A 55,583-nucleotide genomic window follows, 5' to 3' on the forward strand; every position below is an offset into this window, starting at 1 on the left:
GTAGGCGCGGCCGCCGCGGGCGCCGGCGGCGGGGCCGTACCCCATGTCGACGCCGTCGTAGCCGAACTTGGTGGCGAGGACCACCTGGTCGCGGCGGCCCTTGAGGGCCTGGCCGAGGTGGGTCTCGGAGCCGCCGCGGCCGCCGTAGATGTCGGCGGTGTCGAGGAGGGTGATCCCGCAGTCGAGGGCGGCGTCGACGACGGCGCGGGTGGCCTGGGCGTCGAGGCGGCCGCCGAAGTTGTTGCAGCCGAGGCCGACGGCGGAGACCTTCAGCCCTGAGGTGCCCAGGGGGAGATAGCGCATACGGGTCGTTCCTCCGTACTCGTGGGGTTCGCGCGGTCAGTGTGGTGGGGGTGGGCGGTGCGGTGGGGATGGGTGGCGGGGTTGGTGCGGTTCGCCGGTCCGCTCGGCTCCGGCCGGTGTGTGATCGGCGAAGTGGCAGTGTAGGCATACCGGTTGGTCTGTGGCCCGGGTGGCCGTCCGGACGATCGGCGGACCCCGAGCGGGAGGGGCCGGACCCCGGGCCCGCTCCGGCGCGAAAGGGGTGGACCGCACCCGGACGGGTGCTTAGGATCAAGGTGACGGCATCGCGTGCCGGTCACCGACCGGGTGAGGCATGGAGGTGCCGTGGCATGCCTTTCGGAGGCATTAACCCATGTCCGTCCAGCTGAACCACACGATCGTCCACTCCCTCGACAACAAGCGGTCCGCCGCCTTCCTCGCGGACATCCTCGGTCTTGAAGTCGGCCCCGAGTGGGGTCCCTTCGTCCCGGTGTCCACCGCCAACGGCGTGACCCTGGACTTCGCGGCCGTCCCGGCCGAGTCCATCACCCCGCAGCACTACGCGTTCCTGATCTCGGAGGAGGAGTTCGACTCCGCCTTCGAGAAGATCCGGGTGTCGGGGGTCGAGTACTTCGCCGATCCGCACGGCAAGCACCCCGGGGAGATCAACCACAACGACGGGGGCCGCGGGGTGTACTTCCTGGACCCCGCCGGGCACGGAATGGAGATCATCACCCGCCCGTACGGCGGCTAGCACGGCCCATGGAGGGGCCCCGGCGCCACGCGCCGGGGCCCCTCCATCTGTTCGGCCGCGGTGGCCTCATCCGGCGGCCGGCTCCGGCAGGTAGACGATGCTGGGGGCGCCCGTCGTCGGGTGGACCCCGACGCGGGTGCGGACGCCGTAGACCTCCGCCAGCAGGTCCTCGTCCAGCACCTCGGCCGGCGGGCCCGCCGCGACGACCCGGCCGGCCGACAGGACGTACAGCCGGTCGCAGAAGGAGGCGGCGAGGTTGAGGTCGTGCAGGACGAGCAGCCCGGTCGCGGGCAGGGCGCGGACCAGGCCGAGCACCTCCAGCTGGTAGCGGATGTCGAGGTGGTTCGTCGGCTCGTCCAGGGTGAGCAGGCCCGGTTCCTGGACGAGGGCGCGGGCGACGAGCGCGCGCTGGCGCTCACCGCCGGAGAGCTCCTCGAAGCGGCGCTCCGCGCAGGCGGCGGCGCCGACCCTGTCCAGGGCCTCGGCCACGCGCCGCCGGTCCTCCGGGCCGTCCTGCTCCCAGAACCGTTTGTGCGGGCTGCGGCCCATGGCGACGACCTCGCGGACCGTCAGCCCGAAGGTGCCGGTGGCGTCCTGCGGGACCACCGCCACCCGCCGGGCGCGCTCCTTGACGCCGAGCGCCGCGGCATCGGCCCCGTCGAGCAGCACCCGGCCGGCGGTGGGCCGCAGGGCGCCGTAGACGCAGCGCAGCAGGGTGGTCTTGCCGCTGCCGTTCGGCCCGACGACACCGACCGTCTCACCGGGGCGGGCGGTGAGGTCGACCCCGTGCAGCAGGGTGTGCCCGTCCACCTCGTAACGAAGGGCCTCGACGGCGAGTTCCGCCGGTCCGCCGGTCATCCGGCCACCGCCTCGGACCGGCCCGTCCGGCGCAGCATCCACAGGAAGAACGGGCCGCCCAGCAGTGCGGTGACCACCCCGACCGGGATCTCCTCGGGAGCCGCCGCCGTACGGGCGACCAGGTCGGCCAGGACCAGGAAGACCGCGCCGGCCAGCGCGGCGACCGGGAGCACGGCCCGGTGGCCGGCGCCGACCGCCATCCGGGCGGCGTGGGGGACCATCAGCCCGACGAAGCCGATCGCCCCGCTGTAGGCGACGAGCACCCCGATGACGAGGGAGGAGAGCACGAACACGGCGGCACGGAAGCGTCCGGTGTCCAGGCCGAGCGTGCGGGCTCCCTCCTCCCCCGCCAGCAGCAGGTCCAGCGGCCGGGCCAGCGCGAGGAGCAGGCCGGTGCCGGCGAGCAGCGCGGCGGCCGGCAGGGCCAGTTCCTCCCAGCGGGCCCCGCCGAGGCCGCCCAGGGTCCAGAACAGGGCGGTACGGATCTGGTCGGGGTGCGCGGACAGCACGAGGACCAGGCTGGTCAGCGCGGACAGGACGTACTGCACGGCGACCCCGGCCAGGATCAGCCGCCCGGTGCTCATGGTGCCGCCGCGCCCGGCCATGGCGTAGACGGCGACGAGCGCCACCGTCGAGCCCGCGAACGCGGCGGCCGGCAGCCCGAGCCCGCCCGCGAGTCCGGCTGCGCCCGCACCGGACACGATGACCAGCACCGCTCCCGCCGAGGCTCCGGAGGAGGCCCCGAGGAGGAACGGATCGGCGAGCGGGTTGCGTACGAGGGCCTGGAGCACGGCGCCGGAGACCGCGAGCCCGGCCCCGACGACGGCCCCGAGCAGCACGCGCGGCATCCGCACGTCCCACACGATGGAGGGGAAGGCGCCGGGCATCCCGGGGCCGCGGAGGACGATGCCGACGACCTCACCGGGGGCGATCCGTACGGGTCCCAGGGCGAGCCCCGCCACGGCCGCCGCGGCGAGCGCGGCGGCGAGGAGCACCAGGACACCGACGGTGCGGCGCCCCCTCACGCCCCGGCTCACGCGGCGTCGGGGTGCAGCTGGCGGCCCAGGGACTCGACGGCGTCGGCGACGCGGACCCCGAGCACGGCCGAGGAGAGCGGCAGGACGACGAACCGGCGGTCCCTGACGGCGGGAACCCGAGCGAGCGCCGGATCGTTCAGCAGGCGCTGCTTCTTGGCCTCCACGGTGGTGCCGCCGTAGTCGTAGATGAGGATGACCTCGGGACCGCGCTCGATGACCTTCTCCCACGGCACGTCGCCGAAGGTGTCCTTGAGGTCGGCGAACACGTTCGTCCCCCCGGCCAGGGAGACGATCTCGTTGCCTATGCCGTTGCCGCCGGAGGTGAAGGCGGAGGCCTCCCCGGAGTCGTAGACGAAGACGGACGGCCGGGGCCTGTCCTTCACACGGGCGGTGACGGCGTCGACGCGGCGCTGCTCGTCCTGGACGAGGGCCGCGCCGCGCTCGGGCACGCCGAAGGTCCGGGCGACTTCGGTGATCTCGGTCTTCAGCTGTTCGAGCCCGACCGGGCCCTGGGTGCAGTACTCCACGCTCAGCCGCGAGTTGATGCCGGCCTTGGCCAGCCCTTCGCGGTCCCGGCCCTGCCCCTTGTCGAAGGCGCTGGCGTAACCGCCGTAGACGAAGTCGGGGTTGGCCCCGAGGAGCACCTCCTTCGAGGGGTACTCCTTGGCCAGCACCTTGATCTTGTCGTAGGCGGGCCGGTAGGCGGGCAGCACGGAGTCGTCGAGATACGCGGTGCCGGCCATCCGGTCCTGGAGTCCGAGGGCCAGCATGATCTCGGTGGCGTGCTGGTTCATGGTGACGGCGCGTTCGGGCGGCGCCTGATAGGTGGTGCTGACGCCGCAGTTGGTCACGGCGTACGGGAACCCGGGCGCGGCGTGCGCACCGGGCCCGGGCCGCTCCGCCCCGGGCGGACCGCCGCAGGCGGTGAGCGGCACGACGAGAGCGAGCGGCAGGAAGGAGCGCACGGCGGCGCGGACACGCGACATGATGAGGCCTCTCCGGGGGATCCTCGTCCCCGGTCGAAGTGAAGAGGCGGTGCGTCAGTGTCTGACTCCCGGCCGTCGCGCGGACGCGGCGGCCGGTCACAGTGGCGGGACCGCACCGGATTCGCACCGGTTTCCTGTCCTGCACCGCCGGGACAACCGTGCCAGTCTGCCAGACGCGGTGTTCGCCCCCGGAAAGGGTCTCCGCGCAGCGCGCAATTGCCGGGCTCAGCGGCCGCGAACGGGAAATGGTTCCTGCCCACCGATTCTGGCGGTGAGCAGGAACCATTGAAGCATCGCCGTCAGGAGGAAGCGGCGGTGATCTGCCAGGCGACCATTCCCGTGGCTCCGGAAGCCGCAGTGATGTCGACGGGCAGTTCTTCCGGAGAATCCTCGACCCGTCGGCTCACCGATACTCCGTCACAGGGAATGGACTCCGCCCCCTTTTCACCGACTTTCATGTCGACGGCGCCTGTGCCGACACAGGCTACGGCGACCTTGTACGTCTTTCCCTTCGCGAGCGAAGAGCGAGAGTGAACGCCGTCCCGGACCCTTTCCATGCCGGATTCCACGAACTCGGGAGAATCGGGATGGATTTTCTCCAACAGGCCCTTGGCTCTACTGCCCTGGGCTTCCTCGGTCTCCCCCGCGGATGACCGCACGCTCGTCGGACTGCCCGACGGTGGCGCGCTCTCGCTACCGCAGCCGGCCGCCAGGAAGGATGCGACAGCGAGGGCCGCCGCCACGGTCAGCGGCCTGCGAGGAACGGTCACGAGCTCGTTTCCCAGTACTTCCAGCCGACCTCCGAGGTGGGCAGGTTCGCGGTGCCGCTCTTGATGAGCTTCTTGCCACACCGGTCCGCACTGGTCTCGTACTTGGCCCACTTCACGGCGTACCCCCAGGAGCCGTACTGGAGGTGGCCGTACTTGCCGCTGGTCACGTTCCTGCGGTACTCGTGCCCCACGGTGATCCCGACCTCGGTGCCGATCTTCGCCGTGATGGAGACCTTGGCCTTGGCGACGATGCCACTGACCTCGACCTCACCGCCCGCGCTGACCTCCCGGAGGACCTTGCCCGACCTCTCCACCCTGACCACCATGGTGCCTCCCGGACCGTCCTTGAAGGACGTGCCGGCGAACTTGGCCGGCATGTGGATTCCGGTCTTCGAGGGGATCTCGAACCATGTGCGGCGAGGGTTGTCACACGCCTGCGTGCCGGACTCCGAGTTGGTCGACGTCTCCGGCAGGTGCTCCAGCGAATTGTCCTCGGGGGCAGCCTCCTCCACGACCTCGACCGAGGTCACGGGCTGCGACTCATCGCCTGCCGCATGAGCCGGGGAGGCCATTCCCCCCAGTAGAGCCAAAGCGAAGACCGGTCCGACGGTCCCACGCACCGTAAAACGCATAATTCCCCCATGTCTAATTTTTCGTGGGGCCACCATCAGGTCAGCGAGGCGGCCCCTGCGCCAAGACCGTAGCCGCGCCGGTAGAGGAACGGGGAAACCGAAGCGTTCTTCTGAGGAAGAATTGAGGATCATCGACCTCAGTAGCCCCCAACTCGCCTGCGTTAGCGCCATGTTGAGGGACACATCGCCCGATTTCACGATCCGGCCTGCCGGGTGGGGGCGAGGGACGGGGGGCGTCGGGGTTCGACTGCCGCTTAACCCTCCACGCCGGTGGCCACGCCACACCAGCCGACGCCGGGGCTCGGCATCCCTGAACCACGGCTTGCCACAGTGCCACCGCGACCAGGGCGGCCGAGGCGGTCCAGGCCGGCGCGGCGTCCACCCCGAGCCCCCGGGGAAGGCGGATATCGGCGGGCACCCCCTGAGCGGCCCGCGCCGCACCGGGCTTCCCCCAGGCAACCCCCACGGGGAAGACAAAACGGACCCCGGGAGTGATCTCCCGGGGTCCGGCTCGGCAGGGGTAGCAGGATTCGAACCTACGACATCTGGTTTTGGAGACCAGCGCTCTGACCAGCTGAGCTATACCCCTTTGGTGGCGCCAAGCCTGCCACGAAGCGGGCGGAAGATCCAATCCATATTCCGTGTCGCCGGTGGCGGGAGCGGGGCCGGCGGAGGATCGTGGGCGGGGAGGGGGCGGGTACACGGAGTGGAGGAGGAGTCGTGCGCCACCGTGCGGGGCGGCTGCTGGGGCCCCTGCTCGTGCTCCTGCTGGTCGGCGCCGGGCCCGACGGGTCCGGGGAGACCGTCCCCCTCGACGGGAACCGGCCCGGGGAGCGGCTCGACGTCACGCTGACCCGGGTCGTCGACCCCGCGGGCCGTGTGGACGCGGACCGGCTGGTCGCCGTGGAGCTGCGCCTGGAGAACACCGGGACGGTGCCGTACGAGGACTCCCCCGCGCCGGCCGCGCACCTCCTCGACGCCGAAGGGCAGCGGTTCACCGGCTCCAGCACCGCGACCGGCGCCGGGCCGAGCCTTCCCGGCACCCTCACCCTGCCTCCCGGTGGTTCGGCCTCGGGGTTCGTCACCTTCCGGCTCCCCGAGGACGCCCGCCTCGCCGCGGTGCAGTTCGCACTGGACGCGGGGCTGGGCAACAACGTGGGCCACTGGAGCCTGCCCTGAGCCTCGGGGCGCCGCGGCCGCCAACGGGCCGGAACCGGCCGGAAGTTACCGCGACGCGTGTAGTGACTTAGCAGGCGTTCGCCAGTAGAACTTGTTCCCACTCCATCGAGAGTGAGGAACGTCACATGAGTGACAGAAGCCTGAACAGCAAGGTGTCCAGGGGTGTTTCCCGCCGCGGATTCATCGCTGGAACTGGTTCTATTCTCGGAGCGGCCGCCCTCGCGGTCAACACGCCCCCCGCCCATGCCGAACCGGCCACGGCCACCGCCCCCGTCCCCACGCCCCTCGCATCCGGGGCGCACCTCCCGGTCCTCGTGATCGGCACCGGTTACGGCGGCTCCGTCGCCGCGCTGCGGCTCGCCCAGGCCGGTGTCCCCGTGCACATGGCCGAGATGGGCATGGCCTGGGACACCCCCGGCAGCGACGGCAAGATCTTCGCCAACACCACCAGGCCCGACTACCGCTCGTACTGGCTGCGCACCAGGACCAAGGCACCGCTGAGTAATTTCCTCGGCTTCCCCATCGACAAGGACGTCCCCCGGTACACGGGCATCCTCGATGCCGAGGAGATGGGCGGGATCACCGTCTACCAGGGCCGTGGCGTCGGCGGCGGCTCGCTGGTCAACGGCGGCATGGCCGTGACCCCCAGGCGGCAGAACTTCGCCGCCGTCCTCCCCTCGGTGGACGCCGAGGAGATGTACCGCACCTACTATCCGCGGGCCAACGCCGGGCTCGGGGTGGGACTCATCGACCCGGACTGGTTCGAGACGGTCGCCTGCTACCAGTACGCCCGCGTCGGCCGCAAGCACGCCCAGCGCTCCGGCTTCCCCTTCGTCTTCGTCCCCGACGTCTACGACTGGGACTACATGGAGCGGGAGGTGGCCGGCACCGTTCCCAAGTCCGCCCTCGACGGGGAGATCCTCTACGGCAACAACGCGGGCAAGAAGTCCCTCCAGCAGACCTACCTGGCCGCCGCCAGGGCGACCGGGAGGGTCACCATCTCGCCCCTGCACCGGGTCACCACCGTCTCCCCCTCGGACGGTGGCGGCTACACGGTCGTCATGGAGCAGCTCGGCACCACCGGGGACGTCGTCGCCACCAAGACGGTCACCGCCGACCGGGTGTTCTTCGCGGCCGGCAGTGTCGGGACCAGCAAGCTGCTGGTCCGGCTGAAGGCCACGGGCGCCCTGCCGCACCTGAACGACGAGGTGGGCAGGGGATGGGGCGACAACGGGAACGTCATGTGCGGCCGCGCCAACCACATGTGGGACCCGACGGGGAAGGTGCAGGCCTCCATCCCCTGCGGCGGCATCGACAACTGGGACGCGGGCGGCGCCTTCGCCGAGGTGGCCCCGCTGCCGACGGGGATCGAGACGTACGCGTCCTTCTACCTCTCCATCACCAAGAACCCGCACCGCGCGCGGTTCTCGTGGAACGCGGCGGCCGGGAAGGTCGAGCTGGACTGGCAGACGGCCTGGAAGCAGCCGTCCATCGACATGGCCAGGAGCATCTTCGACCGGATCAACGCCAAGGAGGGGACGATCTACCGCACCGACCTCTTCGGCACCCACAGGGTCTGGGGCGACCACCTGACGTACCACCCGCTGGGCGGCGCGGTACTGAACAGGGCCACCGACAACTACGGCCGGCTGCACGGGCACCCGGGCCTGTACGTCATCGACGGAGCGCTGATCCCCGGCAACACCAGCGTCAACCCGTTCGTGACGATCACGGCCCTCGCCGAGCGGAACATCGAGAGGATCATCGCGACGGACCTCTGAGGAGGCCGCGCCCCGGGGCCGTCCGGATCCACCGGGCGGCCCCGGGCCGTGCGGTGGCCGGGGCGTCACCGTTCAGCCGCCCGGCAGCACGCAGACGCTGTCGAGGCCCAGTACGTGGTTGAGCCGGCCGAAGGCGAGCCAGGAGCCGATGCTCATGCTCAGTTCCACGATCTCCAGCTGGCTGTAGTGCGCGGTCATCCGCTCCCAGAACTCCTCGTCGAGGTTGTGGTGGTCCAGGGCGTAGCGTTCGGCGTATTCGGCGGCGAGGCGGGTGCGGTCGTCGAAGGCCTTGGTGGTGCGCCATGCGGTGACGGCGTCGGCGAACTCCTCCTCGACCTTCTGCCCGTCCCGCTCGGTGCGCCAGTCGAGGCAGAAGACGCACCCGTTGATCTGCGCGATGCGCAGCCGCGCCGCCTCGAACTCGCGCAGGCCCAGGGTGGTGTGGGCGTAGACGGAGAGGGAGAAATTGGCGGCGGCCATGCCGATGCCGGGGACCATGTCGCCCCAGACGTACTCGATCGGGTGCTGTCCCTCGGGTATGTCGATCCTCATGGCTGTTTCCTTCCGAGTCTGCCGACTGCGGGCCGCAGCGGGACGTCGAGGGCGTCGTAGAGTCCGGGTTCGGCGGCCACGAGCCAGTCGATGGCACCCACCAGCCGTCCGACGGCGGTGGCGTTCCCGCCCGCCGAGCGGTTCTCGCCCTCGTCGGTGGCCTCGACGGTCACCTCGATGCGCGGGCGGCCCTCGATGACCACCCGGTGGGCTCCGGCGCCGCCGTCGGGCGGGGCGGGCCAGTCGGGGGCGCAGGAGGCGTGGATGCGGGTGACGTGTTCGATGACGATGCGGGGTTCGCCGCCGACGATGCCCTGGACCTCGAAGCGGATGGCGCCCTGGGTTCCCGCCTCGAACTCGCCCATGGACGGGGTGCTCACCGTGGTGTCGAGGGCGCGGCGGTCGGAGGTCTCGCGTATCTCGTCGAGTTCGGCGCCGAGGGCGCGGGCCATCATCCGGATCTGGCCGCCCCAGATCATGGTCGGGACGGAGGGCACGAGCATCATCGGCTCGTAGTCCATCGGGTGGCCCATGCCGACGAGGTGGCGCACGGAGTCCGGCTGGTCGTACGTGGAGTAGTCGAAGATCTCCTGGCAGCGGATCGCGTCGACGGTGGTGCCCAGGCCGCTGAGCAGCAGCGGGAGTACGTCGTTGCCCCAGCCGGGGTCGACGCCCGAGGCGAAGAACGAGCCGCCTCCCGCGGCGATCGCGGCCAGCACCGGATCCCGGAACTCCGGCGGGGCGCCGCGGTGGTCGTAGAGCGGGTAGAGGGCCGGGCTGACCACGGCCGCGCCGGCCGCGATGGCGCGGGTGATGTCGGCGAGGGCGCCGTCGGGGCGGATGTCGCCGGACGCGGCGTAGACGACGGCCGCCGGGCGGGCGGCGAGCACCGCCTCGATGTCGTCGGTGGCGGCCACCCCCAGCCGGTGGCCGAGGCCGGCGAGTTCACCGGCGTCACGGCCGGCCTTCGCGGGGTTGTGGACGACGACCGCCATGAGTTCGAGCGCCGGATGGGCGTCGACGGCGCGGATCGCCGCGCGGCCGACGTTGCCGGTGCCCCAGACCACCGTGGGAATCATGCGCGGAGGGTAGCGAGGGCGCGTGGAGGTGCCCAGCGTCGTGAAGGAGGTTTTTCGGACGGTCGTCCGCGGGACGGGGCCGGGTGCCTACACCCCCTTGACCGTGGATGGTCCAGACCAATACGTTCCTGGGTGGGACGGGCGCCGCCGGTGCAGGGCCGCCCCGTCTCCGCACGGCTCAGGAGCACCACTTCCCGCATCCGCAAAGGAAGCCCATGCGTCCCAAGCGTCCTATGCACCCCATGCGCCCCATGCGCCGCAGCACGTTCGGCCGGCTGGCTGTCGCCGCCTGTTCCCTGTCCCTGCTGGCCGCCTTCGCGCCCGCCGCGGCCGCCGGGGACCGGGACGGAACGGGCACGCACGACCGCGCGTACCGGAAGGTCGGGTACTTCACCCAATGGGGCGTCTACGGGCGCGACTTCCAGGTCAAGGACCTCGACACGAGCGGCACGGCCGGGAAACTCACGCACGTCAACTACGCCTTCGGCAACATCGGCGCCGACGGCAAGTGCTTCACCGGCAGCGTCCCCGGCGAGGCCGACGCCTGGGCCGACTACGCGCGCCCGCTGGACGCGGCCGGGTCCGTGGACGGTGTGGCCGACACGCCGGAGCAGCCCCTGGCCGGGAACTTCAACCAGCTGAAGGAGCTCAAGGCCAAGCACCCCGGCCTGAAGGTACTGATCTCGCTGGGCGGCTGGAGCTGGTCCACACACTTCTCGGACGCGGCCCTCACCCCCGCCTCCCGCAAGGCCCTCGTACGCTCCTGCATCGACCTCTACCTCAAGGGCGACCTCCCGCGGGACGGCGCCCGGGGCGGGCCGGGCGCCGCGGCCGGGGTCTTCGACGGCATCGACCTCGACTGGGAGTGGCCGGGCTCGGCGGGCGACACGGACACGGTGTTCCGGCCGGAGGACCGGCGCAACTTCACGGAACTGGTGCGCGAGTTCCGCACCCAGCTCGACGCCTACGGACGCGGACGGAAGCGCTCGTACGAGCTGACGGCCTTCGTCCCGGCCTCCCCCGCCAAGATCGACGCGGGCTTCGACGTCCGCCGCGTCATGCGCGACCTCGACTTCGTCACGCTCCAGGGCTACGACTTCCACGTGTCCGGGGAGAGGACCACCGCCCAGCAGTCCGCGCTGTACGCCCGCGGCGACTTCAGCGTGGACGGCACGGTGGAGTCCTGGCTCCGGCGCGGGGCGCCCGCGCGCAAGCTGGTGGTCGGCATGCCGTTCTACGGGCAGGGCTGGACCGGGGTCACCGGCGGCGGGGACGGCATGGGCCGGCCGGCCGCGGGCCCGGCGCCGGCGAAGTGGGCAGCCGGGTACGAGGACTACGAGGAGCTGAGGAAGCTGGCCGCCTCCGGCACCTTCCAGGTGCACCGCGACCGGCGCGGGGGCCACGCCTGGCTCTTCGACGGCACCACCCTGTGGACGTACGACGACCCGCAGGTGCTGCGGACGAAGGCCCGGTACGTCCGCGAACGGGGTCTGGGCGGGGCCATGTTCTGGTCCCTGGACGCCGACACCGCGGACGGCGAGCTGACCACCGCCGTCGACGAGGGCCTGCGCGGCCGCTGAACCGGCGCCGCCGGGCTGAGAGCCCCGTCCGGCCCGGCGGCGGCCCCACCACGTACCGGCCCCGGGCCCGCGCGAGGCAGGGCTCTCCCTGTACGCCTCCCTGCCGGCCCCGGTTCGGGCGGCCTGGGACCCCCCGCCCGAAATCGCGCCTCCTAGAACGGCGCCGCGTACGGGCGGGCGTTCACCCGGTCGAAGACGGCGCGCAACCACGGTCGGCGGACGGCGGGCAGCCGGGCCAGGGTGTGGAGGAACACCTCCCCGTCGGGCCGGAACGGTCCGCGCGGGTGCATCGGCAGCGGGTCGTCCCGCAGTACGTCCACGGGCAGTCCGCCCGTCGCGGGGACGGGCAGCGCTTCGTACGGGAAGGCCAGGTGCGTCCACACGTCGAAGTCCACCGGCACGGTGTGCGCGGCCCGCGTCGCCGGCCGCCACGTCCGCCCGGTCTGCGGATGCAGTGGGACGAGGGCGATGTCGTGGGCCACGGCCGGGGATGGCAGCCCCGGTCCGGAGAGGACCGCCCGTTTCACGTGCGGGCCGGGCGGCAGCATCGCGTCGAGCGCACGGCCGACGGTGTCCGCGAACAGGCCGCCGGGGACGGCCACGCGTGCGCCGCCCGAGGCCGCGAGCAGGTGTGCCAGCACCACTCCGGCCGCAGCGGCCCAGCGGGGGCTCCACTCGCCGGGCGACTGGACGGGCGGCAGACCCGGGCGCTCCCGCGCCAGCGTCCGCCAGCCGGCCGGCCTGGGAGCTGCGCCGGGACCGGGGACGCGGCGGACGGCGTCCGGGGCCAGCCGGACCGCCTGCCAGTACGAGCAGTCGTCGATCCGCGTGCCTACCGCCCGTCCGCACTCCACGCAGGCCAGGTTCGGCCCGTCCCTGCCGTCCGGCCCCATGCAGTGGCCGTCGCAGCGCTCGGGGATCAGCACGGCGCCGCGGACGTCCCCAGGCGCGAGGACGACCGCTCCCGGTGCCCCGAAGGAGAGGCCGGCGAGCGCGGGGGCGAAGACGCCTCGTTCCGCCGCCTCCTCCGCTGCGATACCGCTCCACCGGCGCCACGGCGGCCCGAACGGCTCCGGGTCGACGGCATACGTACCCGGGTCCATGAGGGCGGGGAGGAACTGGTGCCCGTACTTCTGGTGGGCGTGGACGGGCAGCGCCACCTCGGACACAGAGGCCGTCAGCCCCGTTCCGCACTCCGCGCACACGAATACCGCCATGTGTCCTCCCCCTCCCGCGCAGAGCGCGGTCCGTTGGCGGCTCCGTCCGCCGGCTCCCCCGCGCGGCCGCCTGACCCTCCGTCATCGTGCCCGGCGGCCGAGCGCAGAAAAGATTCTTCCGGATAACTGTTATCCGGGTCCCACTCGACGGTCTCCCAGTTATCGGGCAACATCGACCGCCGGTACGGACAGGGACTTCACATGAGTACACAGCACACGGCAGAGCTGGTGGCAGCGGCCCGCGCGGGCGATCCCCGCGCGCAGGACGAGCTCGTCAGCGCCCACCTGCCGCTCGTCTACAACATCGTCGGGCGCGCTCTGAACGGCTCCCACGACGTGGACGACGTGGTGCAGGACACCATGCTGCGGGCGCTCGACGGGCTCGGCGGGCTGCGGGCGGACGAGAGCTTCCGGTCCTGGCTGGTGGCCATCGCGATGAACCGCGTACGGGCGCACTGGCAGGCCCGCAGCGGCGGTCCGGGGCAGAGCGGGCTGGAGGCCGCCCAGGACGTCGCCGATCCCGGCGCCGACTTCGCCGACCTGACGGTCGTACGGCTCCACCTGTCCGGGCAGCGCCGCGAGACGGCCCGCGCCACGCGCTGGCTGGAGCGCGAGGACCAGGCGCTGCTGTCGCTGTGGTGGCTGGAGTGCGCCGGTGAGCTGACCCGGGCCGACGTGGCCGCCGCCCTGGAGCTGACCCCGCAGCACACGGCGGTGCGCGTGCAGCGGATGAAGGCGCAGCTGGAGTCGGCCCGGGTGGTGGAGCGGGCGCTGGAGGCGCAGCCGCCCTGCGAGGGGCTGCGGGCGATGACGGGCACCTGGGACGGCCGGCCCTCCGCGCTGTGGCGCAAGCGAATAGCCCGGCACGCCCGTGAGTGCCTGCGCTGCTCGGGCCTGTGGAACGGACTGGTGCCGGCGGAGGGGCTGCTGGCGGGGCTGGCGCTGGTCCCGGTCGGGGCGGCGCTCCTGGAGGGGGTACGGGCCACCGTGGCCGCCGGCTACGCCCCGGCCGGCGCGGCCTTCGCCGACGCGGCGACGCAGCTGTCGCCGGTGGTGTCGGGCCCGGGCCGCGCCGCCCGCCGCAAGGGCGGGGACTCCGCCGCCGGCCCGGACGGCCCCGACGGCCCGGCGGGCCGCGCGGCGCAGCGCAAGCGGCGCCAGAACCGGCGCCGGGCCATCGGCGGGGCGGTGGTCGCCGCGTGCGTCGCGGGCGGCGGCCTGGTGTACCTGGGCCAGTTGCCCGGTTCGCGGGACGCCGGGGCGAGCGGGGCGTCCCCCTCCCCGCTGGCGGCCCTCTCCGCGCCGGACTCCGCCGCGCCGCAGCCGTCCGCCTCCGCCTCGGGCTCCCCCTCGCCTTCCGTTTCCGCGTCGGCCTCGCCGTCCCCCTCGGCGTCCGCTTCGTCCTCCCCCTCGGCCTCCGCGAGCACCGCGCAGACCTCGGCGGCTCCCGCGCCGACGAAGAGCACGGCGAAGCCCCCGGCTCCGCCCGCCCCCGGGCCGGCCCCGGCGGGAGTCGCGGGGCAGGTCGTCTCCCTGGTCAACTCCGAACGTGCGGCGGCCGGCTGCGGTCCGCTGAGGGAGGACGCGCAGCTGCGCGACGCCGCCCAGCGGCACTCCGACGACATGGCGCGGCGGGACTTCTTCTCGCACACCAACCCCGACGGCACCGACCCCGGGGCGCGGACGACGGCCGCGGGGTACCGGTGGTCGACGTACGGGGAGAACATCGCCAGGGGGCAGCAGACCGCGCAGGCCGTGATGGATTCCTGGATGAAGAGCCCGGGCCACCGCGCCAACATCCTCAACTGTTCCTTCAAGGACATCGGCGTGGGCATCCACTCCGGTTCCGGCGGGCCCTGGTGGACGCAGAACTTCGGCGCCCGGTGATCCTGCCGGTGTCGCTTCCCCCTCTTTGACTCAGAATCGAGGCAAGATAGGGCCTGGAGCCGAACGGGCAGATAAAAGCGGGCAGGGTGAGGTGCATGGCCAAGCAGGAGCTGCGCCCTCATCAGCGCGAGGCCGTCGACGCCGTCGTGCGCGCGCTGCAGCTGCCCGCCACCGGCCGGGTGCCCGAGCGGGGCCTGCGGACGCAGGTGATCATGGCCACCGGCTCCGGCAAGTCGCTGGTGGCCGTGCGCTCGGCCGAGGAGCTGCGGGCCGGCCGGGTCCTCGTACTGGTCCCCTCGCTCGATCTGCTCGTGCAGACCGTCGCCGCCTGGCGGGAGGGGGGCCGCACCGGCCGGGCGCTCGCGGTGTGCTCGCTGCGCGGGGAGGACGTGGGGGTGCCCACCACGACCGCCCCGGCGCAGCTGGCCCGGTGGGGCTCGCGGCCGGTGGAGCGGGTGACGGTGTTCGCCACGTACGCCTCGCTGGGGCTGGGCACCATCGAGCGGGCGCACCTGGAGGGTCTGCCGCCCTGGGACCTGGTCGTGGTCGACGAGGCGCACCGTACGTCCGGCCGGATCGGCAAGCCCTGGGCGGTGGTGCACGACAACGCGCGGATCCCCTCGGTCCGGCGGCTGTACATGACGGCCACGCCCCGGGTGTGGCGCGACGGCGAGGAGAGCGAGGAAGCCGAGGAAGCCGAGGAGGCGGAGGAGGCCGAGGAGGCGGGCGCGTACGCGGCGGAGACGGCCGGCGGCGCGGAGCCGCGGGGCCGGGGCGGGCTCGTCGCGTCCATGGAGGACGATCCGCAGGGGCCGTTCGGCGCCCGCTGCTACACCCTGTCGCTGTCGGAGGCCATCGACCGGGGCATCTGCGCCCCGTACCGGGTGGTGTGCGTGGACGTCAGTGATCCCGGCTTCCAGGCGGCGGTGCTGCTGGGCGCCGACGGCCGTTCCGACCGGGTGCGCGGGATGCGGCTCGCGGCGCTCCAGGCGGCGCTGGTGAAGGCCGCCGCGGACCAGGGCTTCCGGCGGACGCTGGTGTTCCACCACCTCACCAAGGAGGCCGAGGCGTTCGCGGCGGGGCTTCCGGCGGTCGCGGACCGGCTGCGGGCGGCGAGCCGGTCGGCGCTTCCGGTGTATCCGCGAACGGTCTGGGCGGACTGGCTGTGCGGGCAGCACACGGCGGCGCACCGGCGGCGGGTGCTGGAGGCGTTCGCCGCCGACCGGGTCGCGGACAAGGCGTTCCTGGGCAGCGTGCGCGTGCTGGGCGAGGGGGTGGACACGAAGGAGTGCGACTCCGTCTTCTGGGCGGACGTGCGCGGTTCCATGCCGGACCTGGTGCAGGCGGTGGGCCGGGCCCTGCGGATGCGGCCGGGCGAGGGCAAGGTGGCCTCCCTGGTGGTGCCGGTGCTGCTGGGGCCGGGGGAGTCGCCGGAGTCGATGCTGACGTCACGGGCGTACGGGGACCTCGCGCGGCTCCTGGAGGCGCTGAGGGCGCACGACTCGAGGCTGGTGGAGGCCCTGGCCCAGCCGCAGGCGCCGAGCGCGGCGGCGAAGGCCCCGGCGGCGGCCGGGGCCGGCACGGGTCCCGGGGCGGCGGCCCGGGCGCTGCTGAGCTTCTCCGTGCCCCGGGATCCGGCGCTGCTCGCGGCGTTCATCCGGCTGCGCGTGCTCAATCCGGAGCACACGCAGTGGCGGCGCGGGGTGGAGGCGGCGCGGATCTACGCGGCGTCGGCCGGGGACCTGAAGGTGCCGTTCGCCTTCAGGGTGCCGGCGGGCGGCGAGGCGTGGCCGGCGGCGCTGGCGGGTTTCCCGCTCGGCCAGTGGATCGCGGACGCGCGGCGTACGTACCGCAGGGGCGCCCTGGGCCGGGAGCGGACCCGGGAGCTGGAGGAACTCGGCATGGTGTGGAGCCATTTCGACGTGGCCTTCGAGGAGGGGCTCGCGGCGGCCCGCGCCTGGGCCGCCGAGCACGGCCACCTGCTGCCGCCGGTGGAGGCCACCTGGCACGGGATGCCGGTCGGGGTGTGGATGAAGAACAACCGGGCCGCCGCCCGGCGGGAGGGGCCGGGTGCGCTGCCGCAGGAGCGCCGGGAGGCCCTGGACGAGATCGACCCGTCCTGGTGCCCGGCCTGGGACATCGGCTGGCAGCGGGCGTTCCGGCTGACCCGCGCCCATCTGGACGCGGGCGGCGCCGTCCCGTCCGGTCCGGGCTCGCTGGTGGTCCAGGGCGAGGACCTGGGGCTGTGGGTGCGGAGCCAGCGACTGGGGTGGGAACGCCTGGCCTGGGCGCAGCGGTGGCTGCTGGAGCACGCGCTGGGGCTGACACCGGCCACGGAGGCGGAGCGCCCGCCGCCGCGGCGCAGTCATGCCGCCGCGTGGGCGGGGCACTTGGAGGCGGCCCGGCGGTTCCACGCCCGCGAGGGGCACCTGCGGGTGCCGCGTACGCACGTGGAGCCGGTCGGGGGGCAGGAGCTGCGGCTGGGCGCGTGGATCGCCAACCAGCGTTCCCGGGCGGCGAAGCTGGCCCCGGAGCGGGTGGCCGCGCTGACGGAGCTGGGGATGCGCTGGTCGGCGTCGGCCTGAGCGCCGCCGGGCCGGGGTCCGGGTCGCGGGAGGGGCGGCCCGCCAGGACACGGCTGAGGGCGGACGCCTCCTTCTTGGCGTCCCGGGCGCGGGCGTCGTTCGTACGACACAGCGCCATATCAGGACCATCGGGGCATACCGCCTTGCGGTGTGGCTACAGAAACCCTGGAAAACCGGTCGCGCGGGGCGCTTTCCGGCATGGCTTCCGGCCGAGTCTGCGATGTGACCCCCCGCATAGGGGCTCCGCCGGGCCGAAAAAATTACCGTCGAGTAGTATTTCTTCCGTAGATCTTCCCGTCCGGGCCACTGGAGCCGGTCCGGACGGGAAGATCATCCAACTGGTTCTACACAGAACTTATCCGCCGATGTCCGGATAGCGGTCAACTGTCGTACGGGCCCTGGTAGTTCTTCCGCCATGAACAAGATCACCCGCCGGCAGGCCTTGGGCACCACCGCCGGCGCACTCACCGTCCTCGGCATCGCGGGCGCCACCGCGCACGCCGCCGCCACCGACTCCCGTGCCGCCGCCACCCCGGCCGGCACCGTCGACGAGGTGTACCAGGGCCGCCGCATTCAGATATCGCCCGCGACCGGCGGCCACCACGGAGGCCACCACGGCGCCGGCATGCCGACCGTCCGGATAGACGGCCGCGAGCTCCACGTCATGCGCAACGCCGACGGCACCTGGATCAGCGTCGTCAACCACTACGAGACGTACGCCGATCCCACTTCGCTGGCCCGCGCCGCCGTGCGGGAGCTCCAGGGCTCGCAGCTCGCCCCGATGCAGACGGGCGGCATGTGATGGCCGTGCGCAAGAACCAGGCCGCGCTGACCGCCGAGGAGAAGCGCGCCTTCACCAACGCGCTGCTCGAACTGAAGCGGACCGGCCGCTACGACCGTTTCGTCACCACCCACAACGGCTTCATCATGAGCGACACCGACTCGGGCGACCGGGTGGGTCACCGCTCCCCCTCCTTCCTCCCCTGGCACCGCCGCTTTCTGCTCGAGTTCGAGGCGGCTCTTCAGGCGGTGGACAAGAGCGTTTCGCTGCCGTACTGGGACTGGACCGCCGACCGCACCGCCCGTTCCTCCCTGTGGGCCGCCGACTTCCTCGGCGGCACCGGCCGCGCCCGCGACGGGCAGGTCATGGACGGCCCCTTCGCCTACGCGACGGGCAAGTGGGAGATAGCGGTACGCGTGGACGGCCGCAACTACCTGCGGCGCGCGCTCGGCGAGGGCGTCGCCCAGCTGCCGACGCGGGCCGAGGTGGACGCCGTACTGGCCATGCCGGTCTACGACACGGCCCCCTGGAACAGCTCCTCGAACGGCTTCCGCAACCACCTCGAGGGGTGGCGCGGCGCCAACCTCCACAACCGGGTGCACGTGTGGGTCGGCGGCCAGATGGCCACCGGCGTCTCCCCCAACGACCCCGTCTTCTGGATGCACCACGCCTTCGTGGACAAGCTGTGGGCCGACTGGCAGGCGAAGAACCCGAACTCGACCTACCTGCCGGCCGCCGGCACCCCGAACGTGATCGACCTGCGCGACACGATGCGGCCGTGGAACGACGTCACCCCGGCGGACATGCTCGACCACCGGAAGTTCTACACGTTCGACACCGAACCGGCCGCCGCCAGCCAGCGGTAGTGCAGTTCGGGGCGGCCGACCTGGCCGTACCGGGGCGTACGGTCCGCGCGGCCGGTGTCCACCAGGTGCTCCAGGTACCGGCGGGCGGTGATCCTGGAGATCCCGGCCGCCTCGGCCGCCGCCGCGGCGGTCAGCCCCTCGGGCGCCGCCCGCAGCAGCGCCGCGACCCGGTCCAGGGTCGGGGCGCTGAGCCCTTTGGGCAGTTGGGCCGAAGCGGGCGCGCGCAGTGCGGCGAGGGCCCGGTCGACGTCGTCCTGGCCCGCCGCCTCGCCCGCGGCCGCGCGGAACTCCGCGTAGCGCAGCAGCCGTTCCCTCAGGGTGGGGAAGGCGAACGGCTTGAGCACGTACTGCACGACGCCGAGCGAGACGCTCTCGCGGACCATGGCCAGGTCCCGCGCGGAGGTCACCGCGATCACGTCGGCGGGGTGCCCGGCCGCCCGCAGTCCGCGCGCGAAGCGCAGCCCGTGGCCGTCGGGCAGGGTGAGGTCGAGCAGCAGCAGGTCGACGCGGGTGCGCTCCAGCACGCGGGTGGCCTCGGCCAGGGAGTGGACGGCGGCCACGGCGGTGAAGCCGGGCACCCGGCCGACGTAGAGCGCGTGGGCGTCGGCGGCGACGGGGTCGTCCTCGACGACGAGGACGCGTACGGGCCCGCTCATCGCGCACCTCCCCCGGCGGCCCGGCCGGGAGGCCCCCCGGCCGCAGCGTCCGTGTCGTGCCGTGGGGGCGGCGGGGCTCCGCCCGTCCGCGCCGGCCCGGTGGCCGCGGCCGCCGGAGGCACCGGCAGGCGCGCCGTGAACGCCGCTCCGCCGCCCGGGGCGCCCCCGGCCTCCACCGAGCCGCCGTGCCGGTGGGCGACCTGGCGCACCAGAGCCAGGCCCAGGCCCCGTCCCTCCCCCTTGCCCGACCAGCCGCGCCGGAAGACGTCCACCCCCTCGGGCAGGCCGGGCCCGTTGTCCGCGACCCGCAGCAGCAGCCCGTCCGGGTCCCGGCGGACGGTGACGGTGATCCGCCCGCCGGGCACCCCCGTCAGGGCGTCGAGGGCGTTGTCGACGAGGTTCCCGAGCACCGTCACGAGGTCGCGGGCGGGCGGTACCCCCGGGCCGGCCTCGATCGCCCCGCACTCCGGGGTGACGACCAGCTCTATGCCGCGTTCGTGCGCCTGCGCGGCCTTGCCGAGCAGCAGGGCGACCAGCACCGGCTCGCCGACGGCGGTGACGACCTCGTCGGTCAGGGCCTGGGCCAGCTCCAGTTCCGCGGTGGCGAAGTCCACCGCCTCCTCGCTGCGGCCCAGCTCGATCAGCGAGACGACGGTGTGGAGCCGGTTGGCCGCCTCGTGGGCCTGGGAGCGCAGCGCCTGGGTGAACCCGCGCTCGTGGTCCAGCTCCCCCGTGAGGGCCAGGAGTTCGGTGTGGTCCCGCAGGGTGACGACGGTGCCGCGGCGGCCGCCGCCGGCCACCGGCGAGCTGTTGACGACGAGCACCCGTTCGGACGTCAGGTGCACCTCGTCGACCCGGGGCCGGTCGGCGAGCAGCGCCCCGGTGAGCGGGGCGGGCAGGCCAAGGTCGGCGACTCCGCTGCCGGTGACCTCCCCGGACAGACCGAGCAGTTCGCGGCCCGCGTCGTTGATGAGGGTGATCCTGCGGTGGCCGTCGAGCATCAGCAGCCCCTCCCGGACCCCGTGCAGGGCCGCCTGGTGGTAGTCGTACATCCGGCTCAGCTCGGCGGCGTTCATGCCGTGGGTGTGGCGGCGCAGCCGGGCGTTGACCACGTACGTACCCACCGCGCCGAGGGCCAGTGCCCCGGCCGCCACCCAGGCGAGGGCGGTGAGCTGCTCCGCGAGGCGGGCGCTGATGGCGCGGACGGTGATCCCGGCGCTGACCAGGCCGATGACGGTGCCGTCCGTGTCCCTGAGCGGGGTGACGACGCGGATGGAGGGGCCCAGGGTGCCGGTGTACGTCTCGCTGAAGGTCGCGCCGCGCAGGGCCGGGGCGGTGTTGCCGAGGAAGCGCTCGCCTATGCGGCGCGGGTCGGGGTGGGTCCAGCGCCTGCCGTCCGGGGCCATGATCGTCACGAAGTCCACGCCGGAGTCGGTGCGCACCCGCTCGGCGTAGGGCTGGAGCGCGGTGGAGGGGTCCGCTCCGCCCGCACCGGTGCGTACGGCCTCGCGTACGGAGGGCGAGTCGGCGACGGCCCGGGCCACCGCCCCGGCCTGCCGCCGGGCGGCGTCCTCGGCCTGCTCGCGGGCGCTCGCGTACGCGAAGACCGCGCACCCGGCGACGACGAGCGCGACCAGCAGGACCTGCATGGCGAAGAGCTGGCCGGCGAGGCTGCGGGGCGGCCGGGGGAAGCGGAACATAACGCTCAGTGTGCACCGGCCCGTGAACTCAATGAACGCAAGGGTGACCGGGGTCACAGGCTGGGCGATGGTCTCCCGGAACGACCCCACCACCAGGAGACGCGACATGGCCGCCAGACGCGACAGAACCCACTACCTCTACATCGCGGTGATCGCCGCGGTGCTGCTCGGCATCGCCGTCGGCTTCGCCGCGCCCGGCGTGGCCGTGGAGCTGAAGCCCCTGGGCACGGGCTTCGTCAACCTCATCAAGATGATGATCTCGCCCGTGATCTTCTGCACGATCGTGCTGGGCATCGGCTCGGTCCGCAAGGCCGCCAAGGTCGGCGCGGTGGGCGGGCTGGCCCTCGGGTACTTCATGGTGATGTCCACGGTGGCGCTGGCCATCGGCCTGCTGGTGGGGAACCTGCTGGAGCCGGGCAGCGGACTGCAGCTGACCGAGGCCGCGGCGCGGGCCGGCGAGGCGCAGGCCAAGGCGGGCGGGGCGGAGACCACCCAGGAGTTCCTGCTGGGGATCATCCCGACCACCCTGGTCTCCGCCTTCACCGGCGGCGAGGTGCTGCAGACCCTGCTGGTGGCGTTGCTGTGCGGGTTCGCCCTCCAGGCGATGGGCCCGGCCGGCGAACCGGTGCTGCGCGGGATCGGGCACGTGCAGAAGCTGGTGTTCCGGGTACTGGCGATGATCATGTGGGTGGCGCCCGTCGGCTCCTTCGGGGCCATCGCGGCCGTGGTCGGAGCGACCGGGATGGACGCGCTGAAGTCCCTCGCGGTCATCATGATCGGCTTCTACACGACCTGCCTGCTCTTCGTCTTCGTGGTGCTCGGCACCCTGCTGCGGGTCTGTACGGGCATCAGCGTGTTCGCGCTGCTGCGCTACCTGGGCCGGGAGTTCCTGCTGATCCTGTCGACCTCCTCCTCGGAGTCGGCGCTGCCGCGGCTGATCGCGAAGATGGAGCACCTGGGCGTCTCCCGGCCGGTCACCGGCATCACCGTGCCCACGGGCTACTCCTTCAACCTTGACGGCACCGCCATCTACCTGACGATGTCCTCCCTCTTCGTCGCGGAGGCCATGGGCAAGCCGCTCGCCCTGGGCGAGCAGATCTCGCTGCTGCTCTTCATGATCGTGGCCTCGAAGGGCGCGGCCGGTGTCACCGGCGCCGGTCTCGCCACCCTGGCCGGCGGCCTCCAGTCGCACCGGCCCGAACTGGTCGACGGGGTGGGCCTGATCGTCGGGATCGACCGCTTCATGAGCGAGGCGCGGGCGCTGACGAACTTCGCGGGCAACGCCGTCGCGACCGTCCTGATCGGGACGTGGACCAAGGAGTTCGACCGCGGGCGGGCCGCCGAGGTCCTCGCGGGCCGGATGCCCTTCGACGAGGCCACGCTGGTCGACGACGGCCACGCGCCGGCCGCCGAAACCGCCCCGCCGGCCGTGCCCGGCCACACGGCCGGCGCCAAGGACGGTGTGCCGGTCTGACCGGCCCACCCGCGCGACCCGGCCGGGCAGGGCTCGCCCCCACGGTGCCCAGCCCGGCCGGCCCCCACGTCAAACCCCAACGAACAGCCGCGAACCGCCACTTTCGGCCATGTGATCTTCAACTCTGCCGCCGGGAAAGGTACTTCCCTACGGGGCGGCGCGTCTGACATCTTGCGTCCACCACTCGTTTCGTACGGCCCGGCAGGTGCCACCAGCACCACCGGGCCGTCATCGGAGGACGCATTGATACCCCACATATCCAGCCGACCTCGACGTGCACTCGTGCTGGCGGCAGCCATGGGCGCCGCCCTCACCTTCGGAGCCCCCGCCGCGCTCGCCGGCACCGCTCCCGTCGGTCCCTCCGGCTCCCCGGCCGCCGCCCCCGCGGCGGCCCCCAAGGCTGCGGCCCCGGCTTCCCAGAGTGCGACCTGGGCCGCCGGCACCCGCGCCTACCTCGTGATCACCGCCCCCGGTGGCAGCTCCGCGGTGCACTCGGCCGTGACCGCCAACGGCGGCACGGTCTTCGCGTCCTACGACGCGATCGGCGTGATCGTCGCCCACTCGGCCTCCAGCGGCTTCGCCACGGCGATGCGCGGGGTCAGCGGGGTCCAGAAGGTCGGCGCGACCCGTACCTCGGACGTCCCGGCCGACGCCTACAACCCGGCGCTGCCCGCCAACCCGACCCAGTCGACGACCCCGACCGGCGAGCCGGTCCGCGCCGACATGAGCCAGATCAAGGCGGACCAGGCCTGGGCCGTCAACGCCGGTTCCGCCGCCGTGAAGGTCGGCATCCTCGACACCGGCGTCGACGACCAGCACCAGGACCTGGCGCCCAACTTCAACGCCGCCGACTCGGTCTCCTGCGCCTACGGCAAGACCGACACCCGCGCCGGCGCCTGGCGCGACGTCGGCGACCACGGCACGCACGTCGCCGGCACGGTGGCCGCCGCCAAGAACGGCAAGGGCGTCATCGGCGTGGCCCCGAACGTGAAGATCTCCTCGGTCCGCATCGCAGAGCCGAACACCTCGCTCTTCTTCGCCGAGAACACCATCTGCGGGTTCGTGTGGGCCGGTGACCACGGCTTCAAGGTCACCAACAACAGTTACTACACCGACCCGTGGCAGTTCAACTGCCCGGACAACCTCGACCAGGCCGCCATCATCGAGGGCGTCAACCGCGCCCAGGCGTACGCCGAGGGCAAGGGCTCGCTCCAGATCGCCGCCGCGGGCAACGAGAACTACGACCTCGCCCACAAGACGACCGACACGGCGAGCCCCAACGACTCGACCCCGGTCACCCGCACCATCACCAACGCCTGCGTCGACATCCCGACCGAACTGCCAGGCGTGGTCACGGTCGCGGCGAACGGCACCGGCACCACCAAGGCCTCGTTCTCCAACTTCGGCCAGGGCGTCATCGACGTCTCGGCCCCCGGCCAGGACGTCTACTCGACCGTCCCGGGCGGCAAGTACGGCAGCAAGAGCGGCACGTCGATGGCCAGCCCGCACGTGGCGGGTGTCGCCGCGCTGATGGTGAGCGCCAACCCGGCCCTGACCCCGGCGCAGATCCGCGACCGGCTGGCCACCCAGGCCAACGACATCGCCTGCCCCTCGGACAGCCGCTGCACCGGCACCACGGCCAACAACGCCTTCTTCGGCGAGGGCCAGGTCGACGCGCTGAAGGCGGTCGGCGGCTCCACGCCTCCGGCCGGCAAGTACTTCGAGAACACCGCGGACTTCGCCATCGGCGACAACACCACGGTCGAGAGCCCGATCACCGTCTCCGGCGTGACCGGCAACGCCCCGGCCACCCTCAAGGTCGGCGTGAACATCGCGCACACCTACACCGGTGACCTGAAGGTCGACCTCATCGCCCCGGACGGCACCGTCTACACGGTCCACAACCGGGCCGGCGGCAGCGCGGACAACATCAACCAGACCTACACCGTAAACGCCTCCTCCGAGGTCGCGAACGGCACCTGGAAGCTGCGCGTCAACGACAACGCGGGCGGCGACACCGGCAAGATCGACTCCTGGAACCTGACCTTCTAGGAACGGTCCTCGGGAACGTCGCGGGGCCACTGCGGGGCCATCGGGGAGCGGGACGACCGCTCCCCGGTGGCCCCGCGCCGGTCTCACGCCCGCGCGGCCGCCAGCGAGACCAGGCGGTGCACGGCCGCCACCGGAACGGCCGGGTTGCGGGCGGTCTCCTCGGCACCGCGCTCGTCCAGGAGCAGGGGGATCAGGGCGTGCGGCGGCAGGACGGGGTTCTGCCGGGCCGAGCGGCGGACACCGCAGTCGGCGTCGGCCGCCAGCCGCACCGCCGACGCGGGTGACAGGCGGCGGTCCGCCGCGGCCCGGCTCCGTACCCGGGGGTCGGGGTCATGACCGAACCGTTCGACGAGGCCGGCGTCCGACGCCGGATCGTCGAGGGCGAGCAGGCGGGGGCGCGGCTCGGGATCCCCGGCGAAGCGCAGGAGGTCGCGGCGCCGGGGCAACGGCCGTAGGGGTTCCGCGTCCGCGTGCGCCGTTCGGCCGGTACTCGGGCCCGGCCCACGGAGCGCCTGCGTGCCCCGCGCGGCGCGGACCCCTTCTATGGATGCCTATCCCCCACCGGAACAGGCTGATCCATGACATCGACACCCCCCGCCCGCCTCTCCCGCCGGAACCTGGTCTCCGCCGCGCTCGCACTCGGAGCCTTCACCGTCCTGCCCTCCGCCACCGCCTCCGCGGCCCGGGTCTCCCCCGGCCGCGGGGCGCTCGGGGGCCGGGACGGCTCCGCGGTGCCGCAGATCACCGACTGCGCGGGCTGGGGAGCGCGGGAGGCGTCCGAGCCCGTGGTGGTCCTCGACTCGCGTCCCGAGCGGATCATCGTGCACCACACGGCCACGGCCAACGTCACGGACCACTCGCGGGAACGAGCCCACCGGCTGGCCCGCGCCGTCCAGACGTACCACATGGACATGCAGGGCTGGATCGACACCGGTCAGCACTTCACCATCAGCCGGGGCGCCTTCACGATGGAGGGCCGCCACGGCAGCCTGGCCGCGCTGACCTCCGGGAACCGGATGGTGCGGGCCGCCCACTGCGTGGGCCAGAACAGTGCGGCCATCGGCATCGAGAACGAGGGCACCTACACGGCGCAGGAGCCCCCCGCGGCGCAGTTCTCCGCCCTGGCCGACCTGTGCGCCCACGTCTGCCGCCAGTACGACGTGCCCGCCTCCGAGATCTACGGGCACCGGGACTTCAACAGCACCGCCTGCCCCGGCGACAGGCTCTACTCGATGCTGCCGAAGCTGCGCGATGCCGTGGGCCTCAGGCTCGGCGAGACCCAGCCCGTGCCGCTGCCGCGCTGGCCCGTGGGCCTGCCGCCGGGCTGGGCCCCGGACCCGGCGGCCCTCGCCGGTACGGAGTACCTGCCGGAGGGCCTGCTCGACCCGCTGCGGGCCCGCTGACGCCGCGGCCCGCCGGGCGGGGTGCCTACCGGCTCCGCAGTACGCAGTCCCCGCAGAGTCCGCCGCCGGGCACCCGGTAGTACAGGCAGCAGCTGCGCCGCACGAAGGCCACGCCCAGACCCGGCTCGTGGACGAAGGTGCCGGTGCCGGCGAGGGGACCGTCGTCGGCGAGGAGGGCAGCGGCCAGCTCCACCGCCACCCCGCCCGGCTCGGGCGGGACCCGGTCGAGCAGAACGCGCAGGGCGCCGGTCAGCCCGGAGGCGGCGTTGCCGCGCAGTACCTTCGCCGAGACCCCGTACCGCTCCCGCAGGGCGGCGTCCAGCCGGGCGAGGTTGCCGAGGACGCTCTCCCCGAGGGCCCGGGCGGGCAGGTCCGCGGGGTCCGGCAGCCACAGTTCCAGCGAGCCGCCGTCGGGCAGCCGCCACCACACCCTGCCGGGGTCCAGGTCCGGCAGGCGCCCGGACAGGGCGGCGCAGCCGAGGCCCAGCGACCACAGCCGGGAGGCGATCCCGAACTGGGCGGTGGAGGCCGCGACCCGTCCCGGACCGCTGCGGATCCTGCGGCCCACCTCGGTGACGTAGGGCCCGAGCGGTTCCCCGTACAGCTCCGCGAGCGGCCGGAAGCCCGGCGCGGGCGGCGGCCCGCCGCAGGGGACGGTGAAGAAGGGCCCGACGGCGGCCAGCCGGCGCAGTACGTCGTCCATGTCCATCCCCGGATGATCTCAGGCGGCGTCCGCCGCCGGAACCGGGGTCCGGGCCGACTCCGCCCAGCGGGCGGCGGGCCCCATCGCGTACGAGGCCGCCAGCAGCAGTCCGCCGAGCAGCAGCCAGCCGGGGATCCCCCACAGCAGGAGCAGCGTGGTCAGCAGCAGCGGCCCCAGGGTGCGGGCCACGGGCACGCCGGTGCCGAAGAAGCCCTGGTACTGCCCGGTCCGCCCGACGGGGGCCAGGGCGAAGCCGATCTGCCAGGACCCGGCCGACTGCCGCATCTCGGCGTCGGCCTGGAGCGCGGCGCCCGCCACGAGCAGCGCGGCCGCCGCCCATCCCGCGCGGGGCAGCGCGGAGACGGCGAACACCGCGCACGAGGCGGCCATGACCAGCCCCGACAGCCGCAGGGCCCGCCCGGCGCTGTCCAGGTCGGTGACGGGCCGGGCCAGCCGCACCTGGAACAGCATGACGGAGAGGGTGTTGAGCACGAACAGCGCCGACACCACCCAGCCCGGGGCCTGGGTGCGTTCCGCGATCCACAGCGGCACGGCCAGGCTCAGCAGCGGCATCCGCAGCAGCAGGACCGCGTTCAGCAGGGTGACCAGGGCGTACGGCCGGTCGCGCAGGACCGCCAGCCGGGGCTCCCCGGCCGGCCGCTCGGGGGCGGGCGCCACGGCGGGCAGGGTCAGCAGTACGGCGGCGCAGACGAGGAAGCCGGCCGCGTCGAGGGCGAAGACGACCAGGTAGGCGCGTTCGGTGCCGGCGCTCAGGGCCAGTCCGCCGAGGGCGGCGCCCAGGGCGAGTCCGGCGTTGAGGGTGGACTGGAGGTGGGCCAGGAGGCCGGTCCGTTCCCGGGGTGCGACCAGCCCGGAGAGCAGGGCCTGACGGGCGGCCGCGAGCCCGCACTGGGAGACGGCGTAGAGGACGACGGCGCACAGGAACGCCCCGAAGGAGCGGACGAACAGGAAGGAGGCCACCGAGACGGCGGTGGCCAGCGCCAGCAGCACCGAGGTGCCGCGCGGCCCGCGCCGGTCGGCGAGCGCCCCCAGCGGGACGCCCGCGACCGAGCCGACCGCCCAGGCAGCCGTCAGGCCGAGGCCGATCTGGGCCGGTGAGAGCCCCACGAAGCGGGTGAAGAAGAGCGCGGAGCACACGTAGTAGGCGCCGTCGCCGACGGAGTTGGCGAGCTGGGCGGCGGCCAGGCGGCGCGGGGCGCCGGGCGCGGGGAGGAACCGTGTCGTCACCGGCACATTGCACCAGCGGACCGGCCCTCCCCGGCGGGCCGGTCGGCGGTGGATCAGGTGGGCCACTCGGCGGGGCCGCACGTGGGTCAGAGGCCGGTGAGGAACTCCAGCAGGGCCCGGTTGAAGGCCTCCGGCTGCTCCACTCCCGGCAGGTGCCCGGCCCCCTCGATCACGGCCAGCCGGGCGTGCGGCGCGAGCCGGCACATCGCCTCGGCCTCGGCGACCGGGGTGTACACGTCGTCCGCGCCGACCAGCACCAGGCAGGGGACGTCCTCGGGCAGGGCGGCGAGCACGGGCCGGTAGTCGGGCCGCTCGGCCCGTCCGCGCAGGGCCGCCGCCGCTCCCCGTGGGTCGGTGGCGCGCATCATGGCGCTGACCCGGGCGGCGGTCTCCGGCTGGCCGGTGACGTTGTAGGGCGCCAGCATCTTGTCGATGACCTCTTCGGTGTACGGACACATGCCCTCCGCGAGGAGCCGCTCGGCGAGCTCCCGGCGGGACTTCCTGCCGTCCTCGGACTCCGGGACGGGGGAGGTGTCGGAGAGCACGAGGGCCCTCACCAGACCCGGGTGGCGCAACCGGAGCTCGAGCGCGATCTGCCCGCCCATGGAAACTCCTCCGACGACCGCCTGTTCGATACCCAGGCGCCGGAGCAGGGCGGCCAGGTCGTCGGCGAAGTCCGCGAACGGGGTCTTCTCGCCGACCGCCGGGTTCTCTCCGTATCCACGCAGGTCAGGGGCTATGACCCGGTAGCCGGCAGCGGTCAGCGCCGCCGCCTGGGGCGCCCACATGGACCGGTTGAACGGGTGCCCGTGGACCAGTAGGACGGCCTCCGCGCCGCGGGTGCCGAAGTCATCACAAAACGATGCCGCGCCATTGCCAGATTGGGGGTTCATGAGAGGACTTTAAGGGGCTACATTGAGCCACTCGCGTTCACCTGACCGCTCGTTGCCTTTCACCCGCGTTTTGCGCGGGGGGCGACGTCAGGAGCGCACACTGTGCAACCACCCCACCGCCCAGAAGGACCGAAGGCTCCGTGCCCGTACCCGTACTCCTCGCCGGCCGCTCCGTGCGGCTCGAGCCCCTCGCCCCCCAGCACACCGAGGCCCTGGCCGCGGCCGGGGCCGAGGATCGTACGACTTACGCCTTCACTCCCGTGCCGCACGGGTTGCAGGCGTCCCACGAGTACATCGACCGTGCCCTGTCCGATCAGGCAGCGGGTCGATCGCTCGCGTTCGCCGTCGTCAGAGCCACTGACGGCCGGGTGGTCGGTTCGACCCGCTTCCTGGATCTCGACTACTGGCAGGGTCCGCTGGTGTGGCCTGCCGTCCCCGGGGTCCCCTTCGGTGATCCGGCGACGGCGATCCCCGATGCCGCCGAGATCGGGAACACCTGGCTGTCCCCGGCCGCCCAGGGCACCGGCATCAACACCGAGGCGAAGCTGCTCATGCTGCGCCATGCCTTCGAGACCTGGGGCGTGCGGCGGATCTCGCTGCGCGCGGACGCCCGCAACGGGCGTTCCCGCGCCGCGATGGAACGTCTCGGCTTCACCTGCGAGGGGGTCCGCCGGGCCCATTCGCGGGGGCTGGACGGGGCGGTGCGCAGTACGGCCTTCTACTCGGTCCTCGACGAGGAGTGGCCCACCGTCCGCTCGGTCATCGAGCTGCGGCTCTCCAGCGCCGCTCCGCGCCGCCGCCCGCGCCGGACGCTGATCCCGGCGTAACGGTCCTGCTGCTGCGTTCCCGCGCGCCCCTCGCCCCGCCCCTCCCCCGGTGACCAGCCGGGGCGGGGCGGGGCGAGCGCGTTTCCCGCATCGGGGCCGGGTCCGGCCCGGCACACCGTACCCACCGGCATGTGCATGATCCACGGATGCTTGGATGACGGGAAGGGAACACCGGGGGCACCGTGGGTGACGGGTAATGAACTCCTCCTCGGAATCCCAAGAGAAGTAAAAATGAGGAACCCAGCAGCGCTTTCGTTCATCATTCGAACGGAAGCAGACCATCCCCGCACGGGGCAGCAACAGCCGGAGAGCCACCGCAGATGTCGTACGAACCCGACGGCCACGACCAGCCGCCGTACCGGCCGGAAGGGCAGCAGCCCTCCTCCGGCCGGCAGCAAGGCCGACAGCAGGGCCCGCCGCAGTACGCACCCCAGGGCGGCCGCCCCCAACCGCCTTACGCCCGGCCCCCGCAGGGCGCCGGACCCTACGGCGGCCCCCCGCAGGGACGGCCGCAGCCGCCCCGCGCCCCGCAGGGCCAGGACCAGTACCGCCCCGGCGGCTACGACGAGGCCACGCAGGCGCAGCCCCGCTACGAGCGGCCGGACTACGAGCAGCAGCGGCACGACCAGCCGTACCAGCAGCGCCACGACCAGCCTTCGTACGGATACGCCGAGCCGTACTACGAGGAGGAGCCCCGCCGCAAGTCCAAGGCGAAGCGCTGGATCATCGCGGGCGTCACGGTCCTGGCCCTCGGCGGCATCGCCGCGGGCACGATGACCTACTTCGAGATACCCCCGTTCACGGACAAGGGCAAGGAAGTCTCCTTCGGCCAGACCCCGGGCGGCGACAAGAACGGCGCGGTCAAGCAGGCGCCCAACTCGAAGATGTCGATGCCCACCGGCCCGAAGACCGACTTCAAGAACACCTCGACCCTGAGCGACGGCACGCAGATCGGCGTGGCCACCATCACCGGCAAGAAGTCCGGCTTCTCGGGCAAGGTCTGGGTCTGGGCGCCCAAGGAGTACAACGACCCGAAGTTCGCCAAGAGCGGCTTCCCGGTCATGATCGCCCTGCCCGGCGGCGCCGGCTACCCGAACAACTACTGGATGGGCACCGACCTCGGTCTCCAGACGAGCATCAGCAAGTGGTACCACGAGGGCAAGGGCAAGCCCTTCATCCTCGCCATGCCGGTGCTGAACCCGGGACCGGACGACAAGGGCGTCTACTGGGACGGCTCCGACATCCCCGGCCAGCCCAAGATGGGCACCTGGCTGACCGAGGACGTCCCGGACCTGATGCGGGAGAACTTCCGCACCATCAAGTCCCGTGACGGCTGGGCCTTCATGGGCTCCTCCACCGGCGGCTTCGCCGGCCTGAAGGCCGTGCTGAAGCACCCGGACAAGTTCAAGGCCGTGATCGCCTCCGGCCCGGACATCGTCCCGGACTCCTCCCTGTGGAAGGGCTACGACAAGGAGAAGGCCGAGAACAACCCGGAGGTCCTCGCCAAGCAGCTGATCGACAAGAAGGGCCCGGACGTCTACCTGGCCTTCCAGGTCGGTGACAACGAGAGCAACAAGAAGACGCTGCCGGACGTCCAGAAGTTCGTCCAGACCTACACCAAGGGCCCGATCCACACCAGCCTGAGGGTGATCCCGGGCGGCCAGCACAACGCCAAGACCTACGTGCCGAACATGGGCCTGGGCCCGATGGAGTTCATCAGCAAGGTCATGGAAGGACCCGTGGAGTAACGACCTCCGCGCCCCGTACTGCCTCCGGCTCCGGCCCGTCGAAGACCTTCGGCGGGCCGTTGCCGTCCCACGGCGCCCAGCCGGGGTCCCCCGTGGTGGCGAAGCGGACCCAGGCCCCGTGCATCTCGTCGGCCAGCGCCTGCGGGGCGCCCGCCCCGGCCAGCCAGGCCGACTCCGGCACGCGCAGCGTGTCGAAGACGAACCCCAGCTCCAGGGCGTGGCAGGCGCCGAGGCCCGGTACGCCGCTGGGCCAGCGGAACTCGTACAGGTGGCTCGGGGCCGGGCGCGCGGCCCCGGCGAGCCGCCGCAGCGGGTCGCGCAGCAGCCGGTCGGTGATCAGCTGCCCCGCGAGGTCGGCCGGGGACGCCCCGGGCAGTGCGGCCCGCAACGCCCGTACGGCGGCCCGGTCCTTGCCGCTGCGCAGCCTGCCCAGTGCCACGGCCGCCGGGCCGAGGCGGTCCAGCAACCGCGCCCCGCCGGTCGGCGCGAGCCACAGCCGGTGCTCCTCGGCGGTCCAGCCCAGCAGCAGCGGCACCTTCGAGGCGGTGGCCGCCTCCAGCGGGTCGGCGGGGAGCGAGTCCGGGTCGGTGACCAGCCCGAAGGCGGCGCCGCCCAGTACCGCGGAGGAGCGCCGCAGCACGGCCGCCTGGGCGGCGAGCAGCGCGGGCAGGCCCACCGCCCCGAAGGCCCGGGCGGTGGCGGGCACTCCCAGCCGCGAGGCCATCCGCCGCACCATGGTCCGCACCCCGTCGCGTGGCAGTGCCTCGGGGGCGCCGCTCTGCAGGACGGCCCGGGCGAAGAGGCCCTCGGCGCGGGGCGCGCCGAGCAGGGCGCCGACGCTGATGGCTCCGGCGGACTCCCCGAAGACGGTGACCCGGGCGGGGTCCCCGCCGAAGGCCGCGATGTTGTCCCGTACCCATTCGAGGGCGGCGATCTGGTCGAGCAGGCCGCGGTTGGCGGGCGCGTCGGGGAAGAGCCCGTAACCGAGGACGCCGAGCCGGAAGTTGACCGAGACGAGCACGACCCCGTCACGGGCGAAGGCGGAGCCGTCATAGACGGGGACGGCGGAGGAGCCGCGGGTGTGGGCGCCGCCGTGGAGGAACACCATCACCGGCAGGCCGGCGCCGGGGGCCGGGTCCGGAGTCCAGACGTTCAGGTTCAGGCAGTTCGCGCCGGGGACCTTCGGATCGGGCAGCAGGGCCGCGAAGGAGGGCGGGTAGGGGACCTTGGGCGCGGTGGGCCCGAACGCCCCGGCGTCGCGTACGCCGTCCCAGCCGGCCGGGGGCCGCGGGGCGGCGAACCGGCGGGGTCCGACGGGCGCGGCGGCGTAGGGGATGCCCCGGAAGACGGCGGTCCCGTCCGTCTCCCAGCGGCCCTCCACGATGCCGCCCGCGGTACCGGCCCTGGGCCGTCCGCCGCCCGCTGCGCTCATCCGTCTCTCCTCACCGGGGTGTCCTCCGGGGCACCGTCGCACAGGCGTCCACGGCGTGACAAGGCACGATCGGGTCGCGCGTGACGGATCGCGCGGGGGCCGGGAGTGTTGCTTGTGTTGGCCGGGAACGGTCACTCGGGCACGGTCGTACTCCGGCTCTGTCCGTTTTCGTGCCACCCGTTAGCCGAACCGGCCGTGACCACTCGGCTCCCGCCGCGTTGTACGCCATGTCACAAGCCGCAATGATGCGGCGCCCCACATCTCATGAGGAGATCTTGATGTCGCGTATCGCGAAGGCATTCGCCATCACCGCTGTGGCGGGCACCGCCGTGGCCGCCGGTGCGGGTCTGGCTGTCGCCGATGCCGGAGCGCACGGTGCGGCGGTCGGCTCCCCCGGTGTCGGGTCCGGCAACGTGGTGCAGGTCCCGATCCACGTCCCGGTCAACGTCTGCGGCAACACCGTCAACGTGATCGCCCTGCTGAACCCGGCCTTCGGCAACACCTGCGTCAACGCGTCGGGTGGCGGCGGCAACCACCACACCGAGGGCGGCAGCTACGGCGAGTGATCATCTCGCCCGCCTGACTGGCTGAAGGGCCCCCGCCGTGCGGCGGGGGCCCTTTCCGTACGTCCCGGGCCGCCCCGACGGGGGCCCGGCCGGTCACTCGTAGCGGTAGACGCCCCGGTGCCCCAGCATCTCGCGCGGGGTGACGTCCCAGGGGGGCATCGGCTCGTCGAGGGAGATCACCCGGCCGCGCTGGAGGTCGCCCAGCTCCAGAGGGGCCGCCGGCAGGTAGCCGGAGCGGGGGTGCCGCTGCTGCCACCGGTCCCAGAGCAGGTCCACGAAGGCGTGGTGCAGCCAGAAGGCCGGGTCGTTGGGGGCGGTGCCGCCCGTCATGTGGCCGCCGATCCACTGGTGGACCTTGTTGTGGTTGCGCCAGCGCTCGCTCTTGGGCGCGGCCCAGCCCTCCAGCTTGTTGCGGAAGCTGCCGCCGCGGGCGGTGGAGTCCCAGGGCGAGGAGTCGTAGACCGGGTCGTCGAGGGCCCACTGGAGTTCGGCGGCGGTCGGCAGGGTGATCGGGTTGGCCGGGCGGCCGAGGTTGCGGGTGAGGAAACGGGCCTCGCTGACGCCGACGGTGATCGTCCAGTTGCCCCGCTCGTAGGCGAAGGGGCCCGTCATCACCTGGCGGTCGCCCTCGCGGCCGGTGCCGCCGAGGAAATCCTCGGACCAGAGGGAGGAGGCGGGACTGTTGTCGCTGGTCCAGTCCCAGTACGGGATGGTGACCTGCGGGTCGACGGCCCGCAGCCGCTGCTCGAACTCCAGCAGGTAGCGCCGGTGCCAGGGGAAGAACGACGGCGACATGTGCCCGACGCGCCGCTTGCGCTCCCGGTCGGGCACGAAGTAGGTGCCGTGGGTACGGACGAACTCGTCGTAGGTGCCGTTGCGCTTGAGTTCCAGCAGCGCGGCCGTGAACCGCTTCTTCTGAGCACTGGTCAGGTTCTTCTGGTTCTGCCGGGTGTACAACGCGGGCTTCTCCTGTTCCGGTCCGTCAGCCGTGGTGCGGGGGCGTGACGGCCAGTTGGCTGGTGCCGAGCTCGTCGACGGCGGCGCGGGCGAGTTCCATCGGGGTCCCGTAGGACTCGAAGTGGTTGACCCCGCTGAGGTAGCTCCCGTCGGCACGCCGCATGACGTGCAGGGGGCGGCCGTCGATGCGCACCTGCGCCGAGGCGAGGTCGACGCTGATGTGGCGGCCCCGGTACGTCTCCTCGGCGAGCGGGGCCGGAGTGAGCGTCTGGCGGGGGCCGCGGGCGCGCAGTACGGGCGCCAGGGCCGCGGCCACGCCGCCGGCCACGGCCGCGACGAAGGCCGTACGCAGGACCGCGCGGCGGGTCGGTGGTGCGGCGGGTGCTGCGTACATACGGTCTCCCTCGCTCGGCGGTCCGTGTTCGCAGGTCCAACGAGGAGCGGCCGTGGGAGGTCACCTGTCAGCCGGTGCGCTCCGTGTGCCCGGGGTGCTCCGGGTGCTTGTAGAAGAGGGTGGTGGGACGCAGCGCGCCGGCCGGGTCGGCGGCGTAGTCGGGGATGGTGCCCGCCTCGGTCCAGCCGGCGGAGCGGTAGACGCGCTCGGCCCCGCTGCCGGTCTCGGTGTCGAGGAAGAGCAGGACGATCCCGGCGAGGGCGGCTTCCCGCTCGGCCGCGGCGAGGAGCGCGCGGGCGGTCCCGCGGCCCCGGGCGGCGGGGTGGACCATGAGCTTGCGCAGCTCGGCGCGGTGGCGGCCGTTGGGCTTGGACTCCCGGTACCAGCTGACGGTGCCCTCCAGGCGGCCGTCGGCGCCGCGGGCGGCCCAGAGGGCGAGGGATCCCTCGGCGACGGCGGGCAGCAGGGAGTCCCACCAGGCGGCGGCGTCCTCGTGGCCGAGGCCGGCGAGGAAGCCGAGGGAGGCGCCGTCGCCGACGGTGTCGACGAGCAGGGAGGCGAGTTCGTCGCGGTGGGCGCCGAGGGCGGTGGCGGTGAGCCGGGTGATCGTTGCCGTCATGCGGCGAGCATAGGAAGCGGTCCGCGGCGGGCCGGAGCCGGGGCGGGGGTGCCGTGGTGGGCGGCACCCCCGCCGCGGTCTCAGGGCGCCGGGAGTTCCGCGAAGTCCCCCACGAGGCCGCGGTGGTGGCCGGCGGTGCCCAGGGCGAGGGAGTCGGCCTTGGCCCGTTTGAGGTAGAGGTGGGCGGGGTGTTCCCAGGTCATGCCGATGCCGCCGTGGAGCTGGACGCACTCCTCGGCCGCGCGGACGGCGACCCCCGAGCAGTGGGCCTGGGCGACCGCGACCGTGAGCGGGGTGTCCGGGGCCCCGGTGGCCAGGGCGTCGGCGGCGGCGCGGGCCGCCGCGCGGGCGGAGGCCACGTCCAGCCACAGCCGCGCGAGGCGGTGCTTGAGGGCCTGGAAGGAGCCGACGGGGCGGTTGAACTGGTGGCGGCCCCGCACGTACGCGACGGTCTCGGTCAGGCACCATTCGGCGAGCCCGAGTTGCTCCGATGCCAGCAGTCCGGCGCCGGACAGCAGGGCTCCGGCGATGGCCGCACGGGCGGTGGCGGGGTCCGCGAGGCGGGTGCCGGGGGCGCCGTCGAGGGTGACGGTGGCGAGCGGCCGGGTCAGGTCGAGCGGGACCAGGGCGGTCAGGGCGGCGCGGTCCGCGGGGACGGCGTACAGCCCGGTGTCGGCCAGGACCAGCAGGGTGTCGGCCGCGTCCGCGTCCGCGACGGAGGTGACGGTGCCGCTGAGCACCCCGCCGCCGCTGTCGTGGACCGGAGCCGGCAGGGGCGCTCCGGGGGCCAGGGTGAGGGGGAGGGCGGGGACGCAGATCCGGCGTCCGGAGGCGGCCTCCGCCACCAGGGCGGCGGCTTCGGCGTTGTCGCAGGCGACGGCGAGCAGGATCTCCGTCGCGAGGACGGAGCCGGTGAGGTAGGGCACCGGTGCCACGGTCCGTCCGAGCTCCTCCAGGACGACGGCGGCCTCGCGGTGGCTCGCGCCCGCTCCTCCGAGCTTCTCGGGGACGAGCAGTCCGGCGGCGCCGATGCCGGTGGCGAGGGTCCGCCACAGCGCGGGGTCGTGTGGGCGGCCGCTCTCGGCGCGGGCGAGGACGCTCGCGGGGGCGCAGCGGTCGGCGAGCAGGGAGCGTACGGCCGCCCGCAGTTCCTCCTCGGTCTCCGAGTAGAGCAGGTCGTAGGGGGCGCCGGGGGCCGGCGGGCCGGGCTGCGGCGCCGGTGCTGGCTGCGTCGTCATCGGGAGAGGTCCTTCCAGGCGATGTCCTTGTCGTCGCGCGGTTCGGCGGGCAGTCCGAGGACGCGTTCGGCGACGATGTTGAGGAGGATCTCGCTGGTGCCGCCCTCGATGCTGTTGCCCTTGGCGCGCAGGTAGCGGTAGCCGGCGTCGCGGCCGGTGAAGTCGACGGTCTCGGGGCGGCGCATGGTCCAGTCCTCGTACAGGAGGCCCTGCTCGGCGAGGAGTTCCACCTCGAGGCCGCTGATCTCCTGGTTGAGGCGGGCGAAGGTGAGCTTCATCCCGCTGCCCTCGGGGCCGGGCTGGCCGGCGGCGAGCTGCTGGCGCAGCCGTTCACCGGTGAGGCGGGCCACCTCGGCCTCCACCCACAGTTCCAGCAGTCGCTGGTGCAGGGCGTGGGTGCGCAGGGCGGGCCGTTCGCGCCAGGCGGCGGCGACGGGGGCGATCATGCCGCCCTCGCGGGGGATCCGCATGCCGCCGATGGAGACGCGTTCGTTCATCAGGGTGGTGCGGGCGACGTCCCAGCCCTGGCCGACGGCGCCGAGACGGTGGGTGTCGGGGATGCGGACGCCGGTGAGGAAGACCTCGTTGAACTCGGCCTCCCCCGTGATCTGGCGCAGGGGGCGGACCTCGACGCCGGGGGCGTGCATGTCGCACAGGAAGTAGGTGATGCCCCGGTGCTTGGGGAGGGCGGGGTCGGTGCGGGCGAGGAGGATGGCCCAGCGGGCGGTGTGGGCGCTGGAGGTCCATACCTTCTGGCCGTCGACCACCCATTCGCCCGCCGCCTCGTCGAGGACGGCGCGGGTGCCGAGGGCGGCGAGGTCGGAGCCGGCTCCGGGCTCGCTGAAGAGCTGGCACCACACCTCCTCCCCCAGCCAGAGGGGGCGCAGGAAGCGGCGCTTCTGTTCCTCGGTGCCGTACGCGAGGATCGTGGGCGCGGCCATGCCGAGGCCGATGCCGATCCGGCGGGGGTCGTTGTCGGGGGCCGCGGCGGCTTCGAGTTCGGCGTCCACGACGGCTTGGAGGGTGCGGGGCGCGCCCAGTCCGCCGAGTCCCTCGGGGTAGTGGACCCAGGCGAGTCCGGCGTCGAAGCGGGCGCGCAGGAAGTCGGAGGGCGCGGTGGTGCCGGGCGGGTGCGCGGCGAGCAGTTCCCGGGTGCGGGCGAGGAGGTCCTCGGCGTCGGCGGTCATCGGGCGGCTCCGTCCGGGGTCGGCACGGACGGAGCGGACGGCACGGACGGAGCGGACGGCACGGACGGGAGGGACGGTACGACGACCAGCCGGCCGGTGGTGGTGCCGTCGGCGAGCCGCTGGACGGCGTCGGCGGCTCCGTCGAGCGGGACGCGTTCGCTGACGAGGGGTCTGATCGCGCCTTCGGCGGCGAGGCGGGTGAGTTCGGTGTGGCAGGCGGGGATGGCGGCGGGGTCCTTGGCGGCGTAGAGGCCCCAGTGCAGGCCGAGTACCGCGTAGTTCTTGACCAGGGCGTGGTTGAGGGCCGGGGCGGGGATGGTGCCGCTGGCGAAGCCGACGACGACGATGCGGCCCTCGAAGGCCACGCACTTGGCGGAGGCGGTGTAGGCGTCGCCGCCGACCGGGTCGTAGACGACGTCGGCGCCGCGTCCCCCGGTGGCCTCCTTGACGCGGGCGACGACGTCCTCGGCGGTGCGGTCGATGACGAGGTCGCAGCCGAGCTCCTCGGCGGTGCGGACCTTGGTCTTGCCGCCGACGACGCCGATGACGGTCGCTCCGGCGGCCTTGCCGAGCTGGACGGCGGCGCTGCCGACCCCGCCGGCGGCGGCGTGCACGAGCAGGGTCTCGCCGCTCCGGAGCCGGGCCCTGCGGTGGAGGCCGAACCAGCCGGTCTGGTAGCCGATGTGCAGGGCCGCCGCCTCGGCGTCGTCGAGGGTGTCGGGGGCGGGGAGCAGGGCGCGCTCGGGGGCGGTGACGTACTCGGCGAATCCGCCGTGGGGCAAGGAGGGGTTGGCGATGACGCGCCGGCCGTCCTCCGTCAGGCCGCAGATCTCGACGCCCGGGGTGAAGGGAAGGGGCGGGCGGATCTGGTACTGGCCGCGGACGAGGAGCGCGTCGGGGAAGTTGACGTTCGCCGCGAGGACCCGGAGTTTCACCTCGCCGTCGCCCGGCACGGGTTCGGGGACCGCTTCGAGGCGCATGGCCTCGCGGGGTTCACCGGTCGTGTGTACTCGCCATGCCTGCATCCGGGGCCTCCAGCCGCCGTCGAGGGACCACGCTCCCGCGCATACTAAGCGGTCGCTTGCCTCCTTGGGAACCCTGGACCGGCCCCTCCCGGCCGGGGTGGACCCGCCGCCCGCGCGGGACCGCACCCCGGCCGGCCGGACGCCTGCCCACGCGGGAACACCCCCCTCCGGAAACCGGACGTACGAACGACAGGTGAACGTCAGTCCCGGGCGTTAGCATCAACGGGCCGCTGTCACCGGGCATATGACGCACCAGGGGATCGCGCGTGCCCGGAGCCCGCCGCTCCGGACGGGCGCCGGTGCCGGCGCCACGAGCACACACCACAGGGGGAAACCGAACGATGAACAGCACACGCATGCGCGGCGCGGGCTCGGCGGCCACCGCCGCCCTCGTCCTCGCCGGCATCGTCACCGCCGCCGGACCCGCCGCGGCCGCGGCCTCCTGCACGCCCCGGATCCAGGTCCTCGGCTCCATCGGATCCGGCGGCTACAACGTGGGCAGCGAGCAGGCCGAGGGCGTCCTCGGACTCGGCCCGGGCAACCTGTCCGTCGGCCGCTCCGGCGGCAAGCCCGTCTACTGGACCGGCACCCGGCTGCACAGGGTCCCGCTGCCGGAGGCCGGCGCCTCGGGCGCGGTGCTCGGGGTGAACGCGAGCGGTCTGATGGTCGGCGCCGTCCACGGCGCCGACGGCTACGCCTTCACCTACCGGGCGGGCGACACCGCGGTCACCCGGCTGCCGGGGAGCGACTGGGCGTCGGACGACGCCGACGTCAACGACGCCGGCTACGTCGTCTCGCGGCTACGGACGGGCGTGGGCGTCGTCTGGAAGGACGGTCAGAAGGTCCGCGACCTGGCCCTGCCGGCGGACGCCCTGCCCGGCACCTCGGTCGAACTGGTCACCGCCATCAACAACGGCGGCGATGTCGTCGGCATGGCGCGGGAGAACTACGAGGACCCGGACACGGGCGCCCACCGGGAGGGGTCCTACCCGGTGCTCTGGCCCGCCGACGGCGGACCGGCCAGGGCTCTGGCCGCGACCGCGAACGACAGCTACGTACAGGACCTCGACGAGAGCGGCCGCGTCGTCGGCTACGACTGGTACGGCATGGGCTACCAGTACAGGCCCATGACCTGGACGCCGCCCCACACCGGGCCCGCCGCCTCCCCCGGGGTGCTGAACACCCACCCCTACGGCACCTTCGAGGCGATCAGCCCGACGACCGGCGTCTCGGCCGGCACCGCCAAGTTCCACCCGGACGAGCAGACCCACCCCGACCAGGCGCAGCTGTCGCCCGGTACGGGGCCGGTGCTCGCCCTGCCCCGGCTCGCCGCGCGGCAGGCCAGCGCCGCCGCGTCGGTCTCCGACGACGGCCGCGTCGGCGGCGCGGCCGTCAACGCGGGCGGCACGCTGAAGCCGGTGATCTGGACCTGCGCCACCAAGCAGGCGTACCTGCCCCAGTAGCCGGCGCCGTCGCGGGCATGGCGCTCTGTGCCCCGGCGCGCTATCGGTGCCCCATGACGGACGAGATCAGGCGCGGGCTGCCCGCGCCCCCGCCGCTCGGCGCCGCCGCCCTGCCCCCCGGCACGTACGGGGGGCAGGTGGTCCTGGTGACCGGCGGCGGCACCGGACTGGGCAAGGCCATCGCCGCCGAGTTCGCCCGGCTGGGCGCGGACCTGCTGATCGCGGGGCGCCGCGCCGGGCAGCTGGCCGCGGCGTGCGAGGAGCTGGCGGCCGTACCCGGCGCGGGCCGGGTGGCGGCCGCCGTCTGCGACATCCGGGACCCCGAGCGGGTCGCGGACGCCTTCGACGCCGCCGGGGCCGCGCTGGGACCGCCGGACGTACTGGTGAACAACGCCGCGGCGAACTTCCCCAGCCCCGCCGAGGACCTGTCCCCCAACGCCTGGCGGGCGGTGGTCGACACCACCCTGACCGGAACCTGGTTCATGACCCGCGAGTTCGGCCGGCGCCACCTCGCCGCCGGCACACCGGGGGCGATCGTCAGCGTGGGCGCCTCGTACGCCTGGACCGGGGGCCCGGGCTTCGCCCACAGCGCCGCCGCCAAGGCCGGGGTGAAGAACCTGGTGGAGACCCTCGCCGTGGAGTGGGGCCCGTACGGCATCCGGATCAACGGGCTCGTGCCGGGGCTGTTCCCGCACGCCGACATGACCGAGGACATCCGCGGCGGACTGGAACGCGCCGCCCCCGAATCGAAGGACACCCGGCAGCCCGCCCTGCGCGTCGGCGCCCCGCGTGAACTGGGCTGGGCCGCCACCTTCCTGGCCTCCCCCTACGCACGCTTCGTCACCGGCCACACGCTGGTGGTCGACGGGGCGAACTGGCAGCGCCGGGCCGTGGTCCAGCCGGAGGTGGTGCCGGTGCGCGAACAGCTGGGACGCGGACCGTTCCAGCCGTGACGGCGTACGGGCCGGAGGACGGGGACGCGGGGGTCTCGGTGCGGCCGGTGCTCACGCTCCCCTGAAGCGCGGGGGCCGGCGGGCGGCCTTGGCTCCGTAGCCCTCCCCGGCGTCCTCGGAGGTGAGGGTGAGGGCCGCCGTCATGGCGACCCGGTCCAGGGCGGCGGACAGGGCGGCGTCGGCGTAGGAGTCGATCGCCCGCTTGATGCCCTGGACGGCGAGCGGGGCGTTCGCGGCGATCTCGGCGGTCAGGGCGCGGGCGGCGGGCGCCAGTTCGGCCCGGGGGACGACCAGTTGGACCAGGCCCAGGCGCTCGGCCGTCACCGCGTCGATCCTGCGGCCGGTCAGCGCGAGGAGCTTCGCCCAGCCCGCGCCGGCCTCCCGGGCGATCCGCAGATCGCCGCCGGCGTCCACCGCCACGCCCAGCCGGGCCTCGGGCAGGGCGAAGACGGCGTCGTCGGCGGCGACACGGATGTCGGCCATCAGGGCCAGCTCGAAGCCGAAGCCCAGGCAGTAGCCCTGCACGGCGGCGACGACCGGCTGGGGCAGACGGGCCAGGACGGCGAAGCGCTCGTGGGCCCAGCGGATGCCCTCGTAGTAGTTCCGGGTCCGTTCGGCGGCGGAGTCGCCCGTGATGTCGCCGCCGGGGGCGGTCACGTCGATGCCGGCGCAGAAGGCCCGGCCCTGCGCGCGCAGCAGGACCGCGCGCACGCCGGGGTCGAAGCGGATCCGGTCGGCGAGCAGGCCCAGCTGGCGGGTGGATTCCCAGCTCCAGCCGTTGAGTTCGTCCGGGCGGCAGAGGGTGAGGAGCGCGATGCCGTCCTCTGCCTCCAGCCGGATGCGCTCCGCGCCCTCGCCGACCTCCCCGCCGACCGTGTCGATCACGTTCCGCACCCCCCACCTGACTGACGGGGCGTCAGCTTAAGGGGGTGCGGTCAGCGGGGGAAGACCTCGAACGGCACCGCCGGGCGGCCGCCGAAGCGTGCCGCCGCCTGCTGGACGTTGCCGGTGAGGAAGTTCCGTACGTACTCCTCGGGGTCCTGGTCCGTCAGCGCGCCGATGTACGCCTTGTGCTCCAGCAGGGACCGGATCGCGCGCTCCAGACCGGACCCGGCGTCGACGGCGTGGGTGGGCATGGTCGTGCCCGCCACCGCGACCCAGCGCACCCCGTCCCACGGCTCCAGGCCCTGCTCGGAGATGAGCTCGGGGAAGATCCACCGGTTGCCCGCGTCGCCGGCGGCGTCCAGCACGGCCCGGCCGACGGCCTTGTGGTCGGGGGTGTTCCAGGCGCCGCCGCCACCGGCCCCGCCCCAGGTGTCGCGGTGGTTGAGGGTGACCACCAGCTCGGGGCGGTGCCGCCGGATGGCCGCCGCGATGTCCCGGCGCAGGCCGAGGCCGTACTCGACGACCCCGTCGCGGTAGTCGAGGAACTCCACCGTGGACACCCCGACGACCGCCGCGCTCGCCCGCTGCTCGGCCTCGCGCAGCGGGCCGCACTCGTCGGGGGTGACCCCGTCGATGCCCGCCTCGCCGCGCGTGGCGAGGAGGTAGGTGACCTCGCGGCCGCCGTCGGTCCACTCGGCGATGGCCGCGGCGCAGCCGTATTCGAGGTCGTCGGGGTGGGCCACCACCGCGAGGGCGCGCCGCCAGTCGGCGGGCATGGGCTGCAAGGGGGGCTGCTGGTCAGCTTGTTCGGTCATACGCCGCACCCTAGTGCGGTGACCGCGAAGACCGGCGAACCTTTCCGGCGCAGCACCGGGCGAAACACCGGCCCGGCCCGGCCATATCTAGACCTCGTCGCGGACCAGGGACAGCAGCCGGTCGAGGACGCGGGGGCCGCCGGCGCGGACGCCGTCGTGCTCGAACTCGTCCGTCACCCAGGTCCGCAGGCCGCGGATCGCGCGGGCCGTGGTCAGCGAGTGCGCGGTGTCCACGTACATGTCGTCGTGGTAGACGGCGGCGGCCACCGGTACCTCGTTGGCCGCGAGGCGGGCCGGGTCGTACAGCGGCTGCCAGCCGGTGCGGGACGCCATGAGGTCGGCGGTCTCGCACAGGGGGATCAGGGCCGGGTCGGTGGTGAAGTGCCAGGGGTGGATGGTCTCGCCGGTGAACAGGAGCGGGTCGTCGCCGGCGAGGGCCTTCGCGGCGTCGAAGCGCGGCTGTCCGGCGCGGACGCGTTCGGCGGCCCAGGCGGTGGGCACCGCCGGGTCCTGGGCGTAGATCGCCTCGTGGAGGAGGGCGTAGAGGGGGTGGCCCGCGAAGGAGAGGTGGGTGCGGACCCGTTCCAGGAAGGCGTCCGAGAGGGCGGGCCCGGCGGGGGTGGTGACGAAGGCGTCCTCGAGGAGGTAGTGCAGCTGGTGGCTGCCGTCGCCGGCACCGAGGACCAGGCCGAGGGACTGGAAGGCCTCGACGGTGAGCCGGTGGCCGCCGGGGAGTTCGGCCGGGCGCTCGGCGAGGTGGGCGGCGATGCGGCGGGCGCGCTCGACGTCCATGGGGTAGCGGGTGTAGTGGGCCAGGTTCTTGCGCTCGATGCGGGGGTACGCCGCCTCGTACACCTCGGTAGCGGTCGCGTCGAGGGAGGGCAGTCCGCCGGTGATCAGGGCGGCGGTCAGGCCCTCGGGCGCGGTGGAGAGGTAGTGGGTGGCGCAGAACCCGCCGAAGCTCTGGCCGAGGACGGTCCAGGGGGCGCCACCGGTGAGGCCCGGGCGGATGGCCTCGGCGTCGCGCACGATGGAGTCGCCGCGGAAGTGGGCGAGGTGGTCCGCCTGCTGTTCCGGGGTGCCGAGCGCGGGCAGGGTCTGCCGGTTGAGCGGCGTGGAGCGGCCGGTGCCGCGCTGGTCGAGGAGCAGCACCCGGTAGTCGGCGAGGGCCCGTTCCAGCCAGGCCTGGCGGCCGGTGAACCGGCGCGCCCCGAAGCCGGGGCCGCCCTCCAGGTACAGCAGCCAGGGCAGCCGCTCGGGGTCCTTGTCGTTGGCGACGACCTCGCGCGCGTACAGCTCGATCCGTTCCCCGTCGGGGTGGTCGTGGTCGAGCGGCACGGTGAAGTGGTGGTCGGTCAGGACGACACCGGGCTGGCGGTAGCTGCGCGGGAGGGTCACGGACGGCCCCTGGGTCTGGGTACGGATGCCCTCCCCCGCGCCTTCGCCGGGTCGCGGCGGGGCCGGGGGGCCGGGGCTGACGTCCCGGCCGAGTCTAGGCCCCCCGTGGCCCCGGCCGGACGGTCAGGGCCACGGGGCCGGTGCCACGGGCCACCGCTCAGCCGGTCAGCCGGTCAGCCGGTCAGAACTGGACCACCGAGCGGAGCACCTCGCCGCGCTCCATGCGGGCGAAGGCCTCCTCGACCCCGTCGAGGGGAATGGTCTCGGAGACGAAGGCGTCGAGGTCGAGCCGGCCCTGGAGGTACAGGTCGATGAGGAACGGGAAGTCGCGCTCGGGCAGGCAGTCCCCGTACCAGGAGGACTTGAGCGCGCCGCCGCGTCCGAAGACGTCCAGGAGCGGGAGTTCGAGCTTCATGTCCGGCGTCGGTACGCCGACCAGGACCACGGTGCCGGCGAGGTCGCGGGCGTAGAAGGCCTGACGGTAGGTCTCGGGGCGGCCGACGGCCTCGATGACCACGTCCGCGCCGTTCCCGCCGGTCAGCTCCTGGATGGCCTTGACCACGTCCTCGGTACGCCCGTTGACGGTGTGGGTGGCGCCCAGCCCGCGCGCCCACTCCAGCTTCCGGTCGTCCAGGTCCACGGCGATGATCCGCGAGGCACCGGCCAGCCGGGCTCCCGCGACGGCGGCGTTGCCCACTCCGCCGCAGCCGATGACGGCGACCGAGTCGCCGCGCCCCACGTTGCCGGTGTTCAGGGCCGCGCCGAGGCCGGCCATGACGCCGCAGCCGAGCAGTCCGGCGGCGGCCGGCGAGGCGGCGGGGTCCACCTTGGTGCACTGTCCGGCGGCGACCAGGGTCTTCTCGGCGAAGGCTCCGATGCCCAGGGCCGGGGAGAGCGGGGTGCCGTCCTCGAGGGTCATGGGCTGGGCGGCGTTGTGGGTGCTGAAGCAGTACCAGGGCCGGCCGCGCTTGCAGGCCCGGCAGGTGCCGCACACCGCGCGCCAGTTGAGGACCACGAAGTCGCCGGGGGCGACGGAGGTGACGCCGGGGCCGACGGACTCGACGGTCCCGGCGGCCTCGTGGCCGAGGAGGAAGGGGAACTCGTCGTTGATGCCGCCCTCGCGGTAGTGCAGGTCGGTATGACAGACCCCGCAGGCCTGGACCTTGACGAGGACTTCACCGGGCCCCGGGTCGGGCACGAGGATCGTGGTCGTCTCCACCGGTGCGCCCTTGCCCCGCGCGATGACCCCTCGTACGCGATGTGTCACGTCGTACCCCGTTCTGTTCGGCTCGGTCTGGATCAACGAACGTACACGGGCGGGGCGCCCCAAGGGAGTTGTGCGGGCCCTCGCGTCATCCGCCCCCACCGGTTCCGGCCAGATCCGGCGGCACGGCCGCGCGCAGCGCCGCGGCGAAGGCGGCCACGGCGGGATGCGCGGCGGCGCCGTCGCGGAAGGCGATCTTGGTGCGGCGTTCCATGTGGAGGCGGGTGAGGGTGAGGCCGGGGTCCGGGGGTCCGGTCACTCCCAGCTGGGGGACGACGGCCACTCCCTGCCCGGCCGCGACCAGGGCGAGGACGGTGTCGAACTCGTCGACCTGGTGCCGGATCCGGGGCGCGAATCCGGCCGCCTGGCAGGCCCGCACGGTCATGGCGTGGCAGAGGGTGCCGGGTGTGGCGGTGATCCAGGGCGCGTCCTGGTGGGTACGCAGGACCGCTCCCTGGTCGGGTCCGGAGGCCGGGGAGAGGCCGGAGGCCGGGGGCGGGCCCTGGTCGGGGGCGGGGTCCGGGGGCGGGCCGGCGGGGGCGGCCAGGTACATCGTCTCCCCGTACAGCGGGCGGGTGGCGAGCCCCGGCTCCGGCGGCGCGGGGACGAAGTCGTACTCGTGGACCAGGGCCACGTCCAGGTCCCCGGCCCGCAGCGCGTGCGCGACCGCCGCCGGGTCGGTCTCGCGGACCCTCGGCTCCAGCCCGGGGTGGCGCCGGGCCAGGTGGAGGAGGGCCGCCGGGACGATGGCCCGGGTGGCGGTGGGGAAGGAGCCGACGCGCAGGACGCCGGCGAGGCCGCTGCGGGCCTCCGCGAGGTCGGCGTCCGCCTGTTCGAGGCGTTCCAGGACGGCTTCGGCGTGCCGGACGAGGTTCTGGGCGGCGGGGGTGAGGCGGACCCGGCGGCCGGTGCGTTCCAGCAGGGGCAGGCCGGCTTCCCGTTCGAGGACGGAGAGCTGCTGGGAGACGGCGGAGGGGCTGAAGGCGAGGGCCTCGGCCACGGCGGCGATGGTGCCCCGGCGGGCGAGTTCCCGCAGGAGGCGCAGGCGGCGTACGTCGAGCATCGGCTCAGCTTACGGGTCGGGTAAGGAACGCGAACTGGATTCGGCGCTCGGTCCGGGCGAAGCTCTTCGGTATGCGACAGGAAACGGCACGGGCCGGACAATTGACCGATGTCACCCCTTTCACCCTCGACGGGATCCACGTCCCGCTCGTCACCCCCTTCGCTCGTGACGGGGAGGTGGCCGCCGGGGCGCTGGAGGCCCTGGCCCACGAGGTGCTCGACGCGGGGGCGGCCGGGATCGTGGCCCTCGGCACGACGGGCGAGGCGGCCGCCCTCGACGAGGCGGAGCGCGACCTGGTCACCGGGGTCTGCGCCCGGGTCTGCGGCGAGCGGGGGGTGCCGCTCACGGTGGGGGCGGGAGCGAGCGGGACCAGGGCGAGCGAGGCGGCGCTGGCGCGGCTGGCGCGGTGGCCGCAGGCCCGGGCGGCGCTGGTGACCGTACCGTCCTTCGTACGGCCCTCGGCGGCGGGCGTGCTGGCGCACTTCACGCGGCTGGCCGAGGTCAGTCCGCTGCCGCTGATCGTCTATCACATCCCGTACCGGACGGGGCAGCCGCTGGACGCGGACGCGCTGCGCGCGCTGGGCTCGCTGCCCGGGGTGGCCGGGGTGAAGTACGCGGCGGGCGGGATCGACGCGGAGACGGTGGCGTTGCTGGGCCGGCTGCCGGAGGGGTTCTCCGTCCTGGCGGGGGACGACGCGTACGCGTCCCCGATGCTGGCGCTGGGCGCGTCGGGCGCGGTGCTCGCCTCGGCCCATCTGGCGACGGAGCGGTTCGTGGAGCTCGCGGCGGCCTGGCGGGAAGGCGACGTCGGGCGTGTCCGGGGGCTGGGGCACGGGCTGGCGCGGGTCTCGGCGGCGGCCTTCGCGGAGCCGAACCCGACGGTGGTCAAGGGGGTGCTGCACGCGCAGGGCCGGATCCCCACCCCGGACGTACGCCTGCCCCTGCTGCCCGCGTCCCGGGGAGCCGTGGACGCCACTCTGGAGGCGCTGGCCTCCCTCTAGCTCGTTCTTCAACCGGGCGATCTCAGCGCCGCGCCGGACGGTCGCGCGGTGGGGCGAATTCGGGTGCGCGTCCGGGGCGGACCGGCCAGACTCGCGGCATGACAGCGAAGATCAGCCGCATCAACCCCGATCAGTTGCACGCGACGCCGGGCTACCACCACATCACCGTGGTGGAGACCGGCCGAACGGCCCATCTGGCGGGGCAGTGCCCCCTCGACCAGGGCGGCTCCCTCGTCGGCCCGGGCTCCCTCGAGGCGCAAGTCGATCAGGTTGCCGCGAACGCGCTGGCCGCCCTCGCGGCGGTGGACGCCCAGCCGCAGCACGTGGTGCGTTCGGTGATCTACGTGCGCAGCGATGACAGGGACGACCTGGGCCTCGCCTGGCACCGGCTTGCCGCTTCCGCCCTCGGGCCGGCCTTCACGTCCGCCAGCACGCTCTTGGGGGTCGCGCAGCTGGGCTTCGCGGGGCAGCTGGTCGAGGTGGACCTCACCGTCGCGCTGCCCGACTGAGCGGCCCGCACGCCCCGAGTCGGGACGGGTCGCAGGCCCCCGGAGCGGCCACAGGCGGGATTGAATGTCCCATTGCGAGCGATTCGTCAGCCTCGGGCGGGTCGCCCGAATCGGCAGTATCGGGGCGCGAATTGACCGTATTGGACGAGGCGGCCTCAAACCTGCCCGGCCCGTGATGTGGGTCACGCGGGACCGCTCAACATCAATTCATCCGGAACGGCCGATTCCCTTTCCACGGAAAGGAAATCGGCCTTTCCGCGATCCGCCCGTCATGGTCATTTACCGGACAACGGACGGGAAGTCGATCTCCGGGCGGAATTCTCGTCTTGTTCCCGCCCCTCGCACTCGCCTACGGTCACCTCACTCCCCGCGGCCGACTGCCGAATCCGGCCGCCGCCGGGGCTCTCCCGTACCCCCACGTGAGGAACAGCGCCATGCCCCGACACGGTAAGCACCGTCGGCCGAAGCAGAACCGGATCGCCCGCGGACTCGCGGTCGCCGGCACGGGCGGAGCGGCTTTCGCCCTTCCGCTGATCAGCGCCACCACGGCCGGGGCGGCCGGCACGCAGCCGGCTCCGGCGTCGCTCGTCAAGGCGTCCGTGGAGAAGGCCGTGGCGGTGCAGAAGCCGGCCGTGGACAAGTCCGTCGCGAAAAAGGCGTCCGTGGAAAAGGCCGCGGCGGCCGTCACCTATTCCGTGGTCGGCGGTGACACGCTTTCGAAGATCGCGGCCGATCATTCCGTGAGCGGCGGCTGGCAGGCGCTCTACGCGGCCAACCGCAACGCCATCGGCCAGAACCCCTCGGTGATCCGCCCCGGCCTGAAGCTGAGCATCGGCGCGGCGGCACGGGCGGCCGCGGCGAAGCCCGCCGCCAAACCGGCCACCACGTACGCGAACAACCTCGACGGCTGGATCCGCCAGTCGCTGGCCGTCATGGCCAAGCACGGAATTCCCGGCACCTACAACGGAATCCACCGCAACGTGATGCGCGAGTCCTCGGGCAATCCCCGCGCCATCAACAACTGGGACTCCAACGCCGCGGCCGGCATCCCCTCCAAGGGCCTGCTCCAGGTCATCGACCCGACCTTCCGCGCCTACCACGTGCCCGGCACTTCCATGGACTCGTACGACCCGGTCGCGAACATCACCGCGGCCTGCAACTACGCCGCCGCCCGATACGGCTCGATCGACAACGTCAACGGCCCGTACTGACGGGTCCCGCCCGGCGGGGCGTCAGCGCGGCGCCGCCGTGGTCCGCCCGGGGTGCCTGCGGCGGCGCCGCGCGCGGACCAGGGTGGCCACGGGTGCCGTCAGGCCGTAGCCGACGTCCTTGCGCAGGGCGCCGGTGCCGGCCTTCTCCACCGCGGTCAGCTGGTGTCCCATGAGCTCCGTCATGGCCGCGACCACCGGCCGCAGTCCGGGCTCGGTGAGGCCGAGGACGCCTCCGGCGGCGCCGAGGGCGGTCCGCGCGCGGGCACACTCGGCGGCGAGGAGGGCGCGTACCTCCCGGGTGTCGCGGGCCCGTTCCAGGTCGGCGCGGGTGACGGAGTGCTCGTCGAGCCGGGAGCGCGGGACGCACAGCCGCCCGTCGGCGAGGTCGCCCGCGAGATCGGCGAGGAAGTCGACCCGCTGGGCGGCGTCCACGAAGCCGCGCCAGCCGGCGGCCTGGGCAGCGTCGGGTCCGCCCTCGTACTGGAGGCCGGTGAAGACCATGACCCCGGGCCAGGCGTAGGCGTCGAGGTAGGTCTGGAAGTCCTCCTCGGTGGCGAAGCCGTCGAAGCCGGCCTCGGCGGTGGCGGCTCCGTCGAGGAAGCGGGTGACCCAGTGCCCGGGCAGGCCCCGGGTGCTCACGGCGTGGGCGTAGGCGCGCAGCAGCGGGTCCGGGCTGTCGCCGCTCTCCAGGGCCGCTCCGGTGCGTCGCGCCAGCGTGGCGAGACCGGCGGCCCGGGCACTCGGGGTGCCGGTCTCGGCCACGTCGTCGACCAGGTTCATGAAGGCCAGCCCGGCCGCCAGCCAGGGCACCAGCGGCGGCGCGGCCAGCAGGCGCAGGGTGAGGTAGGGGGCCGGTTCGCGGCGCAGCACCCTGCGTGCGGCATGGGTGAAGTCGGCCCGCAGCCGGGGGTCGGTGATCCCGGCGCGGGTCAGGGTGGTGCGCCAGCTGGGCATGGTGGCCGTCTCCTCGGACCGTGTCCGCCCACCCGTACGCGCCCGGGCGCGTACGGGTGGGCGGGTCTGCGGGCATGTGCGGGTGTGGGGGTGTGCGGATACGCCTCGTCAGGACCGGTAGACCTTCTTCACGTTGCCCTGGGTGTCGGCGTACACGTAGCCGCCCCGTCCGTACTCGTCGGTGAGGTAGGGGCGCATGGAGGGGGTCGCGTCGAAGAGCCAGGGCTCGACGATGACGTAGCGGGAGGTGGGCTTGGTGACGCCCAGTTCCTGCTGGGCGCGGTCCAGGAGGGCGGGCAGGGCGTCCCACTTCACGCCCGCCATGTCGATGAGCGGCTCGTCCTGTTTGACGGTGCCGCCGGGGCCGGCGTGCGTCACCTGGCCGTCGCGGTACTGGTACCGGTCGAAGGTGTCCGCGCCGGGGGCGGTGGGGATGGAGGCCAGCACGTACCCCTCGTAGACGGTCATCTCCACGAAGGTGGTGGTACCGGTCCGCTGCTTGAACGCCTCGACGACGGTCCGGACCTGGTCGGGGGCGAGCAGGTTCCCCGTGGCCGCGGCCTGGCCGCCCTCGCCCCGCGGCGTGGCGCCCGTCCGGCCCGCGGGGGTCGCCGCGCCGGGGGTGACGGCGGCCGGGGTGGCCGTGGCGGTGGGGCCCGTGGCCTGCCGGCCGGAGGACTTGCCGTCGGGCAGCGCCTGGACGAGGCCGGCCACCCCGCCGGCGAGGGCCAGCGCCAGGGCGGCGCCGATCAGCGCCGCGCGGCCGCGCCCCCGGGCCGGGGCGGTACCGGGGACGGGCGTGGTGGGCGCGTACGGGGAGCCGCCGCCAGGGGTGAAGGAGCGGGCGTCCGACACCGTGGGCGGTGGGCCGTACGGGCCCGCGACCGGCGGGACCGGGGCGGTACCGGCGCCCGCCCCGAGAGCAGTGCTCGCACCCCGGAGCAGCGCTTCCAGCTCGCCGCCGTCGGGCCGCGCCGCGGGGTCCCGGACGAGCAGCCGTTCCAGTACGGGCCCCAGCGGGCCGGAGCGCACGGGAGCGGGGATCGGCTCGTCGAGGACGGCGACGACCGTGGCCAGGCTGGTGGCACGGCGCAGCGGGTGCGTCCCCTCGGCGGCCACGTACAGCAGCATGCCGAGCGACCACAGGTCGGAGGCCGCCAGGCCCTCCTCGCCCCGGCAGCGCTCGGGGGCGATGTACTCGGGCGAGCCGATGAGCACCCCGGTGGAGGTGAGGGCGGTCGCCCCGTGCACGGCGGCGATGCCGAAGTCGGTCAGTACGGCCGAGCCGTCGGGCCGCAGCAGGACGTTGGCCGGCTTCACGTCCCGGTGGAGCACGCCTTCCGCGTGTGCGGCGCGCAGCGCGGAGAGGATGTCGAGCCCGAGCCGCACCACCTCCGTGAGCGGCATCGGTCCGGTGGCGAGCCGGTCGTGCAGTGAACCGCCCCTGAGCAGCTCCATCACGATCCACGGGTGGCCGTCCGTCCCCGGCGCGGGCTCCACGATGTGGTGGATGGTCACCACGTTCGGGTGGGCGAGGCGGGCCAGGGCCCTGGCCTCCCGGATGGCCCGCTCGCGCAGCTGGACGGCGAGGTCCGGCTGCGCGGCGGCCGTGGCGGGGTCCGGCGGGCGCACCTCCTTCAGGGCGACCTCGCGGTGCAGTGCGATGTCGCGGGCGCGCCACACCGTGCCCATGCCTCCGGCGCCCAGGGGGCCGATCAGTTCGAAACGGCCGTCGACCAGCCGTCTGCCGGCCTCACTCATCTCCATGGGCGGTCATCGTAGGCCCCGCCACCGTCAGCAGCGGAAGCGGTCCTCCGTCACGGTGCCCTGCGCGGTGGACACCGTACGGTCGTAACAGCCGGCCCCGGCGTCCGTCCCGTACAGCCGGTAGCGCTCGGTGGACGTGCCGACCGCGTGCCGCTGGTCGCGCGGGACGTTCGCCGTGTACGTGGCGTCGCCCGTGTACCGGTGGTCGAGGAGGGAGCGGCCGGTCTGGCGGCCGCCGCGCAAGGTGACGGTGTCGGCCCGGTCCCCGAGGGACAGGACGGTGCGCAGCCGGTCGCCGGCGCCGAGGGTGGTCTCGCCGTCCATGGTGTACGTGCGGGCCGTGCGGGTGGCGGCGGCGCCGCGGGTGACGCTCTCCTCGTCGGTCCAGGAAGCCGTGAGGGCGTCCCGGTTCTCGCCGTCGGTCCAGAGGTGCGCGGAGGTGTGCGACACGGCCCGGGTGACGGTGGTGGTGACGCGGCCGTGGGAGGTGTCGAGGTACCCGGCGACGGTCAGGCGGTGGCCCCCGTCGGTGTCCAGGCGGTGTTCGCCGCCGGGGGCGGCGGGCGTCCAGCGGGAGGATCCGGTGGGGGCGCCCTCCTCGTGGCGGGTCAGGGCGCCGGTGACGACCTGGCGGCCGTGGTCCTGCCAGAGCAGCAGGTTGACGGGGGTGCTCCAGCCGCCCTGGCCGGCCGGCACGCCGGAGACGGAGACCTCGACGCGGTGCTCGCGGCCGTCGTTGAGGAGGGCCGCGTAGGGGGTGAGGTCGTACACGATCGGCTGGACGTCGAAGGCGCGGGGGCCGGGGGTGACGTACCAGAGGAAGGGGTTGGACCAGCCGCCGGTCCACACGGTCGGGAAGGGGGCGGCGAGGCCGGCGAGCCGTCCGTCGACGGATATCCGCACCTCGCGGTGGGGGCCGTCGGGGGCCTTGCAGGAGTAGGGCGCGGCGTCGGGGACGGTCATGTACCAGTACTCCTCGCAGCCGCCGCCGGAGCCGGTGGCGTACACCTCGGCGAGGAGCCGCTCGGTGTTGCGCGGGGTGGTGACGGCGGGGTTGGTGAGGGGCAGGACCCGGTCGGGGGTGTCGGGGGCCGGGTGGTGCCGGTCGGCGGCGTAGAGGGTCAGGGTGACCTTGACGTCGATGACGCCGGTGTAGGTGTCGTTGACGACGTTGCCGATCAGCATCTCGACGGGCTGCGGGCGGCCGAGGAGGTCGCTGTAGCGGGTGACGTCCTTCTCCACGGACCAGGTGATGCCGTCGGGCGAGGGCTGCGGGGTGGAGGTGCGCAGGATTTCGACGCCGCCGAGGGTGAGGTTGCCGAGGCGGTCGTACTGGCGGCCCTTGACCTTGCCGTCGAGGCGCAGGACGGCCTTGGCCCAGCCGGAGCGGCCGCAGCCGGCGGGCGGGGCGTAGGTCCCCCGGTAGGGGGTGAAGTCGCGGAACTGGGCCTCGGCCAGGGTCACTTCGCAGGAGCGGGTCGCGGGGCGCTCCACGGGCGGGGCGGCGGTGAGGGGGTCGTGCCAGTCGGTGCCGAACTCGGTGGGCGGGAGGGGCCCGTCGGCCCCGGGCCCGGCGGCGGTGGCGTCAGCGGCGGCGGGCGGTCCGGCGGCCGCGGGTCCGGCGGCGGTGGCGTCAGCGGCGGCGGGCGGTCCGGCGGCCGCGGGTCCGGCGGCGGGGGATCCGGCGGCGGCCGCGGGTCCGGCCAGGGCTCCGGCGGCGAGGGTGAGGGCGCCGAGCAGGCCCATGATCCTGTGTCGTCTCATGGGCCCGCAGTGAAACCCCCGCCGGACCGCCGCCGCCAGGCCCCCGGCCGCAGGGTGGCGGGAAACCGCCGTCCAGTGCCCGGCGGGCAGCACCACGACGCCGTCGTCGTCCACGTACACGTGTCGCCCGGGGGGGGGAAAGGTGACCCAACCGATGGTGACGGGCTCGTCGACCGCGCCCTCGCCGGTCTTGCCGCTCTTGCGGGGGCACGTGCCCAGGGCCTGGACCCCGAGGTCCAGGGCGCCGAGGGCGACGCTGTCGCTGATCGTGCCGTGGACGATCAGCCCGGCCCAGCGGAGCGGTGCGCCGCGCCGCCGCCGAGGTCGCCGACCAGGGCGGTGCGCGGGGACCCGCCGCCGTCGACGACGAGGACCGCTCCCCCGCCGGGGGTGTGGAGGAGTTCGCGCAGCAGGGCTTTGTCCTCGTGGCAGCGGACGGTGCGCACGGGTCCGGCGTACGGGTGGCGGCCGCCGATCCGGCGGAACGGGGTGGCCGCCCAGCCTGGTGCCGCGGCCTGAAAGGTCTGCCGGAAAGGGCTGCCGGGGCGTGGTGTCCGGCTCATCGATGAGCAGGACGAGGGAGCCCGCGATGGCCGAGCCCCGGGTGGCGAGGTCGAAGAACTGCGCTGCACCGGGCGCTCGAGGAGCGTGGCGGAGAGGACGCACACCGGGGGCGGAACGGTTCTCCCGCGCCGGCGGCTCAGGCCGTCACATGGCCGGCCGGCACCGGGCGGGGTCCGGCGGCCGGTGCGGCGGGCGCGGTACGGGTCAGCAGCAGCACCCCGCGCGTGGCCGCGAGGGCTCCGGCCGCCGCGAGCAGGATCCCGAGCGGGCCGCCCTGGAGGCGTTCACCGAGCAGGACCATGCCGATCGCGGCCGCGGCGAGCGGGTTGGCGAGGTTGACGACGGCGAGCGGGGCTCCGAGGCCGCCCCGGTAGGCCCGCTGCGAGAGCAGCATCCCGCCGACGGCGAACACCACCACGAGCAGGGCCACGGTGATCACCCGGCCGCTGAGCAGGGCGCCGCCCCGGCCGCCCGCCACGGCCACGGTCTGGGTCAGGGCGGAGGCGACGGCGGAGGCCAGTCCGGAGGCGGTGGCGTGGCGCAGCCCCGGGCCGGGGTCCTTACGGGCGGTGAGCAGGAGGATCGCCGCGACGGTGGCTCCGGACACGGCGAGTGCCTCGGCCAGGGTGAGGGTGTCGTCGGGGGCGGGGCCGGAGGCGGGCAGGAGCAGCAGTGCGAGCCCGGCGACGGTGGCCAGGGTGCCCCGCCACTCGGTGGCGGCGACCCGCCGTCCGGCGCCCCGGGCGCTCAGCGGGACGGCGGCCACCAGGGTGAGCGCTCCCAGCGGCTGGACGAGGGTCAGCGGTCCGTAGCGCAGCGCGGCGGCGTGCAGCAGCGCCGCGGCGGCGTTCAGTCCGGCCGACCACCACCAGGCCCCGTTCCCGAGCAGGGCGCGGGCGCTGCGGGCGACGGCCCGGCGGGCCAGGCGCTCCTGGGCGACGGCGGCGGCCGCGTAGGTGGCGGCCGAGGCCAGGCAGAGGGCGACGGCGAGGACGGTGGCGTTCACCGCCGGGCTCCCGCGGAG

The 55,583-nt window shown here is 74.0% G+C and carries 52 protein-coding genes, 1 tRNA gene, 1 pseudogene and 1 riboswitch (2 of these 55 running past the window's edge); of the genes and pseudogenes, 19 read left to right on the forward strand and 35 right to left on the reverse strand.

What is annotated here, in order from left to right; genetic code table 11:
* A protein-coding gene (locus ACZ51S_RS18120) for an aldo/keto reductase (protein WP_468476573.1) crosses the window boundary here: on the reverse strand, positions 1-303 show its 5' end (the start). 645 nt of this gene lie to the left of the window's left edge; 303 of the gene's 948 nt are visible here — the first part of the coding sequence; its start codon is at positions 301-303; its stop codon lies beyond the left edge, outside the window.
* Positions 304-655: 352 nt separating this feature from the next.
* On the opposite strand from ACZ51S_RS18120, the gene ACZ51S_RS18125 reads away from it, so the two are divergent.
* Entirely contained in the window at positions 656-1,036 is a 381-nt protein-coding gene (locus ACZ51S_RS18125) for a VOC family protein (protein ID WP_468476572.1), read from the forward strand.
* Between the two features lie 66 nt (positions 1,037-1,102).
* Here ACZ51S_RS18125 and ACZ51S_RS18130 read toward each other — a convergent pair whose 3' ends face one another.
* The 6 genes from ACZ51S_RS18130 to ACZ51S_RS18155 all read right to left on the reverse strand — a co-directional run bounded on the left by ACZ51S_RS18130 (position 1,103) and on the right by ACZ51S_RS18155 (position 5,908).
* On the reverse strand, positions 1,103-1,894 hold the full coding sequence (locus tag ACZ51S_RS18130) for an ABC transporter ATP-binding protein (RefSeq protein ID WP_468961394.1): 792 nt from the start codon (positions 1,892-1,894) through the stop codon (positions 1,103-1,105).
* Positions 1,891-2,919, reverse strand: coding sequence for a FecCD family ABC transporter permease (locus tag ACZ51S_RS18135; protein ID WP_468961396.1), 1,029 nt, complete (start codon positions 2,917-2,919; stop codon positions 1,891-1,893). Before ACZ51S_RS18135 ends, ACZ51S_RS18130 begins: the two co-directional genes overlap by 4 nt.
* 8 nt (positions 2,920-2,927) lie before the next feature.
* Entirely contained in the window at positions 2,928-3,917 is a 990-nt protein-coding gene (locus ACZ51S_RS18140) for an ABC transporter substrate-binding protein (protein ID WP_468476569.1), read from the reverse strand.
* A gap of 35 nt (positions 3,918-3,952) precedes the next feature.
* A riboswitch (cobalamin riboswitch) is annotated at positions 3,953-4,089 on the reverse strand.
* Positions 4,090-4,216: 127 nt separating this feature from the next.
* Entirely contained in the window at positions 4,217-4,687 is a 471-nt protein-coding gene (locus tag ACZ51S_RS18145; RefSeq protein ID WP_468476568.1) for a hypothetical protein, read from the reverse strand.
* Positions 4,684-5,217: a hypothetical protein gene (locus tag ACZ51S_RS18150; protein ID WP_468476567.1), complete on the reverse strand. Its 534-nt coding sequence runs from the start codon at positions 5,215-5,217 to the stop codon at positions 4,684-4,686. Before ACZ51S_RS18150 ends, ACZ51S_RS18145 begins: the two co-directional genes overlap by 4 nt.
* A gap of 617 nt (positions 5,218-5,834) precedes the next feature.
* Positions 5,835-5,908, reverse strand: a tRNA-Trp gene (locus tag ACZ51S_RS18155).
* A 131-nt stretch (positions 5,909-6,039) separates the two neighbouring features.
* Here ACZ51S_RS18155 and ACZ51S_RS18160 point away from each other — a divergent pair.
* Complete coding sequence (locus ACZ51S_RS18160) at positions 6,040-6,498, forward strand: DUF4352 domain-containing protein (protein ID WP_468961399.1); 459 nt, start codon at positions 6,040-6,042, stop codon at positions 6,496-6,498.
* 125 nt (positions 6,499-6,623) lie between these two features.
* Positions 6,624-8,279 (forward strand): GMC oxidoreductase, encoded by a 1,656-nt coding sequence (locus ACZ51S_RS18165; RefSeq protein ID WP_468887428.1) that lies wholly within the window; start codon positions 6,624-6,626, stop codon positions 8,277-8,279.
* A gap of 72 nt (positions 8,280-8,351) precedes the next feature.
* On the opposite strand, the gene ACZ51S_RS18170 is transcribed toward ACZ51S_RS18165, so the two are convergent.
* Together ACZ51S_RS18170 and ACZ51S_RS18175 are read right to left on the reverse strand one after the other, a co-directional pair.
* Positions 8,352-8,831: a carboxymuconolactone decarboxylase family protein gene (locus ACZ51S_RS18170; protein ID WP_468476564.1), complete on the reverse strand. Its 480-nt coding sequence runs from the start codon at positions 8,829-8,831 to the stop codon at positions 8,352-8,354.
* On the reverse strand, positions 8,828-9,910 hold the full coding sequence (locus tag ACZ51S_RS18175; protein ID WP_468476563.1) for an NAD(P)H-dependent amine dehydrogenase family protein: 1,083 nt from the start codon (positions 9,908-9,910) through the stop codon (positions 8,828-8,830). The genes ACZ51S_RS18170 and ACZ51S_RS18175 overlap by 4 nt, the downstream gene beginning before the upstream one ends.
* Before the next feature lie 251 nt (positions 9,911-10,161).
* Between ACZ51S_RS18175 and ACZ51S_RS18180 the strand changes: the two genes are divergently transcribed.
* Positions 10,162-11,490 carry a glycoside hydrolase family 18 protein gene (locus ACZ51S_RS18180; RefSeq protein ID WP_468961401.1) on the forward strand — a complete coding sequence of 443 codons (1,329 nt, stop codon included), beginning with the start codon at positions 10,162-10,164 and terminating at the stop codon, positions 11,488-11,490.
* 152 nt (positions 11,491-11,642) lie between these two features.
* Here ACZ51S_RS18180 and ACZ51S_RS18185 read toward each other — a convergent pair whose 3' ends face one another.
* Positions 11,643-12,707: a hypothetical protein gene (locus tag ACZ51S_RS18185; RefSeq protein WP_468476561.1), complete on the reverse strand. Its 1,065-nt coding sequence runs from the start codon at positions 12,705-12,707 to the stop codon at positions 11,643-11,645.
* 201 nt (positions 12,708-12,908) lie between these two features.
* Between ACZ51S_RS18185 and ACZ51S_RS18190 the strand changes: the two genes are divergently transcribed.
* From ACZ51S_RS18190 to melC2, 4 genes are all read left to right on the forward strand, one after another.
* Positions 12,909-14,594 carry a sigma-70 family RNA polymerase sigma factor gene (locus ACZ51S_RS18190; protein WP_468961403.1) on the forward strand — a complete coding sequence of 562 codons (1,686 nt, stop codon included), beginning with the start codon at positions 12,909-12,911 and terminating at the stop codon, positions 14,592-14,594.
* A 95-nt stretch (positions 14,595-14,689) separates the two neighbouring features.
* Positions 14,690-17,179, forward strand: a complete 2,490-nt coding sequence (locus tag ACZ51S_RS18195) for a helicase associated domain-containing protein (RefSeq protein ID WP_468961404.1) — start codon at positions 14,690-14,692, stop codon at positions 17,177-17,179.
* Between the two features lie 415 nt (positions 17,180-17,594).
* Complete coding sequence (gene melC1, locus ACZ51S_RS18200; protein WP_468961406.1) at positions 17,595-17,981, forward strand: apotyrosinase chaperone MelC1; 387 nt, start codon at positions 17,595-17,597, stop codon at positions 17,979-17,981.
* Entirely contained in the window at positions 17,981-18,826 is an 846-nt protein-coding gene (gene melC2, locus ACZ51S_RS18205) for a tyrosinase MelC2 (protein WP_388940120.1), read from the forward strand. Before melC1 ends, melC2 begins: the two co-directional genes overlap by 1 nt.
* On the opposite strand, the gene ACZ51S_RS18210 is transcribed toward melC2, so the two are convergent.
* Positions 18,784-19,482 carry a response regulator gene (locus ACZ51S_RS18210; protein WP_467890867.1) on the reverse strand — a complete coding sequence of 233 codons (699 nt, stop codon included), beginning with the start codon at positions 19,480-19,482 and terminating at the stop codon, positions 18,784-18,786. The two genes, melC2 and ACZ51S_RS18210, sit on opposite strands and share 43 nt — an antisense overlap.
* Complete coding sequence (locus ACZ51S_RS18215) at positions 19,479-21,131, reverse strand: sensor histidine kinase (RefSeq protein ID WP_468961448.1); 1,653 nt, start codon at positions 21,129-21,131, stop codon at positions 19,479-19,481. The genes ACZ51S_RS18210 and ACZ51S_RS18215 overlap by 4 nt, the downstream gene beginning before the upstream one ends.
* Positions 21,132-21,288: 157 nt before the next feature.
* Here ACZ51S_RS18215 and ACZ51S_RS18220 point away from each other — a divergent pair, with 157 nt between their 5' ends.
* Both ACZ51S_RS18220 and ACZ51S_RS18225 read left to right on the forward strand, forming a co-directional pair.
* Positions 21,289-22,656, forward strand: coding sequence for a cation:dicarboxylate symporter family transporter (locus ACZ51S_RS18220; protein WP_468961409.1), 1,368 nt, complete (start codon positions 21,289-21,291; stop codon positions 22,654-22,656).
* 282 nt (positions 22,657-22,938) lie between these two features.
* Positions 22,939-24,708, forward strand: a complete 1,770-nt coding sequence (locus ACZ51S_RS18225; protein WP_468476556.1) for a S8 family serine peptidase — start codon at positions 22,939-22,941, stop codon at positions 24,706-24,708.
* 83 nt (positions 24,709-24,791) lie between these two features.
* Here ACZ51S_RS18225 and ACZ51S_RS18230 read toward each other — a convergent pair whose 3' ends face one another.
* Positions 24,792-25,154, reverse strand: a complete 363-nt coding sequence (locus tag ACZ51S_RS18230) for a hypothetical protein (protein WP_468476555.1) — start codon at positions 25,152-25,154, stop codon at positions 24,792-24,794.
* 132 nt (positions 25,155-25,286) lie between these two features.
* Between ACZ51S_RS18230 and ACZ51S_RS18235 the strand changes: the two genes are divergently transcribed.
* Positions 25,287-26,111, forward strand: coding sequence for a peptidoglycan recognition protein family protein (locus ACZ51S_RS18235; RefSeq protein ID WP_468961411.1), 825 nt, complete (start codon positions 25,287-25,289; stop codon positions 26,109-26,111).
* 25 nt (positions 26,112-26,136) lie between these two features.
* On the opposite strand, the gene ACZ51S_RS18240 is transcribed toward ACZ51S_RS18235, so the two are convergent.
* The 3 genes from ACZ51S_RS18240 to ACZ51S_RS18250 form a co-directional block, all read right to left on the reverse strand.
* Positions 26,137-26,820, reverse strand: a complete 684-nt coding sequence (locus ACZ51S_RS18240) for a (2Fe-2S)-binding protein (protein WP_468476553.1) — start codon at positions 26,818-26,820, stop codon at positions 26,137-26,139.
* A gap of 12 nt (positions 26,821-26,832) precedes the next feature.
* Positions 26,833-28,062, reverse strand: a complete 1,230-nt coding sequence (locus ACZ51S_RS18245) for an MFS transporter (RefSeq protein ID WP_468887408.1) — start codon at positions 28,060-28,062, stop codon at positions 26,833-26,835.
* 86 nt (positions 28,063-28,148) lie between these two features.
* On the reverse strand, positions 28,149-28,955 hold the full coding sequence (locus ACZ51S_RS18250) for an alpha/beta fold hydrolase (protein WP_468476551.1): 807 nt from the start codon (positions 28,953-28,955) through the stop codon (positions 28,149-28,151).
* A gap of 140 nt (positions 28,956-29,095) precedes the next feature.
* Here ACZ51S_RS18250 and ACZ51S_RS18255 point away from each other — a divergent pair, with 140 nt between their 5' ends.
* Both ACZ51S_RS18255 and ACZ51S_RS18260 read left to right on the forward strand, forming a co-directional pair.
* Positions 29,096-29,782 carry a GNAT family N-acetyltransferase gene (locus ACZ51S_RS18255; RefSeq protein ID WP_468803099.1) on the forward strand — a complete coding sequence of 229 codons (687 nt, stop codon included), beginning with the start codon at positions 29,096-29,098 and terminating at the stop codon, positions 29,780-29,782.
* Between the two features lie 320 nt (positions 29,783-30,102).
* On the forward strand, positions 30,103-31,530 hold the full coding sequence (locus tag ACZ51S_RS18260; RefSeq protein ID WP_468476549.1) for an alpha/beta hydrolase: 1,428 nt from the start codon (positions 30,103-30,105) through the stop codon (positions 31,528-31,530).
* Here ACZ51S_RS18260 and ACZ51S_RS18265 read toward each other — a convergent pair.
* Complete coding sequence (locus ACZ51S_RS18265; protein ID WP_468476548.1) at positions 31,508-32,962, reverse strand: carboxylesterase/lipase family protein; 1,455 nt, start codon at positions 32,960-32,962, stop codon at positions 31,508-31,510. The genes ACZ51S_RS18260 and ACZ51S_RS18265 overlap by 23 nt on opposite strands.
* 278 nt (positions 32,963-33,240) lie before the next feature.
* Between ACZ51S_RS18265 and ACZ51S_RS18270 the strand changes: the two genes are divergently transcribed.
* Complete coding sequence (locus ACZ51S_RS18270; RefSeq protein ID WP_468476547.1) at positions 33,241-33,528, forward strand: chaplin; 288 nt, start codon at positions 33,241-33,243, stop codon at positions 33,526-33,528.
* A 93-nt stretch (positions 33,529-33,621) separates the two neighbouring features.
* Here ACZ51S_RS18270 and ACZ51S_RS18275 read toward each other — a convergent pair whose 3' ends face one another.
* From ACZ51S_RS18275 to ACZ51S_RS18300, 6 genes are all read right to left on the reverse strand, one after another.
* The gene (locus ACZ51S_RS18275; RefSeq protein WP_468476546.1) at positions 33,622-34,485 is read right to left on the reverse strand and encodes a tyrosinase family protein; all 864 of its coding nucleotides are present in this window, start codon (positions 34,483-34,485) and stop codon (positions 33,622-33,624) included.
* 25 nt (positions 34,486-34,510) lie between these two features.
* A complete protein-coding gene (locus ACZ51S_RS18280; RefSeq protein ID WP_388940098.1) occupies positions 34,511-34,879 on the reverse strand; it encodes a tyrosinase family oxidase copper chaperone in 369 nt (122 codons plus the stop codon).
* A gap of 67 nt (positions 34,880-34,946) precedes the next feature.
* Positions 34,947-35,498 (reverse strand): GNAT family N-acetyltransferase, encoded by a 552-nt coding sequence (locus ACZ51S_RS18285; RefSeq protein WP_468476545.1) that lies wholly within the window; start codon positions 35,496-35,498, stop codon positions 34,947-34,949.
* Positions 35,499-35,578: 80 nt separating this feature from the next.
* Complete coding sequence (locus tag ACZ51S_RS18290; protein WP_468887401.1) at positions 35,579-36,736, reverse strand: acyl-CoA dehydrogenase family protein; 1,158 nt, start codon at positions 36,734-36,736, stop codon at positions 35,579-35,581.
* Positions 36,733-37,923: an acyl-CoA dehydrogenase family protein gene (locus ACZ51S_RS18295; protein ID WP_468961413.1), complete on the reverse strand. Its 1,191-nt coding sequence runs from the start codon at positions 37,921-37,923 to the stop codon at positions 36,733-36,735. Before ACZ51S_RS18295 ends, ACZ51S_RS18290 begins: the two co-directional genes overlap by 4 nt.
* Positions 37,920-38,948, reverse strand: a complete 1,029-nt coding sequence (locus tag ACZ51S_RS18300) for an NADPH:quinone oxidoreductase family protein (protein WP_468961415.1) — start codon at positions 38,946-38,948, stop codon at positions 37,920-37,922. Before ACZ51S_RS18300 ends, ACZ51S_RS18295 begins: the two co-directional genes overlap by 4 nt.
* A 341-nt stretch (positions 38,949-39,289) precedes the next feature.
* Here ACZ51S_RS18300 and ACZ51S_RS18305 point away from each other — a divergent pair, with 341 nt between their 5' ends.
* Positions 39,290-40,411, forward strand: coding sequence for a hypothetical protein (locus tag ACZ51S_RS18305; RefSeq protein WP_468961417.1), 1,122 nt, complete (start codon positions 39,290-39,292; stop codon positions 40,409-40,411).
* A gap of 53 nt (positions 40,412-40,464) precedes the next feature.
* Positions 40,465-41,364: an SDR family oxidoreductase gene (locus tag ACZ51S_RS18310; protein ID WP_468476540.1), complete on the forward strand. Its 900-nt coding sequence runs from the start codon at positions 40,465-40,467 to the stop codon at positions 41,362-41,364.
* A 51-nt stretch (positions 41,365-41,415) separates the two neighbouring features.
* Here the strand turns inward: ACZ51S_RS18310 and ACZ51S_RS18315 are convergent, their stop codons facing one another.
* The 5 genes from ACZ51S_RS18315 to ACZ51S_RS18335 all read right to left on the reverse strand — a co-directional run bounded on the left by ACZ51S_RS18315 (position 41,416) and on the right by ACZ51S_RS18335 (position 46,789).
* Positions 41,416-42,249: an enoyl-CoA hydratase/isomerase family protein gene (locus ACZ51S_RS18315; RefSeq protein WP_468961420.1), complete on the reverse strand. Its 834-nt coding sequence runs from the start codon at positions 42,247-42,249 to the stop codon at positions 41,416-41,418.
* Between the two features lie 50 nt (positions 42,250-42,299).
* Positions 42,300-43,064 (reverse strand): PIG-L deacetylase family protein, encoded by a 765-nt coding sequence (locus ACZ51S_RS18320; RefSeq protein ID WP_468961422.1) that lies wholly within the window; start codon positions 43,062-43,064, stop codon positions 42,300-42,302.
* A gap of 87 nt (positions 43,065-43,151) precedes the next feature.
* Positions 43,152-44,462 (reverse strand): alpha/beta fold hydrolase, encoded by a 1,311-nt coding sequence (locus ACZ51S_RS18325; protein ID WP_468961424.1) that lies wholly within the window; start codon positions 44,460-44,462, stop codon positions 43,152-43,154.
* A 181-nt stretch (positions 44,463-44,643) separates the two neighbouring features.
* Positions 44,644-45,729: an S-(hydroxymethyl)mycothiol dehydrogenase gene (locus ACZ51S_RS18330; RefSeq protein ID WP_468961426.1), complete on the reverse strand. Its 1,086-nt coding sequence runs from the start codon at positions 45,727-45,729 to the stop codon at positions 44,644-44,646.
* Positions 45,730-45,814: 85 nt separating this feature from the next.
* Complete coding sequence (locus tag ACZ51S_RS18335; RefSeq protein ID WP_468961428.1) at positions 45,815-46,789, reverse strand: LysR family transcriptional regulator; 975 nt, start codon at positions 46,787-46,789, stop codon at positions 45,815-45,817.
* 71 nt (positions 46,790-46,860) lie between these two features.
* Between ACZ51S_RS18335 and ACZ51S_RS18340 the strand changes: the two genes are divergently transcribed.
* The 3 genes from ACZ51S_RS18340 to ACZ51S_RS18350 all read left to right on the forward strand — a co-directional run bounded on the left by ACZ51S_RS18340 (position 46,861) and on the right by ACZ51S_RS18350 (position 49,510).
* Positions 46,861-47,790 carry a dihydrodipicolinate synthase family protein gene (locus ACZ51S_RS18340; protein ID WP_468961430.1) on the forward strand — a complete coding sequence of 310 codons (930 nt, stop codon included), beginning with the start codon at positions 46,861-46,863 and terminating at the stop codon, positions 47,788-47,790.
* A gap of 98 nt (positions 47,791-47,888) precedes the next feature.
* A complete protein-coding gene (locus tag ACZ51S_RS18345) occupies positions 47,889-48,299 on the forward strand; it encodes a RidA family protein (RefSeq protein ID WP_468476533.1) in 411 nt (136 codons plus the stop codon).
* A gap of 434 nt (positions 48,300-48,733) precedes the next feature.
* The gene (locus ACZ51S_RS18350) at positions 48,734-49,510 is read left to right on the forward strand and encodes a transglycosylase SLT domain-containing protein (RefSeq protein WP_468476532.1); all 777 of its coding nucleotides are present in this window, start codon (positions 48,734-48,736) and stop codon (positions 49,508-49,510) included.
* A 21-nt stretch (positions 49,511-49,531) separates the two neighbouring features.
* On the opposite strand, the gene ACZ51S_RS18355 is transcribed toward ACZ51S_RS18350, so the two are convergent.
* The 7 genes and pseudogenes from ACZ51S_RS18355 to ACZ51S_RS18385 form a co-directional block, all read right to left on the reverse strand.
* Positions 49,532-50,464 carry a squalene/phytoene synthase family protein gene (locus ACZ51S_RS18355; protein WP_468887378.1) on the reverse strand — a complete coding sequence of 311 codons (933 nt, stop codon included), beginning with the start codon at positions 50,462-50,464 and terminating at the stop codon, positions 49,532-49,534.
* A 108-nt stretch (positions 50,465-50,572) separates the two neighbouring features.
* Entirely contained in the window at positions 50,573-52,231 is a 1,659-nt protein-coding gene (locus ACZ51S_RS18360) for a serine/threonine-protein kinase (protein ID WP_468961432.1), read from the reverse strand.
* A gap of 27 nt (positions 52,232-52,258) precedes the next feature.
* A complete protein-coding gene (locus ACZ51S_RS18365; protein ID WP_468961449.1) occupies positions 52,259-53,995 on the reverse strand; it encodes a peptide-N4-asparagine amidase in 1,737 nt (578 codons plus the stop codon).
* 150 nt (positions 53,996-54,145) lie between these two features.
* Positions 54,146-54,280 (reverse strand): annotated as a pseudogene (locus ACZ51S_RS18370) (RraA family protein); the annotation flags it as partial.
* Positions 54,277-54,441, reverse strand: a complete 165-nt coding sequence (locus ACZ51S_RS18375; protein WP_468803112.1) for an RraA family protein — start codon at positions 54,439-54,441, stop codon at positions 54,277-54,279. The gene ACZ51S_RS18375 and the pseudogene ACZ51S_RS18370, both read right to left, overlap by 4 nt.
* A 254-nt stretch (positions 54,442-54,695) precedes the next feature.
* The gene (locus tag ACZ51S_RS18380; protein WP_468887372.1) at positions 54,696-55,565 is read right to left on the reverse strand and encodes a DMT family transporter; all 870 of its coding nucleotides are present in this window, start codon (positions 55,563-55,565) and stop codon (positions 54,696-54,698) included.
* Positions 55,562-55,583 carry the end of a phosphatase PAP2 family protein gene (locus ACZ51S_RS18385; protein WP_468961434.1) on the reverse strand. 881 nt of this gene lie beyond the right edge of the window, so the window shows 22 of its 903 coding nt (coding positions 882-903); the start codon falls outside the window, past its right edge — the gene reads right to left on this strand; the stop codon is at positions 55,562-55,564. The genes ACZ51S_RS18380 and ACZ51S_RS18385 overlap by 4 nt, the downstream gene beginning before the upstream one ends.

The organism is Streptomyces sp. NPDC034043, from assembly GCF_055575675.1.

Bases quoted from the DNA above. Each gene is read 5' to 3' on its own strand.
- ACZ51S_RS18125 (WP_468476572.1), top strand. From the start codon at position 656: ATGTCCGTCCAGCTGAACCACACGATCGTCCACTCCCTCGACAACAAG.
- ACZ51S_RS18130 (WP_468961394.1), bottom strand. From the start codon at position 1,894: ATGACCGGCGGACCGGCGGAACTCGCCGTCGAGGCCCTTCGTTACGAG.
- ACZ51S_RS18140 (WP_468476569.1), bottom strand. From the start codon at position 3,917: ATGTCGCGTGTCCGCGCCGCCGTGCGCTCCTTCCTGCCGCTCGCTCTC.
- ACZ51S_RS18165 (WP_468887428.1), top strand. From the start codon at position 6,624: ATGAGTGACAGAAGCCTGAACAGCAAGGTGTCCAGGGGTGTTTCCCGC.
- ACZ51S_RS18170 (WP_468476564.1), bottom strand. From the start codon at position 8,831: ATGAGGATCGACATACCCGAGGGACAGCACCCGATCGAGTACGTCTGG.
- ACZ51S_RS18175 (WP_468476563.1), bottom strand. From the start codon at position 9,910: ATGATTCCCACGGTGGTCTGGGGCACCGGCAACGTCGGCCGCGCGGCG.
- ACZ51S_RS18180 (WP_468961401.1), top strand. From the start codon at position 10,162: ATGCGCCGCAGCACGTTCGGCCGGCTGGCTGTCGCCGCCTGTTCCCTG.
- ACZ51S_RS18185 (WP_468476561.1), bottom strand. From the start codon at position 12,707: ATGGCGGTATTCGTGTGCGCGGAGTGCGGAACGGGGCTGACGGCCTCT.
- ACZ51S_RS18190 (WP_468961403.1), top strand. From the start codon at position 12,909: ATGAGTACACAGCACACGGCAGAGCTGGTGGCAGCGGCCCGCGCGGGC.
- ACZ51S_RS18195 (WP_468961404.1), top strand. From the start codon at position 14,690: ATGGCCAAGCAGGAGCTGCGCCCTCATCAGCGCGAGGCCGTCGACGCC.
- melC1 (WP_468961406.1), top strand. From the start codon at position 17,595: ATGAACAAGATCACCCGCCGGCAGGCCTTGGGCACCACCGCCGGCGCA.
- melC2 (WP_388940120.1), top strand. From the start codon at position 17,981: ATGGCCGTGCGCAAGAACCAGGCCGCGCTGACCGCCGAGGAGAAGCGC.
- ACZ51S_RS18210 (WP_467890867.1), bottom strand. From the start codon at position 19,482: ATGAGCGGGCCCGTACGCGTCCTCGTCGTCGAGGACGACCCCGTCGCC.
- ACZ51S_RS18215 (WP_468961448.1), bottom strand. From the start codon at position 21,131: ATGCAGGTCCTGCTGGTCGCGCTCGTCGTCGCCGGGTGCGCGGTCTTC.
- ACZ51S_RS18220 (WP_468961409.1), top strand. From the start codon at position 21,289: ATGGCCGCCAGACGCGACAGAACCCACTACCTCTACATCGCGGTGATC.
- ACZ51S_RS18235 (WP_468961411.1), top strand. From the start codon at position 25,287: ATGACATCGACACCCCCCGCCCGCCTCTCCCGCCGGAACCTGGTCTCC.
- ACZ51S_RS18240 (WP_468476553.1), bottom strand. From the start codon at position 26,820: ATGGACATGGACGACGTACTGCGCCGGCTGGCCGCCGTCGGGCCCTTC.
- ACZ51S_RS18250 (WP_468476551.1), bottom strand. From the start codon at position 28,955: ATGAACCCCCAATCTGGCAATGGCGCGGCATCGTTTTGTGATGACTTC.
- ACZ51S_RS18260 (WP_468476549.1), top strand. From the start codon at position 30,103: ATGTCGTACGAACCCGACGGCCACGACCAGCCGCCGTACCGGCCGGAA.
- ACZ51S_RS18265 (WP_468476548.1), bottom strand. From the start codon at position 32,962: ATGAGCGCAGCGGGCGGCGGACGGCCCAGGGCCGGTACCGCGGGCGGC.
- ACZ51S_RS18270 (WP_468476547.1), top strand. From the start codon at position 33,241: ATGTCGCGTATCGCGAAGGCATTCGCCATCACCGCTGTGGCGGGCACC.
- ACZ51S_RS18280 (WP_388940098.1), bottom strand. From the start codon at position 34,879: ATGTACGCAGCACCCGCCGCACCACCGACCCGCCGCGCGGTCCTGCGT.
- ACZ51S_RS18285 (WP_468476545.1), bottom strand. From the start codon at position 35,498: ATGACGGCAACGATCACCCGGCTCACCGCCACCGCCCTCGGCGCCCAC.
- ACZ51S_RS18290 (WP_468887401.1), bottom strand. From the start codon at position 36,736: ATGACGACGCAGCCAGCACCGGCGCCGCAGCCCGGCCCGCCGGCCCCC.
- ACZ51S_RS18295 (WP_468961413.1), bottom strand. From the start codon at position 37,923: ATGACCGCCGACGCCGAGGACCTCCTCGCCCGCACCCGGGAACTGCTC.
- ACZ51S_RS18300 (WP_468961415.1), bottom strand. From the start codon at position 38,948: ATGCAGGCATGGCGAGTACACACGACCGGTGAACCCCGCGAGGCCATG.
- ACZ51S_RS18305 (WP_468961417.1), top strand. From the start codon at position 39,290: ATGAACAGCACACGCATGCGCGGCGCGGGCTCGGCGGCCACCGCCGCC.
- ACZ51S_RS18310 (WP_468476540.1), top strand. From the start codon at position 40,465: ATGACGGACGAGATCAGGCGCGGGCTGCCCGCGCCCCCGCCGCTCGGC.
- ACZ51S_RS18320 (WP_468961422.1), bottom strand. From the start codon at position 43,064: ATGACCGAACAAGCTGACCAGCAGCCCCCCTTGCAGCCCATGCCCGCC.
- ACZ51S_RS18335 (WP_468961428.1), bottom strand. From the start codon at position 46,789: ATGCTCGACGTACGCCGCCTGCGCCTCCTGCGGGAACTCGCCCGCCGG.
- ACZ51S_RS18340 (WP_468961430.1), top strand. From the start codon at position 46,861: ATGCGACAGGAAACGGCACGGGCCGGACAATTGACCGATGTCACCCCT.
- ACZ51S_RS18345 (WP_468476533.1), top strand. From the start codon at position 47,889: ATGACAGCGAAGATCAGCCGCATCAACCCCGATCAGTTGCACGCGACG.
- ACZ51S_RS18350 (WP_468476532.1), top strand. From the start codon at position 48,734: ATGCCCCGACACGGTAAGCACCGTCGGCCGAAGCAGAACCGGATCGCC.
- ACZ51S_RS18355 (WP_468887378.1), bottom strand. From the start codon at position 50,464: ATGCCCAGCTGGCGCACCACCCTGACCCGCGCCGGGATCACCGACCCC.
- ACZ51S_RS18360 (WP_468961432.1), bottom strand. From the start codon at position 52,231: ATGGAGATGAGTGAGGCCGGCAGACGGCTGGTCGACGGCCGTTTCGAA.
- ACZ51S_RS18365 (WP_468961449.1), bottom strand. From the start codon at position 53,995: ATGAGACGACACAGGATCATGGGCCTGCTCGGCGCCCTCACCCTCGCC.